This is a genomic window from Pseudomonas sp. GD03862, from assembly GCF_029840855.1.
In the GTDB taxonomy this organism is placed as follows: domain Bacteria; phylum Pseudomonadota; class Gammaproteobacteria; order Pseudomonadales; family Pseudomonadaceae; genus Aquipseudomonas; species Aquipseudomonas alloputida.
The window spans coordinates 226,003-283,673 of sequence record NZ_JAOCDI010000002.1; the positions used below are offsets into that span (position 1 = coordinate 226,003).

Sequence of the window (57,671 nt, forward strand, 5' to 3'; positions counted from 1 at the left end):
GAGGCCCCGTTCAAGACCGATGGGTGTGTTCTTGCCCAGGGAGTTGTCGAAGATTTCGCCGTAGTTGCCACCTGCGGCAATGGCACGGCTGGCCCATTTGGCGTCCAGGCCCAGTTGCTCGCCGTAGTTTCCTTCACTGCCCAGCAGACGATTGATCTCCGGGTTGTTCGAGCCACTGGTCATTTTCGAGACGTTGCCGGCATTCACCCCCAGTTCTTCGGCCGCCACCAGCGCATTGAGCGTCCAGCGCACCACGTCGGCCCACTGGTCATCACCCTGGCGTACCATCGGGCCGAGTGGCTCCTTGGAGATCAACTCCTTGAGCACCACATGCTCATCGGGCTTGGCGAAACTGGCCTTGGAGGCCGCCAGTCCGGAAACGTCATTGGTGAACACATCGCATGCACCGGCTAGGTACTTCTGCTCACCTTCGGCGGTCGAATCGATCGGAACCGGCTCGTATTTGATGCCATGGTTACGGGCATACTCGGCCAGATTCAGTTCATGGGTCGAACCGGTCTGCACGCAGATCGAGGCACCATCGAGGTCCTTGACCGAACTGGCACCCAGGTTCTTGTGCACGAGGAAGCCCTGGCCGTCGTAGTAGTTGATACCGGCGAAGGTCAATTTGAGGTCGACGTCGCGGGTGAAGGTCCAGGAACTGTTGCGCACCAGCAGGTCGACTTCACCCGAGGCCAGAGCGGTAAAGCGCGTCTGCCCTGTGGTCGGTACAAAGTTGACCTTGTTGGCATCACCCAGCACGGCAGCGGCTACGGCACGGCACATGGCAACGTCCAGCCCTTGCCAGGCACCTTTGGCGTCGGGCGCAGACAGCCCGGTATTACCGGTAGAAACCCCGCAGTTGAGCTTTCCACGGGCTTGCACATCTTTGAGCGTACCCGCATACGTGAGACCAGAAACCAGCGACGCAGCGAGGCATACCATCGGAACGAGGGCGGACTTTCTCATCATGTTCACCTTGTTGTTGTGATGTTTATTAAGGCGGCAGTTCAGGCAAAGGTGCAGCTAGGGCTCGCGTGCTTGGCGCGAACATATAAGGTGGTGTACTGACTTGAGGCAGAGCGCCCCAGGCAGCTTCGTGTGGACTCAGCGTTGCTGGACAGCGCGCGTGATGCGCTGAACGGCTTCGTTGACAGTTACCCGGCTGCAACCGAGGTTGGCACGCATGAAACCGTGACCTTCGATGCCAAACTTCTGGCCCTTGTCGAGCCAGACCCGAGCCTTGGTCAACATGAAGCGATCCAGGGCTTGTGCCTCCATGCCAAGACCGCGGCAATCCATCCAGGTCAGGTATAACGAATCGGTGGGGATGACCTTGATCTGCGGAGCGCCAGCATGGATTGCCTCGGCAAAATGGGCCTGGTTGCCCCGAACGTAGGTCAGCATCTGCTCTAACCAAGGCTCGCCATGGGTATAGGCCGCTTCGGCAGCGACCATGCCCAGTGCGTTCACATAGCGGTAAAGATTGCGATCGTACTGACGAACCAGTTCCTCACGAATCCGCTTGTTCGGGATGAAGATGTTGGCCGTCTGCAGACCCGCCATGTTGAACGTCTTGCTGGGCGCGGTACAGGTGATGCTGTTCTGGGCGAACGCCGCGCTCAGCGAAGCGAAAGGAATGTGCTTCTTGCGCGGGTCGAGAATAAAGTCCTGGTGAATCTCGTCAGACAGTACCAACACGTTGTGACGTGCACAGATTTCACCCATGGCGCGCAACTCGGCTTCCGACCATACATTTCCGGTCGGGTTATGCGGGTGGCTCAGGATGAACAACCGGGTATTCGGTGTAATGGCGGCTTCGAACGTGCGCTCATCGAAGTGGTAGCGCTCACCGTCGAAATCCAGCGGGGCCAGCGCCAGATGACGGCCGTTGATGCGCGCGTCATCATGGAAATGCACATACACCGGTGGCTGGATCAGTACTGAATCGCCTGGAGAAGTGAACGCCTGAATGGCAGTTTTCATCACGGTGATGATGCCCGAGGCCTGAATCAACCAGTCACGCGACACATCCCAGCCGAAGCGCTTGCCCTGCCAGCCAATAACAGCGTCCACGTACGATTTGCGAGCACCACCGGCGTAACCGAAGACACCGAACTGCACCGCTTCGCTCAGTGCATCGATGACGGCCTGCGGCGACCGGAAGTCCATATCTGCGACCCACATAGGCAGTGGATCCGCGGCGCGCTCTTCTGGGGTGAGGAAGTTGTGGCCGTAATCCCATTTCATCGAGTTGGTGTGCCGACGGTCGATGACTTCATCGAACAGACAGGCCGGATGATCACTGATCGAAGGAGCACATACTTGGGTAGTCATTTTTGTTGGTATCCAGCCTGATCACGAAGGTGGGGGCTCAAGCGCCTTGCGGTATTTGTAGCAACATCGGATCATGAACAGAAATGGTATTACTTCATCAAACCATGAGCGGCAGACATGTATGATTGATCTCCAGCATCTCTTGATCTTGCGCGAAGTTTCCCGCACCGGCAGCGTTACGGCCGCGGCCGAACGGTTGAATGTCAGCCAGTCGGCGCTGTCACATGCCATTGCCAAATTCGAGGAGCGCAGCGGCATCAAAGTCTGGATGAAGGACGGCCGCAGCCTGCGCTTCACCCAGGCCGGCAGCTATTTGCTAGGGCTTGCCGAGCGGCTGTTGCCGCAGGTCGAACATGCGCAACGGGTGCTCTCGGACTTCGCAGACGGTCGCCGCGGAGCCCTGCGTGCGGGCATGGAATGCCACCCCTGCCAGAAATGGCTGATGGGCGTAACCGGCCCTTATCTAAGGCGCTGGCCAGACGTCGACTTCGAGGTATGTACGGCCTTTCGCTTCGATGGCGTCGCAGCATTGCTGGGCCACGAAATCGACCTGTTGATCACTCCGGATCCGATTGATCAGCCAGAGCTGTTGTTCACACCCGTATTCGACTACGAACTGGTCTTGATCCTCCATGAGGACCATCCATTGGCAGGCAAGCCCTGGGCAGATCCGCATGACCTAGTCGCCGAAACGCTAATCACCGTGCCGGTAAGCCTGGAGCGGCTGGACGTTTACAGTCGCTTCCTGGTGCCGACGAATTGCCGCCCCCACCATCGGATCACCGCTGAAACAACCGAGCTGATGTTGCAGCTGACCGCAGCCGAACGTGGCATCAGCGTGTTGCCGGAGTGGCTGTTGCATGAAGAGGGCCAAAACTTGCCGTTACGTGCATTGCGCATTGGCCCGCACGGCCTGCACAAAAGCATTCACCTGGGCGTGCGCAAGGATGAAGAGAAAATCGACTACATTGCCGGTTTTCTGGAAATTGCCCGCGATCACCAGCCCGCCTAGCCCGCTACCTGCGCCGTCAGGGCGCAGGTAGCGGGGATACCTCAGGGCTTCATGACATCGCCATCGTGAAGCATCTGGTAATGCTGCTGCCCACCCGCACGGAAGTGGCCGAAACCATTTTGCAGAAACGCCGAAACCAGGTTTGCCGCCACCAGCACGACAAACAGCACCATCACCAGCTTGTGCATTGCTGGGCGCCGACGTGATGCCTGTGAGTCATTCGCAGTGGTGTCTCGACGAGCGTACAACACAGCCATGACCAGGCAGAACATGATCGCTGCGGTGAAGACCATGAAGGTCCAGGTGTACATGTGCAGGCCGAAGATGGCCGAGCCGGTCGGCGTCGACCCAGGCAGCGCCTTGGCGAACATGAACAAAAGGCTCAGCAGGCTGCCGATCAACGCGCCGAAGCCACTGAGCACGTAGTTCCACGGGCTGATACCGAATACCCGGTTGAGCAGCATGCCCGAGCCCAAGAGCATCAGGCACACCCGGATAAGATTGCAGAATGCGCAAGGCAGCTCGCCAAGGACCAGCTGGTAGAAGAATGCGTCAACCAGCAGAAAGCTGATGCCTGCAATGGCAGCGATCTCAAGCTGGCCGAGGCGGGTCTCAGTCAGTCGAACATCCATTTACCAAGCCCCCAGTTGCTTGAGGTCAGACAGATGGTGAGCACCATGCCAAGTGGTCCAGATCACCACCAGCACAGCGCAGGTGATCCACAGCGCACGCGCCAGGCTCTGATCCTTGAACGATGCCAATGTCGCGGCGAACGCGAACAATACGGGTATGAAACCTATGAACATGTAGCGGCCTCTTTTTCAGGTCTTGGAATGTTCGGTCAGATGCGCGATTCAGAAGCTGTACGCCTGTCCATCGGCAGGCACCAAGACGTGCAGGGGATCGAGTTGCCTGCGCTTGATGAAATCGGTCAGCTCCTGCCGCGACTGCGTCGCATGGCCCAGCGCTTCCAGGTGGCTGGCCACGATATAGGCACCGGGTGCCGCTCGAACTGCACGCAACAGATCATCCTTGCCCATGATCACGGCACCGTCGATATCCTTGAAGCGCACGTAGCCCGCGTTGAGCAAGATCACCTGCGGCTGATAATGGGAGATCGCCTGTTCGACATGGCTGTTCCACACGGAGTCACCCGCCACATAGACGGTCTTGAAGCCTGGCCGTTGCAGTACTACTCCCGAGACCTTGCCCAAGTGTTTACCGCGCACAGCCAAGGTGGCGTCACTGCCGTGCTGACCGTCGGTTCGGTTCAAGTGCACACCTTTGAAGTCGCTACCCTCCCCCAATACACGAACATCATTGAAACCTGCCTCACGCACACGCTGGGCATCCTCATCGTTCTGAGTGAAGATCGGCATGTCCTTGCGCAGCTCTCGTTTCGCCGCCTCATCCCAGTGATCGATGTGCAGGTGGGTCACGATGACTGCATCAGCCTGCATCACGTCACTGGCCGGGATCGGTAGATCCACCAGGGGGTTTCGTACATGCTCGTTGAACGCACCTGGCGCTGCCGCGTAGGCGCCTTTGGGGCCAAGCATCGGGTCGATCAGAAACGTGACATCACCGAAACCAATCTTGATCGTCGCATTGCGGATTTGTTGAACCTTTACCGCCTTGTCCATCGGCGGTGCCGCAGCCAGATAAGCAAAGGGTAAACCCAGAACCATCATGCACAGCAGGCTTGTGAATCTCTTTAACATCACTTCGAATCTCCTCCTTGACTAATACGGACCTGCGAGTCAATCAACATCCATGGTCAACACCATGCGGAACTGCACCGCACCTGAACGAACTCGCTGGTAGGCTTCCCAGGCCTGTTCCATAGGCATTGTTTCGATCTGTGCTCGAACATCGGCCATTACACTGAAGTCCAGCGTCTTCTCGGACTCGAACGGGGTGCCGGTGATGGCGCCCTGCACGCGACGTTCGCCGCCCACCAATGCGCCTGGCATGATGCTCAGTGGCTGGCGACCAACGCCGACAACCAACAAGGTCCCTTGAGGCGCCAGTGCCGCCATGAAGGGTGAAACCGCAGCACTGTCTGTAAGAGTAGTCAGGACGACTTGCGCGCCGCCCATGCCTTTCAACCAAGCCACCGCATCCTCGGCCTCGCTGTCGATGTACGTGTGCGCACCGAGTTGCAGCACCTGCTCGGCAATTTCCTGGCCGCGCCCGACGGCGACGACCTTGAACCCCATCCGGCGGGCATACTGCACCGCCAGATGCCCCAATCCACCGATGCCCTGAATGGCCACCAGGTCGCCCGCCTGAGCACCTGACTTGCGCAAGGCATTGAAGGTGGCAATGCCAGCACACAGCAGCGGTGCAGCCTCCACTGCCCCCAGCGCGTCAGGTATCGCGACCAGGCCGGAGGCGCGGGCAACCATCATCTGTGCATAGCCGCCATCTTGAGAGCTGCCGACGACGGGCTGGTCGAGGCACAGATTGAAGTACCCACGCCGGCATTGATCACATGCAAGGCAATGACCACCGAGGCGACCTACACCCACACGCTGCCCAGTGCGCCAGAACCCGGACGTTCCCTCCCCGAGGGTGACAATCCTTCCGACTACTTCATGGCCAGGCACCCGCGGAAGCTGAAGACCGGCCTCCGTACCTTCAATGGCACCCGCATCCGCTCCACAAATGCCACATGCTTCGACACGAATCAGTACTTCGCCAGCCCCGGGCGTGGGTGTCTGTCGTTCGACAAGCTGCAACTCGCCCGGACGGATCACCTGCATTGCCTTGTAGGTATTGCCTGTCATGTGCGGTCTTCTCCTGACAGTCGTATCAGAACTTGGGTTTATCCCGGTGAGTAACCGATTCTGGTAGCAGGAATTGGCGCAAGCCAAATGAGTTAAATTGCGCAATGGAGAAAGAAAATCTTTGGCCTGCCGAACAGAACGCGAACTCCGCCGTTGGGCCGGTAGTTCGCACGGACCGTAACTTTTCCACCCGCGGCAACCTTTTGCGGCGTCTGCAAGATTTCCTTTTCTGTGCGCATCCTTTCTTTGCTTGGCCCGATTCACGTTCAGCGCGCCAAATTGTGCCGGTCGGGAAGCCGCCTTCCCGCATCGATCATTGAGCATGCTCTCCATCGGGTAAAACGATGCAAAGAAAAGTAGAAGTACTGATTATCGGAAGTGGTTTTGGAGGCGCCATCGCAGCGCGTCGACTGGCTGAAGCGGGTCGCGACGTGTTGGTACTCGAGCGTGGCCCCTGGCGTGATACCGTCCCCAACCGCTCACTTGGGCTGAAGAACCTGGCGCCATTGCCTCAGGGCGCCAAGGCTTACACCCATGGGCTGCGCTGCATCGGTTCGCACCGACTGAAACACGATATCGTGCTGAACAAGAAAGGCTTCATCGAAGCCTATCAGGGTGACGGCATCAACGTTATCTGCTCATCGGGTGTCGGCGGCGGCAGCCACGTTTACGCAGGTTTCATGGACCGCCCACTGGTGCCTGGGTACTGGGACCACCGCCATCCTGAGCTGTGCAGCGCCGACATGGAGCGCTATTACGAAGAACTGCTCGCCACCTACAACGCGCGCCCGCTCACCCCGGCAGACCAGGTGCCCAACAGCATCGAGCAGACTAACTATGACGGAACGTTGAACTGCCTTGGCCACCCGAGCGTTGCTTTCCTGATGCCGGAAAACCCTGGCCAGCCCTGCAAACGTGTCGACGGCAACGGCATGGAGCGCTGGGAGTGCGACATGAAGAACAACAGTTTCCTCGGCTCACCTTCAGGCGCCAAGACCACACTCGACTTTTCGACACTGTGGCCCGCCATGCGGAACGGCCTGAAAATCGAGGCACTCTGCGAAGTCACCGCCATCCACCGCCTGAAACCGCCGACCATTGACGGTATGCGCTACGAGGTCAGGTATCGCGACCATGGCAACAATTCGCAGGACAGTATTCAGGCTGAGCATGTGATTCTGGCAGCGGGAGGTCTGGGGAGCGTGCGTCTGCTGCTCAAGAGCCGAGACGTCGCGCAAGGACTGCAGGGTATGCCGCGACTAGGCATGCGCTTTGGCGGCAACGGCGATTACTTTGGCCTGTGGAAAGAGAACAGCCGCAAGGACTTGTCCAAAGGCATGCCCATTGGCTCGCCTTTCCGCTTGAAGGACTCCCAAAACAACGTACTGGTGCTGCGGGCGAGTATCCAGGGAATCGACGCCATCCCGATGCCACCGCTGCTCAAGGGGTGGTTGCGCAAACAGTCAGTAATCATCGCCTTCGGTGGGGACTACAACACCGGCACCATGGCCATGCACAAGGGCCGCTTCAAAATCACCTACAAAACCAGCGAAAACCCTATCTACCAACAGATCGGCGACGAAATGACGAACATCCAGCGAGCCACGGGCACCAAGGTCTACGCGCCCCGCAACCCGGTGACTGTCCACCCTGTTGGTGGTGCTTGTCTGGGGGCCTCGATCGCCGATGGCGTGGTGGGCGCAAACGGAGAAGTGTTTGACAACCCAGGACTGTTCGTAGCCGATGCCGCCGCCCTTCCGGCCTCTCCAGGAGGAGCACCCAGCCTCACGATCGCGGCGTGGTCCGCAAATGTGGCGGATCGCCTCATCGCTTCGCTGAAAGCGCGCGACGAAAAGGCCGCTGCCTCCTGCCATAGCGCATCGACTACCGCCGTCTGATACAAGGGCACCGTGCATGACGACCCCCATACAAATTCTGGTAATCGGCAGTGGCTTTGGCGGAGCTGTCGCTGCGAGGCGCCTTGCCGAAGCCGGCTGCGAGGTGGTCATGCTCGAGCGTGGCCCGTGGAGAGATACTGTGCCGAACAGGTCCATTGGCCTGACTGACCTGGCGCCACTTCCACAGGGTTCCAGAGCATTCACCCATGGCTTGCGTTCAATCCGCTCGCACCTGTTCAGGCGGCAACTGTTGTTGAACCGCAATGGTTTTGTCGAGGCTTATCACGGAGATGGAATCAACGTGATCTGCTCGTCAAATGTCGGCGGTGGCAGCCATATCTATGCCGGTATGCTGGCCAGACCTTCCAGCCCTGACTACTGGGACGGGCACCATCCTCACATCAGCCAGGCCAGCATGGATGGCTACTACGCCGAGATTGCCAACCAGCTAGGTGCAAGGGCGGCGACTGAGGAGGATGATGTCCCTAACCGTATTGGCCTGACCAACCATGACGGCAAACTCTCCAGCGCAGGCCTGGCCAATCCGATGCTGGGCTTTCTACTGCCGCAGCAACCTGGCGCCCCTGTGAAAATGACTGATGCTCACGGCGTGGACCGCTGGGAATGCGACTACAGAAACAATAGCGTTCTGGGATCTCCTTCAGGCGCCAAAACCACGCTGGATTTCGCCATGGTCTGGCCGGCAATGAAGCAAGGCCTGCAGGTCCTCGACCTTTGCGAGGCGACCTCCATTCGCAAGCTGGAAGCCAAGACCACCGACGGTGCTCGCTACGAAGTCCACTACCGTGACCATCGAGATAGAACCTCACATACGCTCAGGGCAAAACACGTCATTCTGGCAGCTGGCTGTCTCAACACGGTATCTCTGCTGTTCAAAAGCCGTGATCAAGACCATGGCCTGCAGGGCATGTCACGCCTGGGCCTGAAGTTCGGTACAAACGGTGGCTACTTTGCCCTGTGGCGAGAGAACGCCTCTTGCGATCTAAGCCTCGGGCTGCCATTGAGCGGCCCGTTTCGCAGCGAGCAATCGACCAGTCAGAATGCGCAGGTTTTGCGCGCAGCCATACAGGGTACCGACGAAATGCCATTGCCCGGCCGACTCAAGCGCTGGCTGCGTCATAACGCCTTCATCGTCGCCTTGGGCAAGGACAACAACAACGGCAGCATGCTCGTGAAACGGGGAAGGCTGTCGATCCATTACGACAAGACAGCCAGCCCGGTGTACCGGGAAATCGACCAGGAGGTGCGCACGATCGAGCGTGTCACCGGCACTCGGATTCACGCCCCCCGCTCCCCGATTACCGTTCAGCCGCTGGGCGGCGCCTGCCTGGGTGCATCAACGGATGACGGTGTCGTCGGCGCCAATGGCGAGGTATTCGACAACCCAGGCTTGTATGTCGCCGATGCCGCCGCGCTGCCGGCGTCGCCGGGAAGGCCGCCAAGTCTGACTATTGCAGTGTGGGCCGCCAATGTCGCCGACCGGCTCCTCGAAGCCCTGCAACAGCAGTCGAGCAACAACCCTTTTAACGACCAGGAAACGCAGTGAAAAATCAACTGTTCATGCTGGGGCAGTATCTGCTGCCCCATCACGCCTTGTCGCGAATCACAGGGCATCTCGCCCAATGCAAGATGCCTTGGTTCAAAAATCGCCTGATCAGCTGGTTCATCGCACGCTATGACGTGGACATGAGCATGTTTGTGGGAGACCGCGCCGAAGACTTCGAGCACTTCAACGCCTTCTTTACCCGCGAGCTGAAACAAGGAGCACGCTCTTTGCCGCCCTCACCCAAGCAGGTGGGCAGCCCGGCAGACGGGAGTGTCAGCCAGATCGGCAAAATCTGCGATGGGCGTTTGCTTCAAGCCAAAGATCACTACTTCAGCCTGCTGGAACTGTTGGGTGGCCATCCCGATCATGCCGCAGCCTTTCACAATGGCAGCTTTGCCACGGTTTATCTGTCCCCGCGTGACTACCACCGGGTACACATGCCTTTGGCCGGTACGCTGCGAGAGATGATCCACATTCCAGGGCAACTGTTCTCGGTGAATCCACTCACTGCCGCTCGGGTGCCGCGCCTGTTCGCGCGTAACGAACGTATCGTTTGCCTGTTCGATACGGCGAACGGCCCGATGGCAGTTGTCTTGATCGGCGCGATGATCGTTGCGTCCATCGAAACCACGTGGGCCGGTCTGGTTTCTCCGCCTGGACGAAAGGCGACAACTTTTCGCTATAGCCGCGAAGCGCACAGTTGCGTCTTTTTGAACCAAGGCGCTGAACTTGGCCGTTTCAGGCTGGGTTCCACGGTGATCGTGCTGTTTGGACCCGGAAGCATCGAGAGGTGCGAAACGTGGCAAGTAGGTCAATCCATTCAAGTGGGCCAGCCTCTGTTTCAACTCTGCCAGTCCGAGCCTGTTGACACGCTGTCACATTAATCGATAGCTTTGCACGCAGAGCTGCACACAACAAGTTTTATCCCAGGGTACCCCTGCTGTCGCCTCAGCGACCGCACGGCTGTCTGGGCAGTTCTGACTAGATCTCCTCCCTGCCCGTTTTGTGACGCTCGCGCTCTACAGCAACAAACAGACGTACCAACCACAACTCACCCGGAGTCGAGATGACCAGATTCGAGAACAAAGTGGCGATCGTGACTGGAGGTGCCGGCGGCATCGGCTCCGCGATAGCGGCGCGTCTGGCAAGCGAGGGGGCGACGGTCGTGGTCAGCGATGTCAATCTGCAAGCCGCGCAGGACGTTGTCAAACAGATTGAGGGCTCCGGAGGCAAGGCAATCGCCATTACTGCAGACATTAGCTCGGGTGAGGCGTGCCGTGGACTGGTGGAGACTGTTGTCAGTGAACTGGGACGCATCGATGTGCTGGTCAACAATGCTGGCATCAATCGACGTGGGAACCTTTTAGCACTGAGCGAGGACGATTGGCACACCAGCTTCGCCATCAACCTGGACTCGATGTTCCACCTGTGCCGTGCCGTGCTGCCTATCATGATCGACAATGGCGCCGGTGCCATCGTCAACACCGCCTCACAATGGGGCCTCTACCCTGCTCCAGGCCATATTGCCTACAACGTCACGAAGGCGGCGGTTGCCTCGTTCACCCAAAATCTGGCGCGCGACTACGCTCCACAGAACATCCGTGTCAACGCCGTATGCCCAGGTGAAATTCACACCCCAATGCTTGAGGCCGGCGTACTTCGTTCTGGTCGGACCATCGCAGACCTTGATCGGATGGTACCGTTCGGACGTATCGGAAAGCCTGAAGAAGTTGCTGCGCTGGTGGCATTTCTTGCTTCGGATGAAGCTGCGTTCATGTGCGGGTCGCTGGTGGAGATCACTGGCGCCCAGGCAGTCGCCTGATTTGCGCGAGCCTGTCGCAGCCAATTGCTGGCTTGCGACAGGCGTGTGGCACTTAATGCTTACTCAACGCCAGACGTGTGGCGAAAGCCACAAAGATCACACCCGTCGTACGGTCCATCCAGCGGATCACCTTCTCTCTACGCAACACCGTAGCCAATGACTGGGTCGCACCGATCAACACCAACGACCACAGCAAACCAAGCAGTACATGAATCCCTACCAGACCGAATGTCCAGGCAACCAATGGCTGGCCTTGCGGAATGAACTGGGGCAGGAACGAAACGTAGAAAATCCCCACTTTCGGATTCAGTACGTTCCCCATCATCCCCTTCACGAACCAGTTTGAGGACGCCTTCGCCTCAGGCTCGGCTGCAGCCAGAGAATGGCGGGGACGCATGAGCATGTTAAGGCCAAGGTAGGCCAGGTAGGCCGCACCACAGTACTTCAGCAAGTTGTAAGCCAGTTCAGAGACTGTGATCAATGCGCCCAAACCAAAAGCGACCGCAGCGCCCCACAGCAAGCATCCGGCATTTATACCCAGTGCGGCACGGAAGGCCTGCGACCTGCCCTCGACCGTGGCAGTTCGCAAGATCAGTGCCGTGTCGAGGCCTGGCGTCAAGGTGAGAACGGTTGCCGCCAAGGTGAAAGCCAGCAAATTGTCGGTTACAGACATCAAGAAAACTCAGCACGTTGATTTCTGCGCCAAAGGCGCATGAGGAAGTTGGGGCATCAGTCTACTGGAAGCGATATTCGAACCCAGCACCGGCATACCATGACCGCCCGGGGGCAGCTTCGTAATAGCGGGCGTTGCTGTCGCCGACGATGACAGACCCTACGTATTGCCGATCCATGATGTTATCTAGCCGCACCAGTTGGTGGAACGTCCATGCCCCATAGCGCTGTTCGAAGCGGGTTCTCCAGTTGAACACCGCATAGGCCGGAGCCGGCTTCGCGGTGTTGCTGTCCTCCACATAGACTTTACTGCGGTACTGCCCCTCAAGGCCCATGCTGACCGCCGCTGTCGGCTTCCAGATCAGCTCGCCATACAGATTGTTCAGTGGCACGCCGGGCAGTCGGTTGCCGCTGTCGATGGTCTGGACGCCTTGGGCAAAGTCTTGTGCGTAACGCGCATCGGTGCGGGTGTAGACCCACGTCGTTTGCCACTGGTCATTCAGATCGCTTTGCACGCTTGCCTCGAAACCTCGGCGCAATGTGCGCCCGGCGTTGTGGTAGCTGGTGCGACCACCCGAGGCGCTATCGACCACGATCTCATCATCCGTGTGAATTTCGTAAACGGCTGCATTCAGACGGGTGCGCTCGCCAACTCGATACTTGACCCCCACCTCATACTGGGTACTGGTGGCTGGCTTCAGGCCGAAGTTGAAGCTTTCGGTAACGCCTGGCGCATAAGCCATCTCGGCCTGGGTAGGGGTTTCGAAGCCTTTGCCGACACTCACGTACCCACGCAGATCAGGCGTGAATGCATACATAACCGACAGTGAAGGCGTGTTCTGCTGATACTTTTTCGAACCACTGGAATCGCCATTGGCCAGGTAGTGATCATCGACCTGCATGTCCATGGTGCTGTGGCGCAGGCCAAGTTCGGTGGTCCACTTGCCAACCTCCCAGTGGGCCTGGATATACGGGTCAAGGCTGGTAGCCGTATCGCGCTCGTCACGTCGCAGCTCGCCTTTGACGCCCAGTTGATCACCGTTGAAATTCTGGTAACCGCGTCTGTCGTCGGTGCTCTGGTCATAATCGGCGCCGACGGTGACGGTGAGGTTGCCAGGCATCTGAACAATCGGCTGGATCCAGCGCAAGGTGCCGCCATGGAACTCACGGTCGAAGTCCACCACACCACCACCGCGTTGGCTGTTGGAAGCCACAGTCCGAGGTATGGACAGGTACTGGACGACGCTACGCTGCCCCGCGTAGAGGTTGAATTGGAGGGTTGCATCCCCCACATAACGCTCGTAGTTCATGCCTACTTGCTGATGGTCGATGCTTTTGCGCGTGTTGTAGATGTCAGCCACTGCTGCCGTTGAACGAGGATCGTGCTTGTAGGCATCCCACGTCTGCCCCAACGGGTCCTGCGTATTGTTCTGTTCCAGGCTGCTGTAGATGAGCGCCAATCGGGAATCGTCATCAGGCTTGACGTTAACTTTGGCGAAGGTCTGGTCACGACGTGCTGCGCTGTGATCTCGGTAGCCGTCGGTGTCCATGCGTGAAGCATCGAGCAAGAAGCCGGCCTTATCGTTGCCACCTTCGGAGTACAGGTGATTTTTGTTGAAGCCATCACTGCCGAAGGTTGTTTCCGCACCTACAGTGGCAGGCCCTTGGCCATCCCGGCTGAACATCTGGATGACCCCACCCGCATTGCTGCCGTAGACGGTCGCAGCGGGGCCGCGCAGCACCTCGATGCGGTCTGCCACATCCAGATTGAGCGTAGCCGCCTGCCCCTGCCCGTCCGGCGTGCTGGCGGGAATACCATCGCTCAACAGCTTGATGCCACGTACGCCGAAAGCCGAACGTGCGCCGTAGCCGCGGGACGATACTTGCAAGTCCTGAGCATAGTTTTGCCGGTTCTGCGCCACCAGGCCGGGCACTTTAGTGAGCACTTCCGACAGGTTCACACCCAGCTGGCCAGCACTACCCTGTGAAAGGTCGACGGTATCGATGGAAAACGGAAGATCGAAACTCGCGGTAGGCGCGTATGACCCAGTAACCACCGTGGGTTCAACGGTGAGGCTTTCTGCGTAGCTTAGGGTGCTCACGCTCCCTGTCAGCAGCAATGCCAAACCGGCGGGCAACCGTGCATGCAAAGATAGGTTTTTTGGGTACATGAGAAAGAATCAAACGAGAATAGAAAAAAACGGCCCAGGCCGGTGGGATACCGAGTCTGGGCCGCTTATACACACGCTGCCTGGCTTACTTATGGCAAGGCGTATGCAATCACGCTGTCACCGCGCTTGTCGGAGTGCGGCGAACCACCGGCGAAGATGACAACATATTGCTTGCCGGTCTTCTCCGAACGGTAGGTGATCGGACCGCTCTGGCTGCCAACAGGTAGACGCGATTTCCACACTTCTTCACCGGTGCGGCTGTTGTAGGCGCGCAGGTAGAAGTCCTGGGTGCCAGCAAAGAACAGCAGGCCCGACTTGGTGGCCAGCGATGGGCCGAGGGTCGGCATGCCCAGCGGCAATTGCAGGCCAGTGGCGATACCCAGTGGGCCAGTGTCCTGAACAGTACCTACCGGAACCTGCCAGACCAGCTTGTGGGTCTTCAGGTTGACTGCCGACAATGTACCGAAAGGCGGTGCCTGGCACGGTACGCCGAACGGCGACATGAAACGCTCGCGCCAGGTACCGAACGGCGTGCCCTTCTGCACGATGATGCCCATGCCTTCACTGCTGCCGGTGCCAGGCGGGATATCCTTGGCCGGAACCATGTTGTAGTGCAGGCCCAGACGCAGGTCATTGACGAACATCAGGTTGGTCGTCGGGTCAACCGAAACACCGCCCCAGTTCATGCCGCCCAGCGAACCTGGGTACTGGATCGCCCAATCTTCGCCCGGCGGGGTGAAGACACCGTCGTAACGGCTCGACTTGAAGATGATGCGGCACATCAGCTGGTCGAACGGGGTTGCGCCCCACATGTCGGACTCTTTGAGGGTTTCGTTACCGATGTTCGGCATACCCACGGAGTACGGCTGGGTCGGCGAGTAGCGCTCACCCGGCAGGTTGCCCTGAGGCACCGGCAGCTCCTTGATATCGGCGAGTGGCTTGCCGTTGGTGCGGTCCAGCAGGTAGATCATGCCGGTCTTGGAAGTGACCGACAGCGCCTTGGACACCGAACCATCATCATTGGCGATGTCATACACCAGCGGCTGGCCGGTGACATCGAAGTCCCAAATGTCATGGTGGACAGTCTGGAACGACCAGACTGGGCGGCCTGTGGCAACGTTGACCGCTACGATGGACGAGCCGTATTTGTCGTCAGCTTCAGTGCGGAAACCTGCCCAGAAATCAGGCGTGGCGTTGCCAGTCGGCAGGTAAACCATCCCCAGTTCGGCATCAAAGGACATGCCTACCCAGACGTTTGGCGTACCGCGCGTATAGCCCTCAGGCGACAGAGGCTCACGGGTAACTTCCGGGTTACCCGGATCCCAGGCCCAGACCAGCGTACCGGTTACCGCATCGAAAGCACGGACGACACCTGGCGGCTCGTTGGTTTCAAAGTTGTCGATTACCCGACCACCAACGATCACCAGATTGCCTGCAACCAGCGGCGAGGACGACTGCTGGTAGTAACCAGGCTTGACTTCGCCCATGCCGACTTTCAGATCGACTGCACCGTTGTCACCAAAATTGGCAACAGGCTTGCCCGTGTGAGCATCGATGGCCACAAGACGACCATCGCCAGTAGGGAAGATCAGGCGTTGCGGGCTGACGGATGCATCCAATGGGGCGTCGGCAGCACTACCAGGTACAGCAGCGGACTTCTTGGCAGTGGTGGCATCGAAGTAAGCCATGCCACGGCAGCGCTGGTAGGTCGAGTTGCCCTTGCCAGCCGCGTAACGCCAGTTTTCCTTGCCGGTGTCGATGTCGTAGGAAATTACAGTGCTGTAGGTGGTGCAAACGTACAAGCTGTCACCCACCTGCAGAGGCGTATTCTGGTCTTCGGCATCTCCCAGTCCTGACACAACAGCCTCGCCGGTATGGGCGGTCCAGGCAATTTTCAGGTCCTTGACGTTCGCCGGCGTGATATCACCCACGCGCGAGAAGCGCGAACCATGGTTATCACCCGCCCAAGCCTTCCAGTCGCCAGCTTCACCTTCAGTTTTCTCAACCGCTACATCCTGTGCCGCGGCTACAGACTCAGCATCACGAATGATGTTTTTCGGTTGGAAAGCGCTGATAGCAGTCAGCACGATACCAACCGAAGCCAACGCCCCAAGCGCCATGCCAGTCACACGGGCTTTACGAGCACGCGTGAAAAGCGGCACCGAAAAAGCAACCGCAGCACCAATGATTGCAAAGGCAAGTACGCGCGACAGCAGCGGCCAGAACTTCAGGCCGACATCAAGCAGAGCCCAGATAACGGTATACGCAACGACTACCGCAATCAGCAGCACGCCGAGGAAACGGCGTCGAATGATCATGGCACCTGCTGCAATCAACAGAACGCCGGCGATCAGGAAGTACCAACTCCCCCCCAACGATGCAAGCCAGGCACCGCCCCCGATGAAGTAGAGACCCGCCAACAGAATTATCGCCCCGAGGGTCGCGAGCCACGCTCGCCCCAGACGGCTCGGAATCACATCGTTTACCACGTTTACAGTCCTTCCAAGGTTACCAAAGGAAGGATTGTCGCATGCATGCAGATCAGCATACAAATATGAAGCCTCATTTGCGTGCAGATATTTCACTTTATTACAGGGCTTACAAGCCGCGTAATAGAGGCCCTGCGACCCGATCGTTTGTGATCAACTAGAAAATAGAGAGCCCCTTTTTCCCCAGACGCGACAAAACGGTGCAGCGCGTCCGAGGCGCGATGCATATAGGTCGTGCCAAACTCCGGGAGCGGGCAGTACCAAAGCTCAGGATGTCGATCGCAGATCGTAGAGGTTCACCATCGGCATGCCGCCCAGGGGCGTAGGCACTGGCGGTGATCAGGTTGGTGGCACCCAAGCCAAGGGTCGACAGACTGACGCTGGTCTTGCCGGTCAGGCGGCCATAGGTGGCGGCCATGAAGCCCGCAGACTACTCGTTACAGGTCAGTACCAGCTTGATCATTAACTTGCGCAGGGATTGCAGCAGGTCGAGGTTCTCCTCGCCAGGGATGCCGAATACATACTCGACACTTCGTTTTCCAGGCATTGCACAACAACATCGGCGGCCTTGGCCATTTGACTACTTACCTTAACTGCATCGCTTCATGAAACCGGGGCACGAACTGCCCCGGAAGGTTCAGCGCGGCGCGCTGACGTCGGTCTGCCCGGTGGCGAGCAGCGCGCCGCGCACGAAGCCGCTGCGCAACTGGCGGTCGACGAAATCGCGCACATAGGCGGCCGCATGGTCGCGCCCGCGAGGGACTGCCATGGCTTGGCGGATCGCAGTGAACGCGCCGTCGAGCACGCGATAGCGCGCATCGGAATCGGCGATTTTCTGCAGCGGCTGGCGTACGCCTGCGGCGGCATCGAGGCCCTGCTTGATGAATAGGTCCACCGCGCCGGCTGAAGTCTCTGCGCGCACCAGTTCGGCATGCGCCAAGGTACGGCTCAGGTAAAGGTCATACGCCGCGCCCTTGCCCACGGCCAGGCGCAGACCCGCTTGGTCGAGCGCCTCGACATCCTGGAACGGCGCCTCGCTGCGCACCAGATAGGTGCCCTCGATCAGCACATAAGGTTCGCTGAAAGCAATCTGTGCTTCACGCACCGGCTCGATGGCGAGAAACGCCACTTTCCAGGCGCCCTCCTCCAGTGCGGCGAATACTTTGCCGGCTGCATCGAAGGTACGCATCTGCAAGCTCACACCGAGCTCTTCGGCCAGCGCCTTGGCCAATGCCACCGACACCCCCTGTGGCTCGCCGTCCGGGCCGCGCTGCGCCAGAACTGGGTTGCCCAGGTTGATCGCGACCTGCAAGACACCTTCAGGCGCAAGCTCGGCCAGCACGTGCTGCGATATTTCATGTGACATCAACATACCTCCGTATTCAGGGGTGGCTTTCGTGCCCTCACCAAATTGGCAGGGTGTAGGAGACGATCAACCGGTTTTCATCGGTACCGCGGGCAAAGTTGGAGCGATACGCCGCATTACGCCAGCGAATGCCCAGGTTCTTCAAGGCGCCTGACTGGAACACATAGGCGATATCGGTATTGCGCTCCCACTCGCGACCTTCCTCGGTGGTCGTGGCAGGGTCGGCATGGTCACCTTTGACGTAGCGCGTCATGAAGGTCAGGCCGGGAATACCGAGCGCGGCAAAATTGTAATCGTAGCGCAGCTGCCACGAGCGCTCGCCCGGTTCGGCGAAGTCATTGAGCTGGATGTAGTTGGTGAGATACGGATCGGTGCCGTTGAGGAACGGCATGGAGGTATCGCCATTCATCTTCTGCAGGCCCAGCCCAAAGGCGTGTCCACCGAGGCTGTAGGTGAACATGCCACTGAGTGCGCCGCTGTCAATGGCACCGCCGCGAGCGTTGCCAGCATCATCGCTGAGCATGTAGCGCAGGTCGCTCTTGAGCTTGCCAGGGCCAATGCTCCAGCTGTGGTTGACGCCCACGAAGTTCTGCCGGTACACGTCCTGCAATTCGGCGTATTGGTAGCTGAGAGTCAGTGTCTTGCTGACCGCGTAGTCGGCGCCGCCAATCCAGTAGTCGTCGCCCTCCACGGCACCGGCAAAGCGCCGGTTCTTGTTGTTCAGCGTGATCTTCTGGGCATCGGTGGAGTCGCGGTCGGTCATGCGATTGAAACGCGCACCGGTAAAAGTCAGGCCTTCGATTTCATTGCTGGTCAGCAGCCCGCCTTCGAAGGTCTGGGGCAGGATACGGCCCGTGTTGGCCTGCACGGTGGGCAACTTGGGAATCAACGTGCCGTACTTGAACTCGCTTTGCAAGACCTTGACCTTGGCGGTCAGGCCCAGGCGGCTGAACGCGTCGGCTGCACGCCCGTCATCGTGCACCGGCAGCAAGCCGGTGCCGGCGCGGTCGGGGCTCGAGTCGAGCTTGATGCCCAGCATGCCCAGCGCGTCCAGGCCGAAGCCTACGGTACCGGGCGTATAGCCTGAGCGGAAGTCGAGAAGAAAGCCCTGCGCCCATTCTTCGCGTTTGGATTGGGCAGCGCCATCGCGAAAGTCACGGTTCAGGTAGTAGTTCTGCATTTGCAGGTTGAGCTTGCTGTCTTCGAAGAAGCCTTCGGCATTGGCTGCGCTGGCGAGCATGCAAGGAGACAGGGTGACAAGGGTACGCAGGATGTTCTTGTTGTTGTGCATCTGGCGATTTCCATTTGATTGGCAAGCGGTTGCCTGGCCCGGGGCATGGCACCAGGTAGCGAAGGAAACGGAGCAGGTCGGCGTGGGGCCGCAGAGCGCGGCCCCTTGCCGGATCAGTGGGCGGAGGCTGCCACCGGCTGATCGGGTTCCTTGTTGGTGACGCGCATCAGCGCGGTCATCAGGAAGGCGATCACCAGCAGCGCACTGAGGAACAGCAGGCCGGTAGCGGCGCTCTGGCTGTTGCCCTTGACAACGCCGATCAGCGATGGCCCGACGAAGCCGCCGAGGTTTCCGATCGAGTTGATCACCGCGATCGACACCGCTGCCGTGGCGCGATCGAGGAACAGCGTCGGCAGTGCCCAGAACGGCGACTTGAAGCTGTACAAGCCCGACAACGCGACGCAGATCATCGCCATCGACGCCACCGCGCTGGGCAGCATACCGGCACCGATCAGGCCGAGGGCGGCGACTGCCAGTGGAATGGCCGAGTGCATCTTGCGCTCATTGCGACGATCGGAGCTGCGCGACCAGATGATCATCGCGGCCGTCGCAACGATGTACGGCAGCATGGCAATTAGGCCGATCTGAGTGTGGGTCAGGTCGCTGGAGAAGCCCTTGATGATCTGCGGCATCCAGTAACCGACGCCCAGGCTGCCGCACTGGTAGACGAAGTAGATGAAGGCCAGATACAGCACCTTCTTGTTGACCATGGTCTTGAACACGCTCAGGCGCTTGACGTTCTTGCGGCTCTGGCGGTCGCGCTCGAGCTCGGCGATCAACCAGTCCTTCTCCGCCTGGGTCAGCCACTTGGCCTGCTCGGGCTTGTCGGTCAGGAAGAAGAAGCATGCTACGCCGAGGAATACCGCAGGCACGCCCTCGAGGAACAGCATCCAGCGCCAGCCGCTCCAGTCGAACCATTTGATGTTGTCCATGATCCAGGTCGACAGCGGCGCACCGATGATGTAGCTGACCGGGATGGCAGCGGTGAACAGGGCAACGGTGGTGGCCAGCTCCTTGGAGCGGAACCAGTAGGTCAGGTATACGATCACGCCCGGGAAGAACCCTGCCTCGGCGACGCCGAGCAGGAAGCGCAACACATACAGTTGGTTGGCGGTCTGGGCGAACGCGGTGGCGGCAGCGATCAGGCCCCAGGTCACGAGGATGCGGGCGATCCACACGCGCGCACCATACTTGTTGAGCATGACGTTGCTCGGCACTTCGAAAAGGAAGTAACCGATGAAGAAAATGCCGGAAATGAAACCGAAGGCTTCACTGGTCAGCGCCAGCTCCTTGTTCATTTCCAGGGCCGCGTAGCCGATGTTGGCGCGGTCCAGGTACGAGACGATATAGAGCAGGAACATGAAAGGGATGATGCGCAGGGTGACCTTGCGGACCGTGGCCTGTTCATCGACAGTCTTGTTGTTGTTCATGGCAACCTCACTGTGGGACGAGCTCAGCCCGTCCCTGTCATTGTTATCTATGCAACACGGTTCAGGCTGAAAAAACCATGCATACGGGGCTGCCGGTCGAAACCGAAAAGCCCGTTTCCTTCAAGCGTCCGTGCTGCGCATCGACTGCCATGGCAACGATGCTGTCGCTGTCTTCATTCAGGGCGAACAGAAAGCGCTGGTTGGGGGTCAGAGCGAAGAAGCGTGGCGTGCGACCGCCGCTGGGAACGACCTCGACCAGTTTCAATACTCCGGCCTGGCTGTCGAAGGCGAACACCGCGATGCTGTCGTAGCCACGGTTGGAGGCGTAGACGAAGCGGCCGCTGCGGTCTACTTCGATTTCCGAGGCCCGGCTGTTGCCGGTGTAGGTCGATGGCAGCGACGACAACACCTGCAGCGGTTGCAGCTCACCCGTTTGCTCGTTGAAGCGGTAACTGGTGACCGTCGAATCCAGCTCGTTGATGGCGAACGCATAGGCCGCGCTCGGGTGCAACGCCAGATGCCGCGGGCCCGCGCCTTCACGGCTGATGGCGTGGGAGTGTTCGGCCGGGGTCAGCTTGCCGTTATCGAAGCGGAAGCTGAATATGCGGTCCAGCCCCTTGTCCGGCACCAGCACGAAGCGGCCGCTGGCATCGAAGGGGTTGAAATGCGGCTTGGCGAACGGCTGTTCGATACGGTGCGGGCCGACCGGACCTTCGAGCCTGACCAACTGGCTGACCTTGCCGAGCAGGCCATCGGCGGCAATGTCCATTACCGCCAGCGTACCGGTGATGTGGTTGGACACCACCAGATGACGCTCGCTCGGGTCCAGCGCCAGGTGCACCGGGTTGCGCCCTTCGCAGCTCTGGGTGTTGAGCAGCTCGAGGCGGCCATCCTGGCAATTCACGGCGAAGGCGCTGACTTCAGTGCTGTCGCCGTGCACGGCGTATAGCCGGTCACCGGCGCGATTGAGCGCCAGGAACGAGGGGTTGAGCAGGTCGCCGAGCACCTGAATCCGCTCCAGCGTGCCCTCCTGCTGATCCACTTGATAGACCGTGATGCCATCACCACGGGCATTGCGTTCCCGGGTGGTGCGCGATCCGACATAGGCAAACATTGGATATCTTCTCCGCTTCACCAATTCATCCAAAACCGGCGCCCGCCTTTTTGCAGGTTGCAGGCGCCCTGGCAAGGGCATTGCCGCCCTCGCCGCTTCTACGCGGGAATTCGCCGAACGCTCAGCGGGTTCGCTTGACGACCTTGCGGATCACATACGGAAGCACACCGCCGTTCTTCAGGTAGCGGATTTCCTGCAGCGAGTCGATGCGGGCGATGACCTGCACCTGCTCGCTGCGCCCATCTGCCCGATGCACCATCAGCGCGATACGGTTATCGCCCACGACCAGATCATCGAGGCCGATAAAGTCGAAGCGCTCGCTACCGTCAAGCTGCAGGTCATCCACGCCCTGCCCGTCCTCGAACAGCAAAGGCAACACGCCCATGCCAATGAGGTTGCTGCGGTGAATACGTTCGATGCTGCGCGCCACCACGGCGCGCACACCCAGCAGTGCCTGGGCCTTGGCCGCCCAGTCGCGGCTGGAGCCTGCGCCGTAGTTGATGCCAGCGAAGATCACCATCGGCGTACCGGAATAGCTCTGAGCTGCATCGTAGAGCGGCAGGCAGGCGCTATGGTCGGCATTCCACGCCCAGGCGCCCGGCCCTGGCTGGTTGTCACCGAGCAGGCGGTTTCTGACCGACTTGTTGGTGAAGGCCCCACGCAGCATGACCTCGTGGTTGCTGCGCCGGGTGGAGTACTGGTTGAGGTCCTGCGGATCCTCGCCACGCTCGAGCAGCCATTGGCCGGCCTGGCTGTTGGCCGGAATGGCGCCAGCCGGGGAAATATGGTCGGTGGTGACGTTGTCGCCCAGCACCATCAACGGCCTTGCACCCTGGATGGCCAGGCTGTCCTTGGCCTCGGCCTGGATGTCGGCGAGGTATTGCGGGCGACGCAGGTAGGTAGAACGCGGATCCCACGGGAACTGCACGCTGCCTTCGGCCGACAGGGCCTGCCAGTGGTGGGTACCGTCCCACACCGTGGCCAGGCGCTGCTGGAAGAACTCGGGCTTGACCACCTTGGCAGCCAGTGCCGCGACTTCCTCGTCACTGGGCATCAGGTCGTGCAGGTACACAGGGTTGCCGTCACGGTCATCGCCGAGCGCCTCACGGGTCAGGTCGACCTCGATGGTACCGGCAATGGCGAAGGCCACGCACAGCGCAGGCGATGCCAAGTAACCCGCAGGCACCTTGGGATTGACCCGGCCTTCGAAGTTGCGGTTGCCGGAAAGCACGACCACGCCCTTGAGGCCCTGGTCGGCGAACGCCTCGACATGTTCTTCGAGCTTGCCAGAGTTGCCGATGCAGGTCATGCAGCCAAAGCCGGCCAGCTCGAAGCCCAGCGCAGAGAAATCCTGCAGCAGATCGGCTTCTGCCAGGTAATCGGCCACCACTTGCGAACCCGGCGAGAGCGAGGTCTTGACCCACGGTTTGCGTTGTAGGCCCAGGCGCCGCGCGTTGCGCGCAACCAGGCCGGCTTGCAGCATTTGCGCCGGGTTGGCAGTGTTGGTGCAACTGGTGATCGCGGAAATCACCACGGCGCCGTGGCTGATCGGCTCGCCAAACGAGGGTTCGAGGAACTGCTCGGGCTGAGGCCCGGCGATCAGGTTGCCACCGCCCAGTACTTCTTGCTTGAACGAAGGGCCGGAAGCCGACAGCGGCTGACGCTGGTGCGGCTGGTACGGACCGGCAACGCTCGGCTCGATGCTCGCCAGATCGAGCTCGATCAACTCGTCGAACTGAGGCTCCGGCAGATCGTCGCGCCGGTACAGACCCTGGACGTGCATGTAGCTGGCCGCTTGCAGGCACAGCTCGGCAGAGCGGCCGGTCAGCTTGAGATAATCCAGCGTCTGATCATCAAACGGGAAGAAAACGACAGTTGCGCCATATTCCGGCGCCATGTTCGAAACCGTGCCACGCGCCGCCCAGCTCAGCGTGGTGAGGCCAGGGCCGGTAAACTCCACGAACTTGCCCACCACCGAGCGTTTGCGCAGGATCTCGGCCACATGCAACGACAGGTCGGTAGCAGTCACACCCGGGCGCAGGGCGTTGGTGACACGGAAACCGATCACTTGCGGGAAGTTGATCGGCACGGGCTCGCCAACCATCGCCGCCTGGCCTTCCAGCCCGCCGACGCCCCAGCCGAGCACGCCGATCGCGTTGATCATCGGGGTATGGCTGTCGGTGGCGACCATGTCGTCCGGGTGCAGCAGGCGCTGGCCATCCTCGGTGCGGCTCTCCCACACCACCTTAGCCAGTGCTTCCATGTTCATCTGGTGAATGATGCCGGTGCCCGGCGGGATGACGCCGAAGTTGTCCAGGCTCTTCTGCGCCCACTTGATGAAGCGGTAGCGCTCGCTGTTACGGCGAAAATCGATGTCCAGGTTCTGCTCCACCGCCTCGGGCTCGGCATAACGCTCGACGATCACCGAATGGTCGATGGTCAACACCGCCGGAATCTGCGGGTTCATCGCAGCCGGATCGCCACCAAGCTCGGCGACCACATCGCGCATGCCGGCGAAGTCGGCCAGCGCGGGCAGGCACGTGGTGTCGTGGAACATCAGGCGGTTAGGCTGGAACGGCACTTCGCAGTCCGGCCCTTGGCCAATGGCCCGCGCGAGCACCGAATCGAGCGCTTCAGGCGTGCAGCGTGCAACGTTTTCCAGGAGGATGCGGATGGAATAAGGCAGGCGCTGCAGCTGAGCCTGGCTCAGCAGCTTGGTGAGATCGACGTAGGCAAACTGCTCCTCGTCGATCGCCATGTGACTCATCAGGTCGCGGGCGGTATCGGTCATGTTCTGCTCGTTTCTTATCATGTAGTCAGGGCCGGCAACTGCGATCGGCACTGGGAGTGAGCCGATACTAGACTCGCGCTGCCGGCGTGAAAATTGGTGAATTACCAAGGCAGCGTTCTCGATCGGAGAACGCTCTAGGAATGTGTCATTCGGTCAACCGGAGATGGTCGACGAAGGTCTTCAAGGTAGGTGAGGAGGCCTCGTACTTCTTCAGCGCCACCAGCAAGGTCCGCACCGCCCAAGGCTCATCCAGCGCCACCGCCTTGAGCTTGTGGCTACGCAGATATTGTTGGGTAACACTGCGCGGCAGTACGGCGATACCCAGGCCGTGGGAGATCATGCGACACATGCAATCGAAGCTGCTGATGCGAATGCGCAGTTTGAGCGCCAGGCCCAGTTTCTGCGCCTCCCCGGTCAGTAGCGTATGCATCGAGCTTTCCAGGTGGGGGCCGACCATCTCGTGCTCGAGCACCTCGGCGAACTTCACCGCCTTGCGCACCGCCAGCACATGGCCGCCCGGCACGACCAAGGTCAGTTCGTCGTGATGATAGGGATAGGTCTCCAGCCCCTGGGCCGCCGTCTGCGCGGCGATGATGCCCACGTCCGCACGACCATCGGCAACCGCTCGCACCACCGCGGAGCCAACGCGCTCCTCGATGTCGAACTTGATCTGCGGGTAGAACCGGGCGAAACCGGCCAGGTCGGCGGGAAGGAATTGCGACAGTGCCGAGGTGATGGCATGGATGCGGATATGCCCTTTGACACCGCTGGTGTAGCCGCTCAGCTCAGTATCGAGCTGGGCCATGGTCTGCTGCAGCTGGCGCGCATAGAATAGCAGCGATTGCCCGGCTGGGGTCAGGTCGACGCCGCGCGCGTTGCGAACCAGCAACTGCGAGCCGATCTGTGCCTCGAGCTCGGTGATGCGCTTGCTGATGGCCGATACCGCAACATGCTTGATGCGGCTGGCTCGGGTGAGGTTGCGCTCCTGCGCGACAGTAATGAACAGGTCCAGACTGGTGAGGTCGTAGCGCACGGCAAGATCCTGAAATAAAAAGGCGCCAGGGCAAGTGCAGCTCGCCCTGGCGAGAGAAACACCTGATCAGCTTAGCCTGCCGCCCAGGGGAAAAGGCCGAAACCGAGAGAAACGAACATGATCAGCATACACAGGGCGAACGCCCATTTGAGGGTGTACTTCTGGTGATCACTGAATTCGACTCCGGCGAGGCCGCACAGCAGGTAGGTGGAAGCGACCAGCGGGCTTAGCAGGTGAATCGGCTGCCCGACCATCGAGGCGCGACCGATTTCGGCGTGGGTGATGCCGTACACTTCCGCCGCCTTGGCCAGCACGGGCAGCACGCCATAATAGAAGGCGTCGTTGGACATGAAGAAGGTGCCCGGGATACTCGCCAGCGCAGTGATCGGCGCCATGTACGGGCCCCAGCTTTCCGGCAGCAGCGACAGGAAGCTCTTGGACATCGCATCGACCATGCCCGTACCCGACAGAATCCCGGCAAGAATGCCGGCGGCCAGGAAGATCGCGATCTGGTTCAACGCGGTGGGGGCATGCGCGGAAATCCGACGGCGCTGGTCCTGCATGTGCGGGTAGTTGATCACCAGGGCGATGGAGAACGCGACCATGAACAGAATTGCCAGGGGCAGAATTTCCAGCACCAGGCCGGTCATCAAGGCGATGGTCAACGCGGCGTTGAGCCAGAACAGTTTGGGTCGGCGCAGCTCGGCGTTTTCTTCCGACAGCGAAGGCGTGGCCTCGTTGTCGGCATCGTCGAACACCGTGGCGGCGGCGCCCAGCGACATCGGCAGGCGGCCGAGGCGCTGACGCTCGCGGGTACCGATGAACCAGGCCAGCGCCAGCACGCCGATGAAGCTGACCACCATGGTCGGGATCAACGGCACGAACAGCTCCGAGGTCTCCACCTGCAGCGATGCCGCAGCGCGCGCCAGTGGCCCACCCCAAGGCAGCAGGTTGGTGACGCTGGCGGCGAGGATCACCACGCAGGTCAACGCCAGCGGGTCCAGGCGCATGCGCTTGAACAGCGGCAACATGGCGGTGACGGTGATCATGTAGGTGGTCGAGCCATCGCCATCGAGCGAGACCAGCCCCGCGAGCAGGGCGGCGAAGACCACGGCCTTCATGGGGTCGCCGTTGATCAGCTGGATGAACTTCTTGATGATCGGGTCGAACAGACCGGTATCGAACATCACCCCGAAGTAGAGAATGGCGAACATCACCATGATCGCGGTCGGCGCTACCTTGCGCAGGCCGTCGATCATCATGTCGCCCATGTCCGGGCCGAAGCCTGCGATGAGCGCGAAGATGATCGGCACGGTGGTCATGGCCACCAAGGGCGACAGACGCTTGGTCATGATCAGGGCCATGAAGGTCACGATCATGCCGTATCCAAGAAATGACAGCATTTGTATCACCTTGACTGAATGTACAATTATTTTTATGGGTCAGCGCCCGCAGGCGCATCAAGGTAGAGCTGATCGCAGTCAGCTCATGTGCAGGCCGCCATTGAGCGAGAAGTCCGCCCCGTTGGCATACCCTGATTCGTCCGAAGCCAGCCAGGCGCAGATCGCCGCGATCTCGTCGGGCGTGCCCAGGCGGCGCGCCGGGATGTCCTGGATGATCCGATCCATCGCCGTCGAGCTGGTCACCGAACGCAGTTTAGGGGTACTGATGAACCCAGGGGATACCGTGTTTACGGTGACGCCCCGCGAGCCGACCTCGCGGGCCAAGGCGCGGGTGAATCCGCGGATGGCGGATTTGGCAGTGGAATAGTTGACCTGGCCGACTTGGCCGATCTGGGCGTTGACCGAAGAGATGTTGATGACCCGGCCCCAACCGCGCGCGACCATGTCGTCGACCACCTGGCGGGTAACGTTGAACAGCGAGTTCAGGTTGGTATCGATCACGGTCGTCCAGTCGCTGGGCTGCATGTCGCGGAACACGACATTGATGGCGGTACCGGCATTGTTTACCAGCACATCGACAGGCCCCACCTCGCGCTTGATGCGCGCGAAGGCTTCCTGGCAGGAGCCCCAGTCGGCGACATTGCCCTCGGAAGCGATGAACTCGAAGCCCCGCTGCTTCTGCTCGGCCAGCCAGGCATCCTTGTGCGGCGAGGCCGGTGCACAGCCAACCACCACGGTGAAGCCATCCCGAGCCAGGCGCTGGCAGATGGCGGTACCCAGGCCGCCCATTCCGGCAGTGACGTAGGCGATGCGTTTGCTCATGTGAGTACTCCATTTATGTTTTTGTGGGGAGCATGACTTGCCACTTGAAGCGGCGTTGGTTGTTACTTAACGCGAAGCTGGATTGTTTTGCAAGGTGACGCAATACAATTATTGCTCCACGCCGATGACCGACATTCGTCGATGGAAGCGCCTCGCGGGGTAAAGCCTCCCACCACCACGCTGGATTTGTTGAATCCAAGATGCAGTTTTCAACCCTCAAGCAACCTGCGTAACAGCAGCACGGCGCTGTCCGGCGTGGTCAACACCTTGCGCCCACTGACTTCGCGCGCAGCGGGCGCTGCGCTGGTCATCGAGAATTGGGAGAAGCACACCACGTCGCAGTCAGCCAGTTGCCCGGCAAGTTGCGCTACCAGGTGGTCATGGCGCTCGACATCTCCGGCGTGCAGGGCCTGGAAGGCATCCGCCGACGCTGCGCTCTCCAGTTGCAGAGGCACTCCCTGGGCGGCTGCGGCCTGGCGAAACTCCGCACTCATCGACTCGATGGAGGGCTCGAAGGTCGCCAGAATCCCGATCCGGCCGCCAAGCGCCAGTGCCTGCTCGATCATCGCCTCGTTGGGCTTGAGTACCGGAATGTCCAGCTGCTGGCGGCTTAGCTCGATGGCCTCACCGAATGCCGAGCAGGTGAACAATACCGCATCGGCGCCCGCCGACCGGGCATACCGAGCCAAGTCGCAGAAGCGCTGCTTGAGTGCCTCGGTCAGACGCCCGGCGCTGCGCAGGTCCCGCGACAACGAGTCTTCGAGCAAATTACACAGCTCAGCCTCGGGCCACAGGCTGGCGAACGCCGCATTGATCGGCTCGATCGCCACCGATGTTGCGTGCACAAGAAAAATACGCTTGGTGCTGGTCATGTCCCCTCCAGAATGCAAACATTGATTTGGGCAGGCGCCATGCCGCCGCTCGCAAGGTTGCGACCGGCGTTGCGCTGCCTCGACAAAAACCTAATTGCGGCCGGCATTTCGCCAGCCATTCGCGGCCTGCCGCCTGAAGCTCGAAGCCTCGACATATGACCACCAGAATCAGACCGGACCTCGCCGGCCAGCTTGCCCCCAAGATTCTCGACATGGCCCGCGCCCGCTCGATGCGCGCGGGCGACCCGTTGCGCGAAGAAGCCTTCGCCAAGGAACTCGGTGTCTCCCGCTCGCCTGTCAGGCGCGGATTCGCCCTGCTGGAAGACCTCGGCATGGCGGTCAAGGAGCCCAATCGCGGCTACTTCCTCACGGTCGACGCGCGCAGCATCGATGCCCGCAAGCTGCCGCTGGACATCGACCCGTTCGAAGACTTTTACCTGCGCGTAGTCAACGACGTGGTCACCGGCGAGATCAGCATTTCGTTCTTCGAGGCCGAACTGCTGCGTAAGTACGAGGTTCCCCGTGGGCAATTGGTCAAGGTCCTCAATCGTCTGGCCAACGAGGGCATGATCGAACGCAATCCCGGGCAAGGCTGGAGCATCAACAGCTTCCTGCATGACTCCGAGGCGCATGTCCAGAGCTACCGGTTTCGCATGGCGATCGAACCGGCAGCGCTGCTCGAGCCCACCTACAAGGTCGACCAGGTGGCATTCGCCAAGGCCCGGCGCACCCAGCAGCAACTGCTTGACGGCGACATCTTCAAGTTGTCCCGTTCGCAGCTGTTCCAGATCGGCTCCAACCTGCACGAACTGATCGTGCGCTGTTCGGGCAATGCGTTTTTCCTCGAGGCGATCCGTCGGCAGAACCAGTTGCGCCGCTTCATGGCCTACCAGGCCAACGTCGACCGCCCGCGCCTGATCAACCAGTGCAAGGAACACATCCAGTTGCTTGACATGATCGAGCAGGGCCACCGCGAACAGGCGGCCGCCTTTCTGCGCGAACACCTGGATGTCGTAAGCCGACTCAAGGCAGCGCGCGAGGCCAAGGAAGCGCGGGAGCTGAGGCATCTGATCGACCTGGCCGATTCGGGTCAGGCGTAAGGCGCGTCGAGCACCACCACCCCATCATCGTCGGCGTACAGCCAGGCGCCTTCGGCAATGCTCACCCCGCCGAAGCTCAGCGTCAGGCCGCGCTGCCCCTCGTTGCGCTTGACCGACTTGCGCGGCGAGACGCCTAGGGCCTTGATCGCCATCGGCAAGCCGCGCAGCACCGCCTTGTCGCGCACATACCCGTTCACCACCACGCCAGCCCAGCCGTTGTTCAACAGATCCTCGGCAATGTGATCACCAAATAGCGCGCAGCGATCGCTACCCCCGCCATCGACGACGAGCACTTTGCCTTGGCCGGGCTGGCTGCTCAGTTCCTTGATCCGCGAGTTGTCCTCGAAGCATTTGACGGTCACCGCCTGCCCCTGGAAATCGGCCTTGCCGCCGAGGTCCACGAATTGCGGGGCGAGCACCTGAGCCTTGTCACCCAGTTCATCGCACAGGTCAGTGGTCTTGATCAGCATTGCTTTGCCTCCATCGAATGGTCATGTGGAAAACAAATGTTGCATAAATTGGATTTACATGCAATAAAATGCAAAGGCGTCGAGAGGGATGACTTCTCCCGGAGGTGTTCGATGAACCGCGTAGGCCATTGCTCAGCATTGTATTACGCGATCATGACATACACTTTACGCACCAAGGCACCGCCTGGATTACCCACGGTACAGCCCGAACAAAAATGGTTAGGAGATTGTGATGCGAATTTTGGTTCTTCCCTGCGACGGTATCGGCCCTGAAATCGTCGAATCTTCGATGTCAGCGCTGCAGGCCGCCAACAACAAGTTTGATCTCGGCCTGGCGTTCGACTATGACGATGTCGGTTTCGTCAGCCTCGAAAAATATGGCACCACCCTGCGCGAAGAGGTGCTGGAAAAAGCCAAGACCTACGATGGCATCATTCTTGGCACCCAGTCCCACGCCGACTACCCGGCGCCGGAAAAAGGCGGGCGCAACGTTTCAGCAGGCTTCCGCATCGGCCTGGATCTGTATGCCAACGTGCGCCCTGCACGCACTCGCCCGTTCCTCGAGTCGAACATGAAGCCAGGCAAGAGCATGGACCTGGTGATCATGCGCGAGGCCACCGAAGGCTTCTATCCAGACCGCAACATGTCCCGCGGCTGGGGTGAAGTGATGCCTTCGCCGGACATGGCGCTTTCGACCCGCAAGATCACCCGCCATTGCAGCGAGCGTATCGCCCGCCGCGCCTTCGAACTGGCCATGAAGCGCAACCGCAAAGTCACGGCGATTCACAAGGCCAACAGCTTCCACATGACCGATGGCCTGTTCCTGGAGTGCGTGCGCAACGTGGCCAAGGACTTCCCGGAAGTGCAACTCGACGACCTGCTGGTCGATGCCTCCACCGCGCACCTGGTGCGCAGCCCCGAGCGCTTCGACGTGCTGGTAGCCACCAACTTCTACGGCGACATCATCAGCGACCTGGCCAGCGAGCTGTCTGGCAGCCTGGGCCTGGCCGGCTCGATGATGGCCAGCGACATCCATTGCTGCGCCCAGGCCCAGCACGGCTCGGCGCCGGATATCGCCGGCCAGGACAAGGCCAACCCGGTGTCGATGATCCTGTCGGTGGCCATGCTGCTCCAGTGGATGGGCGAACACCACGGCAAACCTGCGCTGTTCGAGGCAGGCAAGGCCATGGAACAGGCGGTCGACGCAGTCCTGGAAGACCCCGCCAAGCGCACCGCCGACCTGGGTGGCCAGCTAGGCTGCCGCGCGTTCGGCGAGGCCGTGGCCGCTGTCATCAACGGCTGACAGCCCGAGCGGCACGCACCGCGTGCCGCTTCCCCTTTCCATCAATGGCCTGTGTTCCGATCCCAGCGCATTCGGTGCCAGGCAGGAGGAACTGGCCATGAGCCAAACATTACTGGGCTGCATCGCAGACGACTTCACCGGTGGCACCGACCTCGCCAGCATGCTGGTTCGCGGTGGCATGCGCACGCTTCAGGTCATCGGCGTACCCAGCGGGCCCATCGACGCCGATGTCGATGCTGTGGTCATCGCCCTCAAGAGCCGCACCTTGCCGGCCGACGAGGCCGTCGCCGAATCCCTCGCGGCATTGCGCTGGCTGCAGGCCGCAGGTTGCCGCCAGTACTTTTTCAAGTATTGCTCCACGTTCGATTCCACCGCCCAGGGCAATATCGGTCCTGTCGCCGACGCCCTGCTCGACGCCCTGAAAGCACCCTTCGCGCTCGCCTGCCCTGCTTTCCCGGAAAACCAGCGCACACTGTTCAACGGCCACCTGTTCGTCGGCGATACGCTGCTCAGCGAATCGGGCATGCGCCACCATCCGCTGACCCCGATGACCGATGCCAACCTGGTACGCGTCCTCCAGCAGCAGACCCCGCGCAAAGTCGGACTGGTCCGGCATGCCACGGTCGTCCAAGGGGCCGACGCGGTGCGCCAGGCGTTCAGCGAGCTCCAGGCCGACGGGCACGGTTACGCGATTGTCGACGCCATCAGCAATGACGACTTGACTACCATCGGCGAAGCGGCGCGTGACGCCCTGCTGGTCACTGGCGGCTCTGGTGTGGCCATAGGCCTGCCCGGTAATTTCAAGCGCGCCGGCTTGTTGCCGGACGCCGCTTGCGCCGCTGCCCTGCCGCATGTCGAAGGCCTGGCCGCAGTGTTGTCGGGTAGCTGCTCGGTGGCGACCAATGGCCAGGTCGCGGCCTGGCTTGACAGCGGCCGCCCCAGCTTCGCCATCGACCCTTTGCAACTGGCTGACGGCCATGACCTGGTCAGCAAAGCCCTGCAATGGGCCGCGCCGCTGCTACCCAATGGCCCGGTGCTGATCTACGCCAGTGCCCAGCCCGAAGCGGTGAAGGCCGTACAAGCCCGTCTCGGCGCACAGGCCGCTGGCGAGCTGGTCGAGCGCGCCCTGTCGCAGATCGCCGCCGGCTTGCTCGAACTGAAAGTACGCACCTTCGTGGTAGCCGGGGGCGAAACCTCAGGCGCAGTGGTCAAAGCCCTGGGTGTGGACGCGCTGCGCATCGGCAACTCGATCACCCCCGGCGTGCCCTGGACCGTGGGTCATGGACGCACCACGGTTGCCCTGGCCCTGAAATCAGGTAACTTCGGCGGCCCCGACTTCTTTGCACAGGCGCTGGAGCTGGCACCGTGAACGAGAACAAGCAACGCGAGGACATCGTCCTGCTGGGCAAGTCCATGTACGACCGTGGCCTCACCCACGGCGGCACCGGCAACATCAGCGTCAAGCTGGACGACGGCTGGCTGCTCACCCCGACCGGCTCGTCACTCGGCCGCCTGGACCCGGCGCGCCTGACCAAGCTCGACTGGCAGGGCCGTCACATCAGTGGCGACAAGCCCTCCAAGGAGCTGATGCTGCACCTTGCGATGTACCAGGAGCGCCCCACCAGCGGCGCGGTGGTGCACTTGCACTCCACTCACTCCGTGGCGGTGTCGGTACTCGATGGCCTGGACCCGGACGACCTGCTCCCGGCCATCACCGCCTACTACGCGATGCGGGTCGGCAAGCTGCCACTGGTGCCCTACTACGCGCCCGGTGACCCGGCCCTGGCCGAAGCCGTGCGTACGTTCTCCAGCAAGCATCACGCGATGCTGCTGGCCCATCATGGCCCGGTCGTCGCAGGCAGCGACCTGCATGCGGCGGTCGATGCCACGGAGGAACTCGAAGCCACGGCACAGCTGTTCCTGCTGATTTTCCAGCATAAGTTTCGCACCCTCACGCCCGAACAGATCGCCGAACTGCGCCGCCAGTACCCAATCAAATAAAGGTCCGACGCCTGCCCGGCGCCCCACCCCGGTCAGCTCGCCGGGCCGGGGCGCTGCGCGGCGCGGCCGCAGCAAGGATTCCTGATGTTCAGCACCTTCAAAACCTGGTGGGCGACCCCGCTGGTGGGCGTGATGGGCGCCTTGCTGGCCAGCGCCGCAAACTGGCCACTGCCGTGGATCATCGGCTCGATGCTCGCGGTGATCGTCGTACGCTGTTGCGGCTGGACCATCGCGGAAATACCCAACGGCCGCAAGTCCGGCCAATGGCTGATCGCGACTTCCATCGGACTGCACTTCACCCAGGCGGTGCTCCAGGAGATAGCCGGCCACTTCGCGTTGATGCTCGCCGCAGCCTTGCTGACGCTGCTGCTGGCGCTGGGCGGCATCGCCATCATGCGCCGCCAGGGCATGGACCTGACCACCGCCTACCTGGCTTTCATGCCCGCCAACTTCGCCGAGATGATTCAGCTGGGCATGCGCTACCAGGCCAATGTCAGCCAGATCGCGGCCGCGCACAGCGTACGCCTGGTACTCATCGTACTCAGCGTTCCGCCGGGAATGTTCCTGCTCATGCACATGCAGCCCGGTGTAGCGCCGGCGCACCTGGCGGCCGACTGGCGCTGGCTGGCCCCGATGCTTGCCGGTGGTGTGCTGGTCGCCCTGCTATGGAAGCGGGTCGGGCTCCCCAACCCGTGGATGTTCGGCCCTATGGCACTGTGCGCCACCATCACCGCAGTGTTCGATCTGCACATGGCCTTGCCGACCCAATTGAGCCATTACGGCCAGCTGATGATCGGTTGCGCACTGGGCAGCTTCTTCGACCGCGGCTTTTTCCGCCGCTCGCCTGCCTACCTTGCCAGAGTGGTGGTATTTACCCTGTCGATGATCGCCTGCACCTGCCTGTTCGCCTGGCTCTTCGCCGGGCTTGCCGGCCTGCCGGCGCTGTCGGTGGCGTTGGGCATGATGCCCGGCAGCACCACCGAGATGTACCTCACCGCCGAGGCGCTCGACCTCGGGGCCGGCATGGTGACGGCGATGCAGATCATGCGCCTGGTGGTGGTCATGCTTTGTGCAGAACCGCTGCTCAGGTACTGGCAGCGCCGGATCGGCCAAGGCCGGGGCGGCGACTAGCCCCTGTCACAACTCGAGGGTGCGCTCAGGCTTGGTGTCGGGGGCACGCCTGAGTTGCAGGATTGGCGACTTGCGCGCCAGCGAACCGCTCAGGTGCCGCTTCATCAGGTGCGCAGCCTCCAGGTTGTCGCCCTCCTCCACCAGCTCGACCATGCGCAAGTGCTCGGCACACTGGGTGTACTGACGCTTGCGGTCGATCATCGAGCGGTACTCGATCAGCCGCCGCATGTTGTTGAGCTGACGCAGAATCATCAGGTACAACGGGTTGCCCGAAAGCTTGATCAGCTCTTCGTGAAAACGAATGCCCGACTTGAGCAGGCGGTCGGCCGGCAGCGTGTCGATACCGCCGGCGAGCAGGTCGGCCTGCTCCTTCTTCAGGCGGCGCAGCACTTCACGGTCGCAGTTGAACGTCGTCTCAAGCAGCGCAGCAGGCTCGATCAGCGACCTGACCCGATAGATCTGCTCGAGCGTCTCGGGGGTCTTCGCCACGTCCAGGAAGCGCCAGCCGTAGCCTGGCTTGGGCTCGGCCCAGCCCACCTTGGCGGCGCGGTTGAGGATGTCGATGACCTGGAACTTGGTGAGCGCATAGCGCTCGCGCAGGTACTTTTCCGTCACTTCGGCGGGAATGGCGTCGTTCAGCCAGTCCTCGGACAGCTGATAATACTCCAGCGGCTCTTCATCGGCGGTCACCTCGTCGCTGCGCAGGGCAGGCTCGTCCGGCATCGCCAGCACAAAGAAGCCTCGATTGGGGATCTGTTCGAGCAACGCCTGTTCGGCAAGGCTGGTCAACGCCTCGCGCGCGGGTGAACGCGAGACCTGGAAGCTATCGGCCACCTTCTGCGCGCTCAAGTGCGCACCAGGGGCCAACTCGCCCAGTTGAATCTTTTGCCGGAGTTCAGAAACGATTCTCTGGACCAGGGTGCTCGATGCCATCTGCTTGAACCATTGACGGATGTTGATCTGCGGGATTGCGGGGTCGCCTCGCAGTATACGCTAGACGGCCCGTTGCGCGCCGCGTTCAGGGGCGCTCGGTGCGGAACTGGCGAAGCATGCCGTTCAATTCGAGCGCCAGGTTGGCCAGCGCCTGGCTGGCTGCAACGGTCTGGGTCGCCCCCGCTGCGCTCTGGATCGACAGATCACGGATCGCCCCCAGGCTGCAGTCGGTCCTGCGGGCCACATCGGCCTGCTCGTCAGCGGCAGCGGTAATGGTCTCGTTTCGGCGGCTGATGGCTTCATTGCGGTTGTGCAACTCGCCCAGAGCGCTGCTGGCTGCCTGGGCCAACGCCTGCGTCTGCTGGGTGCGGCCGCTGCACGCGTGCATCGCCTGCACCGCCTGCCCGGTGTCCTGCTGCATGGCGCCGATCATGGCTTCGATCTCCTGGGTAGATTGCGCGGTCCGATGGGCCAGCCCTCGCACCTCGTCGGCGACCACGGCGAAGCCTCTGCCGGGCTCGCCCGCTCGGGCTGCCTCGATCGCAGCGTTGAGCGCCAGCAGATTGGTCTGCTCGGCGATTGACCTGATCACCACCAGCACCTTGCCGATGCCCTGCGATGCCGTGGCCAGCTCGCCAACCTGCCGGGCACTGCCAACCACCTCGTCGATCAACGCAGCCAACGAGACCAGCGCGTCATCCATTTTCTGCCGCCCGAGCGCCGCCACCGCGCAGGCTTCCTGGGACAGCGAAGCCGCGTACAAGGCGTTTTGCGCGACATCCTGGGTAGTACTGTTCATCTGGCTTACGGTCAAGGACGCTTGTTCAATCTCGGCATGTTGGGCATGCAGATCGCGACGCCCTTCATCGGTGACCGCGTTGAGCTCTTCTGCCGCAGCGGCCAGCTGGGCAGAGGCACCTTCTATCTGGCGCAATGCCGTCAACAGGTTGTCTTGCATCTGCGCCAGCGCGTCCATCAACCGGGCCGGCTCGTCGCGTCCGCCCGTCTCCACTGGCTGGCTCAGGTCTCCTGCCGCAATGGTCTCGGCGACCCGCACCGCAGTGCGTAACGGCGCGACGATGCTGCGGGTCAGCACCCCGGCGATCAGCAGGGTGCCGAGGAACACGACCAGCAGCCCGGCTGCAAGCCCGACAAGGCATCCTGGTAGGCTTTCTCCGAACGCTGACTGGCCACAGCAGCGCCCTGGTCAGCCTGTTCGATCAGCGCTTCGAAATTGCGAGTAAGCTGGTCGTACGCATCTCGAACCGACATCAGGTAGGCACGCGCTGCAAGCTTGTCACCGGCCCGCGAGACCGCCAGCAGTGCCTGATGGCGCTCGGCGTAGCGGTCCAGGCTGGCAATGAAGACATCGAACCCCTCACGTTCCTGCGCCGTCTGCAATAGCTGCGCATACCGGCCCATCTGCTCGCGCACCTGCAGCAAGCGCCCCGCAGTGCGCGTTTCATAGGTGGTCATTTCCTCCTCGGAAGTCGACAGGATGTGCTGCATCGAGCCCATCCGGTAGCGATTCAAAGCCGCGTTGGCGGTGCCCAGCGCACGTACGCGCTGCAGCCAGTTGTCCTTTATGTCCATGGCCTGCGACTGAACCTGGTTGAGTTGCTGGATCGCGAACAGTCCCAGGCCGATGCTCAGCAGGGCGATGCAGAGAAACCCGGCGACTGCGCGCGGGCCGATACCAAACGATCTAAGTTTCATGACGCATGCTCGTGCTGATGTAACGCTGGGTTGGGAGCACCTGCCCTGGCCACCCCAGGGCAGGTGCGGGTCAGAACACGTCGAGTGGGTACTCGACGATCAGGCGTACTTCGTCGATATCGGCTTCACCCTGGGCCTGGTTGGCACGGTGCGTAGCATGCCGCAGGCGCAACGACAGGTCCTTTGCCGCCCCGTCCTGCACCACGTAGCGCAGGTCCAGGTTGCGCTCCCAATGCCTGCCGCCGTCGCCCTGCAAGCCGGCATAGCCGCCCTGCGGATCGGCCTTGCTGCCATCGATGTCGTCACCCTTGACGTAGCGCACCGAAAACTTGAGCCCGGGGATTCCGTAGCTGGCCATGTCCAGGTCGTAGCGCAATTGCACGGAGCGTTCGTTGGCGCCATTGAAGTCGGAGAAGTTCACCGAGTTGGCGAGGAAGATCGAGTCGCCACCTACGTAATCGAACGGCGTATCGCCGTGCACCTTCTGGTAGGCCGCGGTCAGTTTGTGCGCCCCGAAGGAATAGCCGACCGAAAAACTGTAGGTGGTATTGTCGATATCACCCTGCAACGCCTTGCCCGTGTCCAGGGTGCGATACAGGTTGAAATCGAAGTCCAGCGCCTGGGTATCGCTGAGCGGCAAGGCATACAGCACATTCCCGTAGTACTGGCGCCAGGTGTCGTCGAAATCCGCGGCATACAAGCTGGCATTCAAGCCCTCGCTCAATGCGTAGGCGCCGCCGATGAAATCGATGGATCGCCCGAGGGCGTTCTCTCCGTAGTTGAGGTAGAGGTCCTGGTCGTGGTTGCTCGAATCACGCAGTTTGTAAGCGGTAAAGTGACCGGCGTTCAGCTCCAGGTCCTGGATCTCGCGGCTGGTCAGCAGCACCCCTGTGGCGGTTTCAGGCAGCAGCCGCGAGTCGCCGGTGGCGAACACCGGTATGTCGGTGCGCATGTCGCCGTAGCGCAGCTCGGTATTGGAAAAGCGCACCTTTACCGCAGCACCGGCGCTTGAATAGCTGTCTTCGGGCCGGCCGTCGCCGTCGACCGGCAACAGGTCGGCGCCGGAGCGCCCGCGCCCGCTATCGAGCTTCAAACCGAGCAAGCCGTGCGCGTCGATGCCGAAGCCCAGCGTGCCTTGGGTAAAGCCGGACTGGTAGAAGGCCATCAGGCCATGGGCCCACTCTTCGCGGTAGCTCTGCTCGCCCGCTTCGGCATCGCGAAAATCACGGTTGAAGTAGAAGTTGCGGTTGAGCAGACGCAGGCTACTGTCCTCGACGAAACCACTGGACTCGGCTTGTTCGGAGCCAACAGCGAGCATGCTGGACAGGCTCAGGGTCAATAGGGTGATACCGGGTAGCGCAAAATGCATGGTGAGTTCCTGGTTTAGAAGTTAGTGCCGGCGAGCAACTCGCCTGGGCTTTGTTGTTGTGGATCTAAACAGCGATAGCGCGGGGCGGAGCGAGCCGCGAAGGCCCCTTCCTGGGTTGCAGCGCGGCCTGGGCCGCGCGTGCAGAGCGCAAAATAGCATTGCATTTTTGCGTGTCAATATGCCAATCTGAATTGAGCAGTTCTACACTGCGACACTCACAAAACGCAGTGATGATGAACTATCTAGCTAACAAGAAGCGTTGCCCGTTTGGAAAGCCTTGGACTTAAGTGACTCAACAGCCAAAGCACCCCGGGATAACCCGCACCTCCCAAGGAACCGTTTATGCAACGAAGAACAAAAATAGTTGCCACGCTCGGCCCTGCGACCGAATCGCCCGAGGCCATCGAAGAACTGATCCGCGCAGGTGTCGATGTCGTGCGCCTGAACTTCTCCCATGGCTCGGCCAGCGAGCACCAGGCGCGCGCCGAGCTGGTGAGGGAAGCGGCACGCAAGCAGGGCCGCTTCGTCGCGATTCTGGCCGACCTGCAGGGACCGAAGATTCGCATCGCACGCTTCGCCGAAGGCAAGGTCCAGCTCGCCAAGGGGCAGCGCTTCGTGCTCGATGCCGCCCTCGACAAGCACAGCGGCAACGCTGACGCCGTGGGCATCGACTACGAGGCACTGATCATCGATAGCCGCCCGGACGATGTGCTGCTGCTCGATGATGGCCGGGTAGAACTGCAGGTGCTCCAGGTAGAACCGACGCGCCTGATTTGCGAAGTGCTCTGCGGCGGCCCGTTGTCCAACAACAAGGGCATCAACCGCAAAGGGGGCGGGCTTTCGGCGAGTGCGCTGACCGACAAGGACCGCGAAGACATCCGCACCGCAGCCGCCATGCAGGTCGACTACCTGGCGGTGTCCTTCCCGCGCGACGCGGCGGACATGCAACTGGCCAGGCAATTGCTGCAACAGGCCGGTGGCGACGCTGGGCTGATCGCCAAGATCGAACGAGCCGAGACAGTCGTCGACCGTGCCGTGCTCGACGGCATCATCGAGGCGTCCGAAGGCGTGATGGTGGCGCGTGGCGACCTGGGTGTGGAAATTGGCGATGCCGAGCTGGTCGCGGTGCAGAAACTGATCATCGACCGCGCCCGTGCGCTCAACCGCGTGGTGATCACTGCTACCCAGATGATGGAGTCGATGATCACCCAGTCGCTACCCACCCGCGCCGAGGTATTCGATGTCGCCAATGCCGTGCTCGACGGCACCGATGCGGTGATGCTTTCGGCCGAGACGGCGACCGGCGCCTACCCCGTGCAGACCGTGCAAGCCATGGTCCGGGTGATCAATGGCGCCGAGCGCCACCCACAGGCACAGCGCTCACGCCACCGCATGGACGAAGTGTTCCAGCGCATCGACGAGACCATCGCTCTGTCGGCGATGTATGCCGCCAATCACCTGCATGGGGTCAAGGCCATCATCAGCCTGACCGAGAGTGGTGATACGCCGCGGCTGATGTCGCGCATCCGCTCGCACCTGCCGATCTATGCCTGCTCCGGCAACAGCCGCACCCAGCATCGCGTCGCGCTGTTTCGTGGCGTGCAGCCCCTGCCGTTCAACACCGAACAGATGTCCCTCGAAGAGCTGAGCCGTCGCGTAGTTGCAGCGCTGCTGGAGCGCCGCGTGGTGAGCCACGGAGACTACTTACTGATCACCCGCGGCGATCACGCCCACGACCAGGGCGGAACCAACACGCTACGCGTTGTCCAGGTCGACGATGTGGTGCGCTGAAACTCAGGAGCAAGCGATGAACAACAAGCTGGTGATCGCCAACTGGAAAATGCACGGCCACCAGGCCGCCAATGCCAGGCTGATCGGAGGACTGCTACCCACGCTGGAAAGGCTCGATTCGGTACAAGTGGCGATCTGCCCGCCCACTCCGTACCTGGCACAGGTGAGCGAGCTGCTGGCAGATACCGCCGTGGCGATCGGTGCGCAGAACCTCAGCGAGCGAGCGCAAGGCGCCTATACCGGCGAGGTAAGCGGGCAGATGCTCGCGGACCTCGGCTGCAGGTATGTGCTGGTTGGCCATTCGGAACGGCGCAGCCTGTTCGGGGAAACCGACGCACAGGTGGCGATGAAGTTCGAGGCCGCGCTGGCCGCCGGGCTGACCCCGGTGCTGTGCCTCGGCGAGTCGATTCATCAGCGCCGCGCAGGCAACACCAACGCCGTGGTCGGCTCGCAACTCAAGGCCGTACTCGACCAGGTGGGGATCGAGCAACTGGCCAAGGGTGTGATTGCCTACGAGCCGGTCTGGGCGATTGGTACCGGTGCCAGCGCCAGCCCTGAACAGGCCCAGCAGGCACATCTGCACATCCGCCAGCTGCTTGCCGCCCACGCCCCAGCGCTCGCGTCACGCATCGCGCTGCTTTACGGCGGCAGTGTCAATGCGACGAATGCCGCCGAGCTGTTCGCCCAGCACGATATCGATGGCGGGCTGATCGGCGGTGCCTCGCTCGATGCCGCCTGCTTTAGCGCCATCTGCCAGGCTGCCGACACTGGCGCCCTACCCGTCTCCGCAGACAACATCTACAACAAGGACCCCGCATGAGTACCGACTCCCGTCTCGATTCACTGTTCCCCCACGCCGACCAGATTCCCGAGGCCTACCGGCTCGGGGCGCCCATCGAGCAACGCGATTATCTGGTGGGTGGCCAATTGCGGCAGTGGCAAGGGCCAGTCGCCACCGTGCGCAGCCCCGTGCAGCTAGCCGGCGATGGGGCCGATCAAGCCGTGCTGCTGGGCAGTGCCCCGCTGCTCGATGCCGAGGCCGCACTCACCGCGCTGGAGGCGGCGGTGCGGGCCTACGACAACGGTCAGGGCAATTGGCCAACCATGCGCGTTGCCGAACGTATCCGCCATGTGGAAACTTTCCTTACGCGCATGCGCGAACAGCGCGAGGAGGTGGTCAAGTTGCTGATGTGGGAGATCGGCAAGAACCTGCAGGATTCGCAGAAGGAATTCGACCGGACCTGTGATTACATCGTCGATACCATCAATGCCCTCAAAGAGCTTGATCGCCGCTCCAGTCGCTTCGAGCTCGAGCAAGGTACCTTGGGCCAGATCCGCCGCGTGCCGCTGGGTGTGACGCTGTGCATGGGGCCGTACAACTACCCACTCAATGAAACCTTCACCACCTTGATCCCGGCGCTGATCATGGGCAACACCGTAGTGTTCAAACCGGCGAAGTTCGGTGTGCTGTTGATCCGCCCTCTGCTCCAGGCGTTCCGCGACAGCTTCCCGGCCGGCGTCATAAACGTGATCTACGGTAGCGGCCGCGAGACCATCAGCGCGCTGATGGCCAGCGGCAAGGTGGATGTGTTCGCGTTCATCGGTACGCACAAGGCTGCCAGTGACCTGAAGAAACTGCACCCCCGTCCCCATCGGCTGCGCGCGGCGCTAGGCCTGGATGCCAAGAACCCCGGCGTGGTGCTGCCTCAGGTCGATCTGGACAACGCCGTCAGCGAGGCCATTACCGGGGCGCTATCGTTCAACGGCCAGCGTTGCACCGCATTGAAAATCCTGTTCGTGCATGAGGATATCGCCGAGGCATTTCTCGACAAGTTCAACCAGCGCCTGGCCGCGCTCAAGCCGGGCATGCCGTGGGAACCGGGGGTAGCGCTGACACCGCTGCCGGAACCTGGCAAGACTGACTACCTGGCAAGCCTGGTGGCTGACGCGAAGGCCAAGGGTGCAACGGTGATCAACGCCGGCGGCGGGCAGGTCCGTGGTTCGTTCTTCTACCCAGCTGTGCTTTATCCGGTCAGCGCCGACATGCGTGTGTACCATGAAGAGCAGTTCGGCCCGGTGGTCCCGGTGGTACCCTATCGCGATCTGCAGACTGTGATCGACTACGTACTCGACTCCGACTACGGCCAGCAAGCCAGTATCTTCGGTAGCAATAGCGCCGAGGTCGGGCGACTTGTAGATGCTTTCGCCAACCAGGTCGGGCGCATCAACATCAATACCCAGTGCCAGCGCGGCCCGGATACGTTCCCATTCAACGGCCGCAAGAACAGTGCAGAAGGCACCTTGTCGGTGCATGACGCACTTCGCGTGTTCTCGATCCGCACATTGGTGGCTAGCAAATACCAGGCCGCGAACAAAGCCTTGATCAGCGACATCATCCAGAAGCGTGAATCGAGCTTCCTGACCACCGACTACATCTTCTGACCACTGCTTCAACCAAGCGCCCTGCGGGGCGCATTCATATAAACAGGACTGCAAACATGGAATGGCTCACCAGCCCAGAGATCTGGGTCGCCTTTTTCACCCTCACCGCGCTGGAAATCGTGCTGGGCATCGACAACATCATCATGATCGCGATTCTGGTCGGGCGCATGCCGCCGCACATGCGCGCACGTACCCGCTTCTTCGGCCTTGCGCTGGCGATGGTCACGCGGATCATGCTGCTCTTGTCGATCACCTGGATCATGAGCCTTACACGAGATCTGTTCAACCTGGCCGGCCAGGGCATCTCCGGAAGGGATCTGATTCTGTTCTTCGGTGGCTTGTTCCTGCTATACAAGAGCTGTACCGAGATGTTCCAGAGCCTCGAAGGTGAGGACGAGCAGGGGCATACAGGCGACGGCCAAGGGCGGGGCTTCGTCGCTACGATCATTCAGATCGCCATCATCGACATCGTCTTCTCGCTGGACTCTGTCATCACAGCGGTCGGCATGGTGTCACATGTTCCGGTAATGGTCGCGGCCATTATCGTCGCGGTGTTGATCATGATGCTCGCCGCCGGCACAATCAGCGCGTTCATCGAACGCCACCCGAGCCTGAAGATGCTCGCCCTGGCCTTCCTCACGGTGGTCGGCACCGTACTGATCGCCGAGGCGTTCGACGTGCACGTTCCCAAGGGCTATGTGTACTTCGCAATGGCGTTTTCATTGGCGGTCGAGGCACTGAACATCCGAGCCCGCAGTCGGGCAAAAGCCTCGGCGCTGTCTGAGGATCACCTGCAGAGTACTGCAGACTAATCAGCGCAACGTTGAAGCGACCACGCTGCGCCGGTCGAACCGGCGCAGCGTGGGTTGTAAACGGATGTGGTCAACTTGTGAACAAGTGTTAAACATACAGGAGAGCAGCGCCATCGCAACGTAGAATCGTATTTCCGATATCAGAAATACACTCCTTATCGAGCAACGTGGCGATGACTGAGCACTCTCATCCTCTCTATTCTCGTATAGCGTTGATAGTCGTGACACTCAGTATCGTCTGTTTGTGCGCGCTCATGAGCCATGCCGAGCATACTGCGCGCACACGGGCGATGCTGTTGACAGCGGCCCTTGCAGAGCGGCACCTGGAACTCCACTGGCAACAACCGAATGCCGCTATCGAAGATCTGCGGGCGATGCTCTCTGCGCAACGGGTGCAGCTGCTTCACTGGTTCGATGCGCCGTTGACAGCCGCCGAGCAGGTGCAAATCCGTTCCGGCAACCCAGTAGCGCGCAGTTCCCTGTTCTCGGGAACACTTTTAGTATTCCTGCCAAGGCCCGATGGTCGTGTGCTCGTATTGAGCAGCGAGCTACCGTCAGTACCCATTGCGCTTGTGTGGGGGAACCCCTGGCTGATCGGCCTTCTGCTGGCCTTGCCCTTGCTCACGTTCCGCCGCATAGCCCAGCGCGGCGTGGGTCCGTATACAGGCAGCTCGAAGACGGATTCGAATTGCACGACAATCTCGTTACTCAGCAGCTTTGCACTTGCAGTGAAAGACAAGGTCGGGTTGATTCGATGCCTCCTCGAATCACTGGCCCAGGACTCTGCGCAAGCTCCGGCGTTACACCATATAGGACAGGCTCGTCAGACACTGCAGGATTTTGACGCTTTGCTCCAGGATATGAGCAAGCTGGACAGTCTACCGGTCGCTACCCTGACAGCCGCTTTCGACCCCGCCTATGTCAGCGCCTATGTCGATGAAGTCGTCGCCCAGGCCCTGGCCGAAGACACTGCGCAAGCGGTTTTTCTCTCCAGTTCGGTTCAGTTATCTGCCAACGACTGCCGCTTCGACCCTGAACTGACCTCGGAAGCCATCATGCGACTTATCAGCAATGCCAATCGCCACTGCAACAGTCGGGTACTGCTCAGCGTGGCAAGCCTGAACCCGCACTCGGTGTCGATCAGGGTAGAAGACGACGGGCCTGGAATACCCGTCGATCAATGGACAGAAATGTTGCTACCGCTGTCGCGTAGCGACTCCAGCCGCCACCGTGACACAGGGCGCCACGGCCTCGGTCTGGCCATCTGCAAGACGCTCGTCGAATGCCAAGGCGGCTCGATAGGGATGCGCCCATCGTCACTCGGAGGCGCCTGTGTCGAGTTGCTGTTCGGCCTTCGGGCTTGACTTGACAGCAGTGCTCTTTAAGGGCGGTGCGTGTTCCGCAACATCCCGAAAACCATCAGTGCCAGCCCACCCAGCAGGCCCGCGCAGACGCCGAGTAATACCGAATGAGTCTGCAGGAAAGCGGCCTTCGCAGCGTCGACCAATGCGGTGGCATCGGCCGGGCTCAGCTGCTTGGCGACCACCATGCTGTCACCGATCGAGCGCGACGCCTTCTCCAGCAACTCGCCGTGCAATTGGCTGGGCGCTTGCAGATACCGACTGAACACACTCGCCATGAAGGCACCGAACAAGGTGATGCCCAAGCCCGTGCCGAGTTCGTAGGCGGTGGCTTCGAGCGAACCGGCGGCGGCGCCTTTGCTTGCGTCCACTGCCCCCAAAATGGCGATGGAGGAAGCCGTCAAGCCAATGCTCAGGGCCAGCCCCAGCGAGGCCATGACCATGGCCGTGAGCAAGCTTGCATCGAGCCCTTGATAAGCCAGGTAGGCCAGCGCGCCCGCCGAAATGGCAAGCGACAGGCTGGAAACCGCGCACAGCCCGAATCGATTCGACAGCATCCCCGCGACCGGCCCGCCCACTGCCGCAGCGACCATGATCGGCAGCATGAAGATGCCCGCCTGCAGCGGCGTGCGCTCGAGCACGTATTGCATCTCCATGGCCAACGTCAGTTCCACGCCCGCCAGCGCGCCGGTGACCATCAAGGCCATGAGCATGCCTGCACAGATGGCAGGCTCGCGAAACAGGCCGAGGTCGAGCATCGGTAGCCTGGCCCGGGTCTGCAACCGCGCGAACCCACCGAGCAGCAACAGCCCTACAGCACCCACAGCGAGCGCCTGGTACACCCCCACCGTAACGCCGAGCAGCGCCTTGATGCTGTAGACGACACTGACCATGCCGACGATCAACAGTGCAGCCTGGCCAATGTTCCAATTGCCTGTCACCCGCATTTCATGACGTGGCAACAGGTGCCACACCACCGGGATGATCAGGATCATCAGCGGAACGTTGATCAGAAACACCGCCCCCCACCAGTAGTGCTCCAGCAGCGCCCCCCCTATCAGCGGGCCGACTGCCGCGCCGGCGGCACCGACCGTACCCCAGATACCCAGTGCAGTAGCGCGTTCCTGCGGGTCTTCGAAGGTACGCCGGATGATCCCGAGCGCGCTAGGCATGATCATCGATCCGCCCAGCGCAAGCAGGATCCGTGCGCCGATCAACAGCGCGGCGCTTGGCGCCAGGGCCGCACACAACGAAGCTATGCCAAACACCGTAAGGCCGATGAGCAGGACGCGGCGGTTACCGAGGCGATCGGCAAGCGTGCCCATCGGTACCAGTATCCCCGCCATCAGCAGCGGGTAGATGTCGATGATCCACAGCACCTCGATGCTGGTCGCATCCAGCGCCAGGGTCAGCGACGGGATGGCCACATGCAGGATGGTCATGTCGATGACCACTGGGGTGAACGCCAACATCACCGCCATCAGCACCAGCCAGCGCTGACGCGCAGGCAATACTGGAAGGGGCGACGCCTGACGGGAAGCGGCGTTGTCAGTGGTCATACTGTCCTCCTTTGAATGTACGGGGATTGCGCACCTCAGACCGAGGGCGCATCCACCGGCCGCGCTTGAGGTGTTTCACGGCGCAGGAGCTTGAGCACCCAGGCGAAGAAGATCGGGATGAAAATCACCCCCAGCAGCGTCGCACTGAGCATGCCGCCAATCACCCCCGTACCGATCGCACGCTGGCTGGCAGCGCCAGCGCCGGTGGCCACAACCAGCGGAATCACGCCCAGTATGAACGCCATCGACGTCATGACGATCGGGCGGAAGCGGATGCGTGCAGCCTCGATCGCTGCCTCACGCAGCGAGTGCCCCTGCTCCCAGAGTTCCTTGGCGAACTCCACGATCAGGATCGCGTTCTTCGCCGCCAGGCCGATGATGGTGATCAGACCCACCTTGAAATACACGTCATTGGACAGGCCAGCCACCAGCACTGCCGCCACCGCTCCCAACGCACCGACCGGCACGATCAACATCACGGCGAAGGGAATTGCCCAGCTCTCGTACAGCGCCACCAACAGCAGGAACACCACGACGATTGCCAGGGCGAACAGCGACAGGGCCTGGCCGCTGGCGATCCGCTCTTGATAGGAAAGGCCGGTCCACTCATAGCCGATACCCTCGGGCAACTCGCCGATCAGGCGCTCCATTTCCGCCATCGCATCACCGGAACTCACCCCCCACATGGCATCCCCGGTGATCTTGATCGCTGGGTAGCCGTTATAGCGCGAGAGCTGCACAGGGCCTTGCTCCCACTCGGTAGTAACGAACGATGCCAGCGGCACCAGTTGCCCCTTGTCGTTCGGCACGCGCAGTTCCAGGGCGCTCTCGGGAGTCATGCGTGCGTTTTGCGCCGCCTGCACGACTACTCGCTGCTGCCTGCCGGCGTTGGAGAAATCGTTCAGCACATTGGAACCGAACGCGGTCGAGAGCGCCGCATCGATGGCATCGAAGCCGACACCCAGCGCCCGCGCCTTTTCGCGGTCGATGTTCAGCCGCAGCTGCGGTGCTTCCGCCAGGCCTTCAGTCATTACATAGAGGAAATGCGGATTGCCGTTGGCTTTGGCTAACAGCTGATCACGCGCCGCCAACAGTCCCTCGCGGCCCAAACCGCCGCGGTCCTGCAAACGCAGGGCGAAGCCGCCGGAGTTGCCCAGGCCTTCAATTGGTGGGGGCGGCATCGCAGTGATGACACCGTCGTCAAGATTGGCGAAACGTTCGTTGACCGCAGTCGTTTCAGCATCCACCGATTGCTCGGCGCTGCGCTCGGACCAGTCCTTGAGCACCGGGAAAGCCAAGGCCGCATTTTCGCCCATGCCGGAGAAGCTGAAACCCAGCACCATGAACGTACTGCCCGATGCCTCGCGTGACATCAGGAACTGCTCGAGCTGCCCGGCTGCCTGCGAGGTGCGTGCACGGGTTGCGTTGGGGGGCAGTTGCACGTCCACCAGCATGTAGCCCTGGTCTTCGGCTGGCACGAATGATTCGGGTACCAGCATGTAGCCACCGCCGAGCAGTACCACCAGACCCACATAGAGCACCATCATCCGCCCGGCACGTGGGACCAGCTTGTGGTTGAGCGCGGTGTAGCGTGCGGTCAGCTTGCCGAACACGCGGTTGAACCCGCCGAAGAAACCTTTCTTCTCGTGATGGCCCTTTTCCACGGGCTTGAGCAAGGTAGCGCACAGCGCTGGCGTAAACGTGAGGGCAAGAAAACCGGAGAACAGGATTGATACAGCCAGCGATACCGAGAACTGTTGGTAGATGACCCCCACCGAGCCCGACATGAACGCCAGCGGCAGGAACACCGCCGACAACACCAGCGTGATCCCGATGATCGCGCCCGACACCTGGCCCATCGCCTTGATCGTGGCATCGACCGGCGACAAGCCCTCCTCGGCCATGATCCGCTCGACGTTCTCGACCACCACGATCGCATCGTCCACCAGGATACCAATGGCCAGCACCATGCCGAACATCGTCATCATGTTGACCGAAAAGCCCAGCAGGTACATGACGCTCAGAGTGCCGCCGAGGCAGACCGGTACCACGATCCCCGGAATCAGGGTGTAACGGACATTCTGCAGGAACAGGAACATCACGATGAACACCAGCACCATCGCCTCGATGAGGGTGTGGATCACCTTGGAAATCGCAACGTCGACGAAGCGCGAGGTGTCGTACGGCACCGATACTTCGACGCCCTCGGGCAACGATGCGGAAAGTTCGTCCAGACGGTTCTTGATCGCCTCGGCCGTGCGAATGGCGTTGGCGCCCGGGGTCAGCTGCACCGCAGCCGCCACCGAAGGCTTGCCGTTCAGGCGCGATGTAAAGTTGTAGTCCTGCTTGCCGACTTCGATCCTGGCAACCTGCCCGAGCAGGACCTGGGAGCCGTCCTGCTGCGATTTGAGCACGATCCGGCCAAATTCCGCCGGTGTGGTAAGCGTGCCCTTCACCGCCAGGGTCGCGGTCAACTCCTGGCCATTGTCAGCAGGCGTGCTGCCGAAGGCCCCTGCCGGCACCTGCACGTTCTGGTTACGAATGGCGTTGTTTACATCATCGATCGACAGGCCGAACCCGATCAGTTTCTGCGGGTCGATCCACACCCGCATCGCGGCTTCCGAATCAAAGAACTGCAGCTTGCCGACGCCAGGCAGCCGGCGGATTTCCGGGTTGATATTGCGGACCGCGTAGTCGGCCAGGGCCGTGGTGTCAGCGTTCTCGTCGCCATCCTTGTAGCGCAGCGCATAAATGAGCAGGAACCCCGAGGATGCCTGCTCGGTTTGCACACCCAGGTTCAAGACCGCCTGGGGCAACCGCGCTTCGGCTTTTTTCAGGCGGTTCTGCACATCGACCTGCGCCAGTTCAGGGTTGGTGCCCGGTGCAAAGGTCACCGTGACCTCGGCGATACCGTTGGCGTTACTGCCGGACTCGAAATACAGCATGTTCTTGGCGCCATTGAGCTCATCCTCGATGACGCTGGTCACCGAATCGGACAGCACCTGGGCCGAGGCACCCGGATAGGTGGCGGAGATACTGATCTGCGGAGGGGCCACATCAGGGTACTGCGATACGGGTAGCAAAGGGATCAGCAGCAGGCCGGCCATGGAAATGAACAGCGCTACCACCCATGCGAAATTCGGGCGCTTGATGAAAAAAAGGGACATGGGCTTCTCCGCTTATTGCGCCTGGGATGTCAAAGCGGCAGTCGGGTTGGTGGCCTGAGGCCGAGGCACCACCGTGGCGCCGGGCTCGATGGCGGTCAGCGAGCTGGTAATCAACTGGTCTCCGGCTTGCAAACCTGCCTTGATCTGCCACTGGTCGCCCTTCATGAACCCCGTCACCACGGCACGCTCTTCAACCACATTGTTCGGCCCAAGCAACATCACTTTGCCTTTGCCGTCGGCACTGCGCTGCACCGCCCGCTGCGGGACCATGATCGCCATGCCGCTGCTCTGCGGCACCTGCACGCGAACATACATACCCGGCAGCAACACCCCCTCCGGGTTGTCGAACTTGCCCCGCAGAGTGATTTCACCGGTTCCACGGTCGACCGCCACGTCGGCGAACTGCAACGCCCCGGCTGTTTTGCCCTCGATACCTTCGACCATGGCACTGAGCGTCGTGGCCTGGCTGTTCGTACTGGCCGAAGCACGCAGCTTCAGCGCATCCGCAGCCGGCTGCTTGAAATCGACATAGACGGGGTCAAGTTGTTGAATCCGCGCCAACAGCGTTGCCTCACCCTGACCGACCAGAGCACCTTCGGTCACCTCCGCGCGCCCGATGCGGCCGGCGATCGGGGCGCGTACCGTGGCATACCCCAGGTCCAGACGAGCGGTTTCAACTTCAGCGGCAGCCGAGCGCATTACCGCCTGGGCATTATGCAGTTCGGCTTTGGCGGTATCGAAGTCCTGGGCGCTGACCGCTTTGATATCGATCAGCTCCTTGTAACGGCTCCAGGTAGCCTTGGTTTGCTCCACGCGCGCCTGCGCCTGGGCCAACTGCCCCTCGGCGCGCGACAACGCCGCTTTGAACGGTGCCGGGTCGATCTCGAACAGCAACTGGCCCGCCTTTACATCCGCCCCTTCCTCGAAGTTTCGCGTCAGCACAATCCCTGAAACGCGCGCACGAACCTCGGCGATGCGCACCGGTTCGACACGACCGGGAAACTCTGACGCCCGGCTGTAATGCTGAGCTTTCACGGTGAGGATGTTGACCTCCCGAGGCGCGGTCTGCCCCATGTCGTAATCCCACTGATCGCAAGCCGTGAGGCTGAGGATTGTGGTGAGCACCACACCTGCGAGAACGGTTTTTAGGAGCAAAGCCTGCATCACGCACCTGGATAGATCGAAGTATGAGGAGGCGGATGATCCAGAAATCCGCGCCATGAGTCAACATTGTCTCAATGGAGTCAGAAATCACTAATAGTAGCCATTAATGCCTCAATAACGGATAATGCAAATTTTCATGGAGGTACCATGAGCGCTAACGAAGATAAGCTTCTTGCTGCCTTGGCCGCTGCATTGCTGGCCCATCCTCGCGGTACACTCAAGGAAATTGCTGAAGCAGCGGGCGTTAGCAAAGCTACTCTGCACCGTTTCTGTGGCACCCGGGAAAACTTGAAGAACATGCTCCTCACCCACGGAGCAGCCATCATTGAACGCATCATTTTCCACCCCGCCCTTAAAGAGGGCCCGGTACGGCCGGCGTTCGAGCAGTTGCTGCTCAGCCACCTTGCCCACAGCGAGGTGATGGCCTATGTGGCCTTCAACTGGAGCCCGGATTCTCCCTTCGTGGGTGACCATAGCTGGCTGCATTACACCGAGGCCCTGGATGCGTTTTTTCTGCGGGGTCAGAAAGAAGGGGTATTTGCAGTCGAGCTTTCAGCCGCAGAGCTGACCGAAATGTTTGGTTCTGCAGTCTTCGGCTTGTTCGATGCGCAGCGCCGGGGGCGCATCGCACCAGCTCGTTTGCCGTCCATCATCAGACATTTCTTCGCCAGCACGCCCGCCAGCGACTCGGCTTACTGATCAATTCAGGTCCTGCTCTGCCAGGCGCCTCCCGCGTGGCAGCTGGCAGCACAACCCGCTTAGAAAACGGGCAGCGAAGTGAAGCTCGTAACAATGTCGCGCCCGGTTTTGTCACCCCTCCAGACGATCGAAGGATCTTGCGGCGGCTCACTAGCCGTGGCGTTTTTCATGAGCTTCGAGTATTTCGAGCAGGTCGAGCAAAGCATGTTCCAGGAAATCCCCCTGGCGATAGCGCCCTAGCACCTCGTCGATTTGCCCCTGCGCGACCACCTGCGGGCGCTCCACGAAGGGCAGATCAAGCTCCACGGCGGAGCAGCCACCCGCACACACGCAGCTCATGCCGGCCAAGGCTGATCGAACGGCGGCCGGTCGAGCAGGCAGTCGATGAACGCACCGAGGGCCGCCGGCCGGTACTGCCTGTTCGAGTAGTAGATGAACAGGCCCGGACGCGAGATGGACCAATCTGCAAGGACCTGCACCAAGCGCCCTTCGGCCAGCAGTTCCCTCACGTTTTCCCGCTCGAAGTGATAGGCGATGCCAAGCCCCTGTACAGCTGCAGCGATGCCGATGTCGGGATGGTTGGTGACGACCGGGCCGTCGACCGTCACCTCGATGCGCTCGCCGCTTTTTTCGAATTGCCAGCGGTAGTTTCTGCCGTCGGCCTGCAGCCGCCAATTGATACACGCATGCTGCTGCAGATCGGCAGGCGAGTCAGGGGTGCCGCGGCGTGCGAGATATTCCGCAGATGCCACCGCCACCATGTCTAGATCCGGAGTCAGGCGTACGGCCACCATGTCTTTCTCGAGTTGGCCGCCTACGCGGATGCCGGCATCAAAACGGCCATCGACGATATTGGCAAGTGAATCATCCACCACGATATCGAGCAGCACATCAGGATGGATCTGGTGAAAACGTGCGAGCCGCGGCGCGATGAGCACCCTGGCGGCAATGCCAGGGGTATTGATACGCAGTCTGCCCTTGATCTGCCCGGTTGTCTCGGCAACAGCGTCCACCGCAGCAGCGATTTCACGAAACAGCGGAGCCAGGCGGGCATGCAGCGCCGCGCCACTGGCGGATGGCGCGACGCTTCGCGTAGTGCGGTTTAACAGCCGCGCGCCGAGGCGGCTTTCGAGATTGCGAATGGTCTGGCTGAGCGCCGAAGCGGACACGCCCAGATGCTCAGCAGCGCGCGCGAAGCTCTTGCGCTCGACCACAGCGGCAAAGGCTTTAAGTTCGGCAAATTCAGATCCGCGCATTATGCATAATTCTCTTCATGGCCCTTTCATATTCTAGGCCATTCTCTAAATTAATAACATCGCCCATGATTCATCCACACACATACAGGAGTGAACCATGTCTGCCGTTAACCTGATTGATCCGATTGCTGCCTACTTCGCCGCCGAGCCTCAAGGCGCTGAGGCCATCGCCCGCTGCTTCACCTCTGACGCACGGGTGTACGATGAAGGCAAGGCCCACATCGGCCTAGCTGCGATCAGGGCCTGGAGCTCGCAGTCAGCCGCGCGCTACCGCTACACCCTCGAACCACGCGCCGTGAAGCTCGCAGGCCATATGCACCAGGTTCAGACGCATGTCATCGGCGATTTTCCAGGCAGCCCCATCGACCTGACATTCTCATTCCGTGTCCAGCATGGCCTCATCGCCGAGCTGGAGATTGCCGTATGAGCTTCGATCTTCAGCTAACTGGCCTGCGCGCCGTGGTGACAGGCGGCACGATGGGGCTTGGCGCCGCCGTGGTGCGCACGCTTGTCGAAGCAGGCGTGCAGGTAATGACATCAGCACGAGAAGTGGCCGGACACTCCATGCCCGGTGTGACATTCATCCGCGCCGACCTGACTACCGCCGAAGGTGTTGCCGAACTCGCGCGGAGCGCCCTCGAACAATGGGGTGGCGTGGATATCATTATCAATGCTGTCGGTGGCTCGAGCACACCCAGCGGTGGCTTCGCCGCTATCAGTGACGAGCAATGGTTCGCCGAGCTGAACCTCAACCTGATGCCGGCAGTTCGCCTGGACCGCGCACTGTTGCCTTCCATGTTAGAACGGGAGGCGGGCGTCATCATCCACGTCAGTTCCATCCAGCGCAGCCTGCCGCTGTTCGAGGCGACCACCGCCTATGCTGCCGCCAAAGCCGCGTTAACCACCTACAGCAAAGCCTTGGCCAAGGAAGTGATGTCCAAAGGGGTTCGGGTACTGAGCGTGGCGCCCGGATGGATCGAGACCGAGGCCTCCGTGAGGCTGGCGCAACGGCTCGCCGAGCAGGCGGCAACCAGTTATGAAGAGGGTCAACGCATGATAATGGCGTCGCTTGGCGGGATCCCGCTTGGCAGACCTGCCAAGCCCCAGGAAGTTGCCGACCTCATTGCTTTTCTGGCTCACCAAGGGCTATGTCGATATCCGGGTCCGAGCACCGCATCGACGGCGGAACGGTGACAACGGTGTAGTCTTGACCTTCAGGCACAGTAAAGATGCAAGCTGCGCTCGTTGTGCTGCCGAAAACATGTACCCAATGGGCTAGGTTATACCTTTAGGCCGCACTTGCGGCCCCCTCTTTAATGGAGAGTCGCCCGCACTCTACCTAGGAGGGTCCATTGGGTGGAGCGGCCTGGTACAGCGCACCTACTGATCCAGTCGCCATGCAGATCTCTATGGTTGGTTGCCCGTACCTATCTACACGAGAAGCCGGCATTTCTGTTTGCCCGAGAGAGTGTATATTCCCTTTGCTTAAGCTTGGGAGTAAATCTTGCGCTTCAAGCAGACCCGGATCTTCTAATTCGAGAGTTCGAAAGCCTCAATTTGCGGCGCCTGCAAGTGGAGGGGCCTTGGGCTGAATTGTTTATCAGGCTGGCCTGCGAAAATACTGGCCACAATCGGTGTCAAAAATAAGTCGATCCCTTGATAAAGATTTCCCAGAGGCGAAGCAGAGTTTTAAGAACCTTCGCCAGAACGCCCTATGAAATGGCCGCGCTGGGCCTGTTGACGGTGTTGTTCTCGCCGTACCACATTGCTGGCAAAATATCTCCCCCGAACGCAGCCGCACATTTCTAATCACCCGGCAACAATGCTTACATGGAACCCAGTCGATCAAGCATCTCGTTTCCACATTTAGCCGGCAGCGAAATTAGGTGGCAGCGTATGGCGGTACGAGTGCTCGCACATACTGATCGCACTCTACACACGCCAGCTCAGCGACCAAGCGGATAGCCTCGGATGAGTGCGCCTGGGTATAGCTTACAACCAATGGTTGGTTAGGAATTGCCAGACCGCAGTCCACCAGACTGACTCGCCCCGACTCAATGGCATAGCGCACCGGCGCAAGAGGCACAAACGCGTTGCCAAAGCCTGCCTCAACCAGTTGCACGAGTGCTGAGATAGAGCTGACATGATGGGTTTTTCCAACAGGCAGGCTGAACCTGCGGTAGAGCTCCTTAAGTACCAGATGGGGTTGTGAGTTCTGGCTCATGGTAATGGTTGGTTGGCCGAGTAAATCTAGAATGGGCTGCTGGGCGCTGATCATTGCCTGATTGCTGACTATCCATCCCGTTGCGATAGAGAGGCACGGAATGCTGGTGATCCCATCACCCTCAATCGGATGCGTCTGTAGAGCAATGTCGATCATGCCGTCACGTAAAGCTTTGTGAACGCCAGCGCTGGTTTCCGAAGTCAGTTGCACCTCGATTCCAGGGTATGTCGACTGCAAGCGTTTCAGGAAGTCGATCAACCAGGTATGCACCACGCTGTCTACAGCGCCAATACGTACCAATCCCAAAACTTCGTGACTGGGCCGGCCCAGGTGGCGGATCTCTTGTTCCAAATCCAGCATGCGCTCGCCATAGTCGACCAGCCGCGAGCCGACCGCAGTCAACTTGAGCTCTCGTGTTTCCCGCTCAAACAACCGAGCCCCGATCTCTTCTTCAAGCGAAGCGATCCGGTTGGATATGGCAGCTTGGGTCAGGTGCAGATGCTCGGCCGCGGCTCTGAAGCTTTTCAGCCTTGCAATCTGCAAAAACGCCTCGATGAAACGCGTATTCATTGATTCCCCACGAGTTCGATCCGGCGGATAGCCCCGCTACCAAGCGGGGCGTTCGATCTAAGGTCGATGATCCATCAGAACAGGCTCAGTGGGTAGCTGATCACGAGGCGGTTTTCGTCGATATCATTACCAAAGGTTGAGCGGACAGTGGCGTTGCGCCATTTGATTGAGGCATTTTTCCATGAGCCGCCCTGGATGACATAGGTGAGCTCACTATTGCGCTCCCATTCTCGTCCTTCGCCGCCGCTCGAAAGCTGAACTTGGTCGCCCCGGACATATCGGCTCATGAAGCTCAACCCAGGAACACCCCATGCGGCCAGATCCAGATCGTAGCGCAACTGCCACGAACGCTCTCCAGCATTGGAGAACTGCAGGATCTGCACGAAGTTAACGAGGTAGGGATCGGTTCCGGTTACGTACGGATAAGCATCGCGCCCGCTCATCTTCTGGAAGCCCACACTCAATGTGTGGTGCTTTTGGCGGAACCCTACCAACGCGCCCACTGCCCTGTTGTCGATGTCGCGAAAGTCCTCTACCTCCCCCGCCTTCGACCAGCGCAAATCGAAAGAGAGGTGTCGATCCGCCGTGAAATCGACGCGCCCTAGGTAATTGGCCAGCGTGTGTTGGTAAATCCCGTTCAGCTTGCCGTAATACACCCGGAGTTGGCTTTTATCATGCAGCGCGTAATCCGCTCCGTACAGGGTGAAATCGTCGCTGTGCCCGCCATAGCGGCTGGTCAGCCGCTCCCAGTTAGATGAATCCAAACCCATCGTCTTGGTCACGCGTGCAGCCTGAAGCGTGAGGCCCGCCAGCTCACTGGATTCCAGCGTGGTGGCTTTGAACAGACCAGGTAGCAGACGAGAGTCGGCGCTTTGAAGCACGGGCTTACGAAAGGCCATGACACCTGAGCGAACAAGCGTCTTGGAGTACTTCAATTTGAAGCTCGCGCCCAGTCGGCTGAATTCATCCTCCGAACTGCCGTCACGCTCAGTTGGGAACATGCCGGTGCCTGCACGATCTGGGCTGGAATCGAGGTTGAGGCCGGTCATGGCGACGCCATCGATCCCCAGCCCAAACGCGCCTTGAGTAAATCCGGATTGGAGTGTCAGAACGGCGGCTTGACCCCACTCCCGTGCTTGGCTTTGACCGTTCGCAGTGTTACCTCCAGGCTGGCGAAAGTCTCGATCGAAATACAGGTTTCTGAAGTCGACGTTTGCCCGGCTGTCTTCGAGAAAGCCAGCGGCTCTCAGGTCCGTTGCAAAGGTCAAACACAGGACAGCAGGTACCACGGGCCAATGTGCACGCATGCAGCGACCTCTTCTTCTTGATATAGATGAATACCGCGGTAGGGTGTGCGCACGATACGGTCGTGCGCTTGCTGGCTTTCCCTTAGGAAGGGGTCAGCCTGGCGATTGGCGCCCCATAGCCGACAAGCTCGCCGTCGACCGGGCAATAGCCGGCCATGACGCCGGCGGCTTTCGCTTTGACGGGCTGAAGGGACTCACCAACCTGAATGAAGCCGATGATTGCACCTGCCTCGACAGGTTCGCCAACGGATGCCAGAGCGACGCCCTGCAAAGGGTGGGAAGACAAGAACCGGCCGGCCTTCGGAGCCTCGACCAAAGTATCCTGGCGACTCGGGACAGGCAGTTGAACGGGTTCCACGACACATGTACGGGAATGTGACGCGAAGACCAGAACCACCGACCCCTGCTCAGTTTCGT

48 protein-coding genes and 2 pseudogenes (2 of these 50 only partly in view) are annotated in these 57,671 nt (G+C 60.9%); 18 read left to right on the plus strand and 32 right to left on the minus strand.

The genetic code is table 11. The annotated features are described in order from the left end of the window. Positions 1–972, minus strand: partial view of an amino acid ABC transporter substrate-binding protein gene (locus tag N5D53_RS02600; RefSeq protein WP_279839706.1) — the 5' portion only. It extends 51 nt beyond the left edge of the window; only the first 972 of its 1,023 coding nucleotides appear in the window; it begins with the start codon at positions 970–972; its stop codon lies beyond the left edge, outside the window. Positions 973–1,107: 135 nt separating this feature from the next. Continuing rightward, positions 1,108–2,337 (minus strand): pyridoxal phosphate-dependent aminotransferase, encoded by a 1,230-nt coding sequence (locus N5D53_RS02605; RefSeq protein ID WP_279839707.1) that lies wholly within the window; start codon positions 2,335–2,337, stop codon positions 1,108–1,110. A gap of 121 nt (positions 2,338–2,458) precedes the next feature. On the opposite strand from N5D53_RS02605, the gene N5D53_RS02610 reads away from it, so the two are divergent. Then, positions 2,459–3,349, plus strand: coding sequence for a LysR family transcriptional regulator (locus N5D53_RS02610; protein WP_279839708.1), 891 nt, complete (start codon positions 2,459–2,461; stop codon positions 3,347–3,349). Between the two features lie 41 nt (positions 3,350–3,390). On the opposite strand, the gene N5D53_RS02615 is transcribed toward N5D53_RS02610, so the two are convergent. Genes N5D53_RS02615 through N5D53_RS02630 form a run of 4 tightly spaced genes read right to left on the minus strand, consistent with a single transcriptional unit; the run spans position 3,391 to position 6,138 of the window. Further along, a complete protein-coding gene (locus tag N5D53_RS02615; RefSeq protein ID WP_279839709.1) occupies positions 3,391–3,981 on the minus strand; it encodes a disulfide bond formation protein B in 591 nt (196 codons plus the stop codon). Beyond that, positions 3,982–4,155, minus strand: coding sequence for a hypothetical protein (locus N5D53_RS02620; protein WP_279839711.1), 174 nt, complete (start codon positions 4,153–4,155; stop codon positions 3,982–3,984). Between the two features lie 48 nt (positions 4,156–4,203). Then, positions 4,204–5,070, minus strand: a complete 867-nt coding sequence (locus N5D53_RS02625) for an MBL fold metallo-hydrolase (protein WP_279839712.1) — start codon at positions 5,068–5,070, stop codon at positions 4,204–4,206. A 39-nt stretch (positions 5,071–5,109) separates the two neighbouring features. Continuing rightward, a complete protein-coding gene (locus tag N5D53_RS02630; protein ID WP_279839714.1) occupies positions 5,110–6,138 on the minus strand; it encodes an alcohol dehydrogenase in 1,029 nt (342 codons plus the stop codon). Positions 6,139–6,482: 344 nt separating this feature from the next. Here N5D53_RS02630 and N5D53_RS02635 point away from each other — a divergent pair, with 344 nt between their 5' ends. The 4 genes from N5D53_RS02635 (at position 6,483) to N5D53_RS02650 (ending at position 11,425) form a co-directional block, all read left to right on the plus strand. Next, positions 6,483–8,036, plus strand: coding sequence for a GMC oxidoreductase (locus tag N5D53_RS02635; RefSeq protein WP_279839716.1), 1,554 nt, complete (start codon positions 6,483–6,485; stop codon positions 8,034–8,036). A gap of 250 nt (positions 8,037–8,286) precedes the next feature. Then, the gene (locus N5D53_RS02640; protein WP_347881663.1) at positions 8,287–9,603 is read left to right on the plus strand and encodes a GMC oxidoreductase; all 1,317 of its coding nucleotides are present in this window, start codon (positions 8,287–8,289) and stop codon (positions 9,601–9,603) included. Beyond that, positions 9,600–10,487 (plus strand): archaetidylserine decarboxylase, encoded by an 888-nt coding sequence (gene asd, locus N5D53_RS02645; protein ID WP_279839719.1) that lies wholly within the window; start codon positions 9,600–9,602, stop codon positions 10,485–10,487. Before N5D53_RS02640 ends, asd begins: the two co-directional genes overlap by 4 nt. 182 nt (positions 10,488–10,669) lie before the next feature. Then, complete coding sequence (locus N5D53_RS02650; RefSeq protein ID WP_279839721.1) at positions 10,670–11,425, plus strand: SDR family NAD(P)-dependent oxidoreductase; 756 nt, start codon at positions 10,670–10,672, stop codon at positions 11,423–11,425. A gap of 52 nt (positions 11,426–11,477) precedes the next feature. Here N5D53_RS02650 and N5D53_RS02655 read toward each other — a convergent pair whose 3' ends face one another. The 13 genes and pseudogenes from N5D53_RS02655 to N5D53_RS02715 all read right to left on the minus strand — a co-directional run bounded on the left by N5D53_RS02655 (position 11,478) and on the right by N5D53_RS02715 (position 28,879). After that, positions 11,478–12,098 carry a LysE family translocator gene (locus N5D53_RS02655; RefSeq protein ID WP_279839722.1) on the minus strand — a complete coding sequence of 207 codons (621 nt, stop codon included), beginning with the start codon at positions 12,096–12,098 and terminating at the stop codon, positions 11,478–11,480. A gap of 61 nt (positions 12,099–12,159) precedes the next feature. After that, positions 12,160–14,268 carry a TonB-dependent receptor gene (locus N5D53_RS02660; protein ID WP_279839724.1) on the minus strand — a complete coding sequence of 703 codons (2,109 nt, stop codon included), beginning with the start codon at positions 14,266–14,268 and terminating at the stop codon, positions 12,160–12,162. An 89-nt stretch (positions 14,269–14,357) separates the two neighbouring features. After that, the gene (locus N5D53_RS02665) at positions 14,358–16,745 is read right to left on the minus strand and encodes a membrane-bound PQQ-dependent dehydrogenase, glucose/quinate/shikimate family (protein ID WP_279839810.1); all 2,388 of its coding nucleotides are present in this window, start codon (positions 16,743–16,745) and stop codon (positions 14,358–14,360) included. Between the two features lie 303 nt (positions 16,746–17,048). Continuing rightward, positions 17,049–17,333 (minus strand): annotated as a pseudogene (locus N5D53_RS02670) (thiamine pyrophosphate-binding protein); the annotation flags it as partial. Between the two features lie 61 nt (positions 17,334–17,394). Next, entirely contained in the window at positions 17,395–18,123 is a 729-nt protein-coding gene (locus N5D53_RS02675; RefSeq protein WP_279839726.1) for a transporter substrate-binding domain-containing protein, read from the minus strand. 37 nt (positions 18,124–18,160) lie between these two features. Further along, entirely contained in the window at positions 18,161–19,414 is a 1,254-nt protein-coding gene (locus N5D53_RS02680) for an OprD family porin (protein WP_279839728.1), read from the minus strand. Positions 19,415–19,527: 113 nt separating this feature from the next. Further along, complete coding sequence (locus N5D53_RS02685) at positions 19,528–20,844, minus strand: MFS transporter (protein ID WP_279839730.1); 1,317 nt, start codon at positions 20,842–20,844, stop codon at positions 19,528–19,530. Between the two features lie 61 nt (positions 20,845–20,905). Then, a complete protein-coding gene (locus tag N5D53_RS02690) occupies positions 20,906–21,958 on the minus strand; it encodes a lactonase family protein (RefSeq protein ID WP_279839732.1) in 1,053 nt (350 codons plus the stop codon). Positions 21,959–22,079: 121 nt separating this feature from the next. Next, positions 22,080–24,749, minus strand: a complete 2,670-nt coding sequence (acnA, locus tag N5D53_RS02695; RefSeq protein WP_279839734.1) for an aconitate hydratase AcnA — start codon at positions 24,747–24,749, stop codon at positions 22,080–22,082. Positions 24,750–24,894: 145 nt separating this feature from the next. Next, positions 24,895–25,782, minus strand: a complete 888-nt coding sequence (locus tag N5D53_RS02700) for a LysR substrate-binding domain-containing protein (RefSeq protein WP_279839736.1) — start codon at positions 25,780–25,782, stop codon at positions 24,895–24,897. 71 nt (positions 25,783–25,853) lie between these two features. Next, complete coding sequence (locus tag N5D53_RS02705; RefSeq protein ID WP_279839738.1) at positions 25,854–27,185, minus strand: CitMHS family transporter; 1,332 nt, start codon at positions 27,183–27,185, stop codon at positions 25,854–25,856. A gap of 78 nt (positions 27,186–27,263) precedes the next feature. Beyond that, positions 27,264–28,007, minus strand: a complete 744-nt coding sequence (gene phbB, locus N5D53_RS02710) for an acetoacetyl-CoA reductase (protein ID WP_279839740.1) — start codon at positions 28,005–28,007, stop codon at positions 27,264–27,266. 209 nt (positions 28,008–28,216) lie between these two features. After that, complete coding sequence (locus N5D53_RS02715; RefSeq protein WP_279839742.1) at positions 28,217–28,879, minus strand: aspartate/glutamate racemase family protein; 663 nt, start codon at positions 28,877–28,879, stop codon at positions 28,217–28,219. 155 nt (positions 28,880–29,034) lie between these two features. Here N5D53_RS02715 and N5D53_RS02720 point away from each other — a divergent pair, with 155 nt between their 5' ends. Further along, positions 29,035–29,979, plus strand: a complete 945-nt coding sequence (locus tag N5D53_RS02720; protein ID WP_279839743.1) for a GntR family transcriptional regulator — start codon at positions 29,035–29,037, stop codon at positions 29,977–29,979. Here N5D53_RS02720 and rraA read toward each other — a convergent pair. Further along, positions 29,970–30,449 carry a ribonuclease E activity regulator RraA gene (gene rraA / locus N5D53_RS02725; RefSeq protein WP_279839745.1) on the minus strand — a complete coding sequence of 160 codons (480 nt, stop codon included), beginning with the start codon at positions 30,447–30,449 and terminating at the stop codon, positions 29,970–29,972. The genes N5D53_RS02720 and rraA overlap by 10 nt on opposite strands. A gap of 232 nt (positions 30,450–30,681) precedes the next feature. Between rraA and N5D53_RS02730 the strand changes: the two genes are divergently transcribed. The 4 genes from N5D53_RS02730 (at position 30,682) to N5D53_RS02745 (ending at position 34,884) form a co-directional block, all read left to right on the plus strand. Further along, positions 30,682–31,752, plus strand: a complete 1,071-nt coding sequence (locus tag N5D53_RS02730; protein WP_279839747.1) for an isocitrate/isopropylmalate dehydrogenase family protein — start codon at positions 30,682–30,684, stop codon at positions 31,750–31,752. A gap of 97 nt (positions 31,753–31,849) precedes the next feature. Continuing rightward, positions 31,850–33,121, plus strand: coding sequence for a 3-oxo-tetronate kinase (gene otnK / locus N5D53_RS02735; protein WP_279839748.1), 1,272 nt, complete (start codon positions 31,850–31,852; stop codon positions 33,119–33,121). Beyond that, positions 33,118–33,753, plus strand: a complete 636-nt coding sequence (otnC, locus tag N5D53_RS02740; RefSeq protein WP_279839750.1) for a 3-oxo-tetronate 4-phosphate decarboxylase — start codon at positions 33,118–33,120, stop codon at positions 33,751–33,753. The genes otnK and otnC overlap by 4 nt, the downstream gene beginning before the upstream one ends. A gap of 84 nt (positions 33,754–33,837) precedes the next feature. After that, a complete protein-coding gene (locus N5D53_RS02745) occupies positions 33,838–34,884 on the plus strand; it encodes an AbrB family transcriptional regulator (RefSeq protein ID WP_279839752.1) in 1,047 nt (348 codons plus the stop codon). 6 nt (positions 34,885–34,890) lie between these two features. Here N5D53_RS02745 and N5D53_RS02750 read toward each other — a convergent pair whose 3' ends face one another. The 4 genes from N5D53_RS02750 to N5D53_RS02765 all read right to left on the minus strand — a co-directional run bounded on the left by N5D53_RS02750 (position 34,891) and on the right by N5D53_RS02765 (position 38,902). Then, on the minus strand, positions 34,891–35,817 hold the full coding sequence (locus N5D53_RS02750; protein ID WP_279839754.1) for a GntR family transcriptional regulator: 927 nt from the start codon (positions 35,815–35,817) through the stop codon (positions 34,891–34,893). 85 nt (positions 35,818–35,902) lie between these two features. Continuing rightward, complete coding sequence (locus N5D53_RS02755) at positions 35,903–36,943, minus strand: methyl-accepting chemotaxis protein (RefSeq protein ID WP_279839755.1); 1,041 nt, start codon at positions 36,941–36,943, stop codon at positions 35,903–35,905. Further along, positions 36,922–37,533 (minus strand): MCP four helix bundle domain-containing protein, encoded by a 612-nt coding sequence (locus N5D53_RS02760; RefSeq protein ID WP_279839756.1) that lies wholly within the window; start codon positions 37,531–37,533, stop codon positions 36,922–36,924. Before N5D53_RS02760 ends, N5D53_RS02755 begins: the two co-directional genes overlap by 22 nt. 70 nt (positions 37,534–37,603) lie before the next feature. After that, positions 37,604–38,902 (minus strand): OprD family porin, encoded by a 1,299-nt coding sequence (locus tag N5D53_RS02765; RefSeq protein WP_279839757.1) that lies wholly within the window; start codon positions 38,900–38,902, stop codon positions 37,604–37,606. Between the two features lie 342 nt (positions 38,903–39,244). On the opposite strand from N5D53_RS02765, the gene pyk reads away from it, so the two are divergent. The 5 genes from pyk to N5D53_RS02790 all read left to right on the plus strand — a co-directional run bounded on the left by pyk (position 39,245) and on the right by N5D53_RS02790 (position 45,311). Then, positions 39,245–40,693 carry a pyruvate kinase gene (gene pyk, locus N5D53_RS02770; protein ID WP_279839759.1) on the plus strand — a complete coding sequence of 483 codons (1,449 nt, stop codon included), beginning with the start codon at positions 39,245–39,247 and terminating at the stop codon, positions 40,691–40,693. A gap of 16 nt (positions 40,694–40,709) precedes the next feature. After that, positions 40,710–41,513: a triose-phosphate isomerase gene (tpiA, locus tag N5D53_RS02775; RefSeq protein ID WP_279839761.1), complete on the plus strand. Its 804-nt coding sequence runs from the start codon at positions 40,710–40,712 to the stop codon at positions 41,511–41,513. Continuing rightward, complete coding sequence (locus tag N5D53_RS02780; protein ID WP_279839763.1) at positions 41,510–43,135, plus strand: NADP-dependent glyceraldehyde-3-phosphate dehydrogenase; 1,626 nt, start codon at positions 41,510–41,512, stop codon at positions 43,133–43,135. The genes tpiA and N5D53_RS02780 overlap by 4 nt, the downstream gene beginning before the upstream one ends. Positions 43,136–43,191: 56 nt before the next feature. Then, positions 43,192–43,947, plus strand: coding sequence for a TerC family protein (locus tag N5D53_RS02785; RefSeq protein WP_279839764.1), 756 nt, complete (start codon positions 43,192–43,194; stop codon positions 43,945–43,947). Positions 43,948–44,201: 254 nt separating this feature from the next. Further along, positions 44,202–45,311 (plus strand): ATP-binding protein, encoded by a 1,110-nt coding sequence (locus tag N5D53_RS02790; protein ID WP_279839766.1) that lies wholly within the window; start codon positions 44,202–44,204, stop codon positions 45,309–45,311. 17 nt (positions 45,312–45,328) lie between these two features. Here N5D53_RS02790 and N5D53_RS02795 read toward each other — a convergent pair whose 3' ends face one another. From N5D53_RS02795 to N5D53_RS02805, 3 genes are read right to left on the minus strand one after another with little or no spacing between them, the layout of a single operon-like run. Further along, the gene (locus N5D53_RS02795) at positions 45,329–46,867 is read right to left on the minus strand and encodes an MFS transporter (protein ID WP_279839768.1); all 1,539 of its coding nucleotides are present in this window, start codon (positions 46,865–46,867) and stop codon (positions 45,329–45,331) included. Between the two features lie 35 nt (positions 46,868–46,902). Continuing rightward, positions 46,903–50,034, minus strand: a complete 3,132-nt coding sequence (locus N5D53_RS02800; RefSeq protein ID WP_279839770.1) for an efflux RND transporter permease subunit — start codon at positions 50,032–50,034, stop codon at positions 46,903–46,905. 12 nt (positions 50,035–50,046) lie between these two features. Next, complete coding sequence (locus N5D53_RS02805) at positions 50,047–51,198, minus strand: efflux RND transporter periplasmic adaptor subunit (RefSeq protein WP_279839772.1); 1,152 nt, start codon at positions 51,196–51,198, stop codon at positions 50,047–50,049. A 147-nt stretch (positions 51,199–51,345) separates the two neighbouring features. Here N5D53_RS02805 and N5D53_RS02810 point away from each other — a divergent pair, with 147 nt between their 5' ends. Next, complete coding sequence (locus N5D53_RS02810) at positions 51,346–51,897, plus strand: TetR/AcrR family transcriptional regulator (RefSeq protein ID WP_279839774.1); 552 nt, start codon at positions 51,346–51,348, stop codon at positions 51,895–51,897. A 150-nt stretch (positions 51,898–52,047) separates the two neighbouring features. Here N5D53_RS02810 and N5D53_RS02815 read toward each other — a convergent pair whose 3' ends face one another. Beyond that, complete coding sequence (locus N5D53_RS02815) at positions 52,048–52,203, minus strand: hypothetical protein (RefSeq protein ID WP_279839775.1); 156 nt, start codon at positions 52,201–52,203, stop codon at positions 52,048–52,050. A 29-nt stretch (positions 52,204–52,232) separates the two neighbouring features. After that, the gene (locus N5D53_RS02820) at positions 52,233–53,153 is read right to left on the minus strand and encodes a LysR family transcriptional regulator (RefSeq protein WP_279839777.1); all 921 of its coding nucleotides are present in this window, start codon (positions 53,151–53,153) and stop codon (positions 52,233–52,235) included. A gap of 97 nt (positions 53,154–53,250) precedes the next feature. Between N5D53_RS02820 and N5D53_RS02825 the strand changes: the two genes are divergently transcribed. Next, positions 53,251–53,580 carry a nuclear transport factor 2 family protein gene (locus tag N5D53_RS02825; RefSeq protein ID WP_279839779.1) on the plus strand — a complete coding sequence of 110 codons (330 nt, stop codon included), beginning with the start codon at positions 53,251–53,253 and terminating at the stop codon, positions 53,578–53,580. Beyond that, positions 53,577–54,358: pseudogene (locus tag N5D53_RS02830) on the plus strand (SDR family oxidoreductase). The gene N5D53_RS02825 and the pseudogene N5D53_RS02830 overlap by 4 nt, the downstream one beginning before the upstream one ends. A 677-nt stretch (positions 54,359–55,035) precedes the next feature. On the opposite strand, the gene N5D53_RS02835 reads toward N5D53_RS02830, so the two are convergent. The 3 genes from N5D53_RS02835 to N5D53_RS02845 all read right to left on the minus strand — a co-directional run. Then, positions 55,036–55,947, minus strand: a complete 912-nt coding sequence (locus tag N5D53_RS02835; protein WP_279839781.1) for a LysR family transcriptional regulator — start codon at positions 55,945–55,947, stop codon at positions 55,036–55,038. A 74-nt stretch (positions 55,948–56,021) separates the two neighbouring features. Then, positions 56,022–57,254 carry an OprD family outer membrane porin gene (locus N5D53_RS02840; protein ID WP_279839783.1) on the minus strand — a complete coding sequence of 411 codons (1,233 nt, stop codon included), beginning with the start codon at positions 57,252–57,254 and terminating at the stop codon, positions 56,022–56,024. Positions 57,255–57,336: 82 nt separating this feature from the next. Further along, positions 57,337–57,671 carry the 3' portion of a hypothetical protein gene (locus N5D53_RS02845; protein WP_279839784.1) on the minus strand. The gene runs 67 nt beyond the window's last position, so the window shows 335 of its 402 coding nt (coding positions 68–402); its start codon lies off the right edge, out of view — the gene reads right to left on this strand; its stop codon occupies positions 57,337–57,339.

What these genes read in the sequence shown, in the direction of transcription:
- N5D53_RS02730 (WP_279839747.1), top strand. Translation starts at nt 30,682, where the DNA reads ATGCGAATTTTGGTTCTTCCCTGCGACGGTATCGGCCCTGAAATCGTC.
- N5D53_RS02840 (WP_279839783.1), bottom strand. Translation starts at nt 57,254, where the DNA reads ATGCGTGCACATTGGCCCGTGGTACCTGCTGTCCTGTGTTTGACCTTT.
- N5D53_RS02780 (WP_279839763.1), top strand. Translation starts at nt 41,510, where the DNA reads ATGAGTACCGACTCCCGTCTCGATTCACTGTTCCCCCACGCCGACCAG.
- N5D53_RS02800 (WP_279839770.1), bottom strand. Translation starts at nt 50,034, where the DNA reads ATGTCCCTTTTTTTCATCAAGCGCCCGAATTTCGCATGGGTGGTAGCG.
- N5D53_RS02835 (WP_279839781.1), bottom strand. Translation starts at nt 55,947, where the DNA reads ATGAATACGCGTTTCATCGAGGCGTTTTTGCAGATTGCAAGGCTGAAA.
- N5D53_RS02635 (WP_279839716.1), top strand. Translation starts at nt 6,483, where the DNA reads ATGCAAAGAAAAGTAGAAGTACTGATTATCGGAAGTGGTTTTGGAGGC.
- N5D53_RS02685 (WP_279839730.1), bottom strand. Translation starts at nt 20,844, where the DNA reads ATGAACAACAACAAGACTGTCGATGAACAGGCCACGGTCCGCAAGGTC.
- N5D53_RS02805 (WP_279839772.1), bottom strand. Translation starts at nt 51,198, where the DNA reads ATGCAGGCTTTGCTCCTAAAAACCGTTCTCGCAGGTGTGGTGCTCACC.
- otnK (WP_279839748.1), top strand. Translation starts at nt 31,850, where the DNA reads ATGAGCCAAACATTACTGGGCTGCATCGCAGACGACTTCACCGGTGGC.
- N5D53_RS02715 (WP_279839742.1), bottom strand. Translation starts at nt 28,879, where the DNA reads ATGACCAGCACCAAGCGTATTTTTCTTGTGCACGCAACATCGGTGGCG.
- N5D53_RS02630 (WP_279839714.1), bottom strand. Translation starts at nt 6,138, where the DNA reads ATGACAGGCAATACCTACAAGGCAATGCAGGTGATCCGTCCGGGCGAG.
- N5D53_RS02650 (WP_279839721.1), top strand. Translation starts at nt 10,670, where the DNA reads ATGACCAGATTCGAGAACAAAGTGGCGATCGTGACTGGAGGTGCCGGC.
- N5D53_RS02720 (WP_279839743.1), top strand. Translation starts at nt 29,035, where the DNA reads ATGACCACCAGAATCAGACCGGACCTCGCCGGCCAGCTTGCCCCCAAG.
- N5D53_RS02705 (WP_279839738.1), bottom strand. Translation starts at nt 27,185, where the DNA reads ATGCTGTCATTTCTTGGATACGGCATGATCGTGACCTTCATGGCCCTG.
- N5D53_RS02765 (WP_279839757.1), bottom strand. Translation starts at nt 38,902, where the DNA reads ATGCATTTTGCGCTACCCGGTATCACCCTATTGACCCTGAGCCTGTCC.
- tpiA (WP_279839761.1), top strand. Translation starts at nt 40,710, where the DNA reads ATGAACAACAAGCTGGTGATCGCCAACTGGAAAATGCACGGCCACCAG.
- pyk (WP_279839759.1), top strand. Translation starts at nt 39,245, where the DNA reads ATGCAACGAAGAACAAAAATAGTTGCCACGCTCGGCCCTGCGACCGAA.
- N5D53_RS02680 (WP_279839728.1), bottom strand. Translation starts at nt 19,414, where the DNA reads ATGCACAACAACAAGAACATCCTGCGTACCCTTGTCACCCTGTCTCCT.
- N5D53_RS02690 (WP_279839732.1), bottom strand. Translation starts at nt 21,958, where the DNA reads ATGTTTGCCTATGTCGGATCGCGCACCACCCGGGAACGCAATGCCCGT.
- N5D53_RS02820 (WP_279839777.1), bottom strand. Translation starts at nt 53,153, where the DNA reads ATGCGCGGATCTGAATTTGCCGAACTTAAAGCCTTTGCCGCTGTGGTC.
- acnA (WP_279839734.1), bottom strand. Translation starts at nt 24,749, where the DNA reads ATGACCGATACCGCCCGCGACCTGATGAGTCACATGGCGATCGACGAG.
- N5D53_RS02795 (WP_279839768.1), bottom strand. Translation starts at nt 46,867, where the DNA reads ATGACCACTGACAACGCCGCTTCCCGTCAGGCGTCGCCCCTTCCAGTA.
- N5D53_RS02620 (WP_279839711.1), bottom strand. Translation starts at nt 4,155, where the DNA reads ATGTTCATAGGTTTCATACCCGTATTGTTCGCGTTCGCCGCGACATTG.
- rraA (WP_279839745.1), bottom strand. Translation starts at nt 30,449, where the DNA reads ATGCTGATCAAGACCACTGACCTGTGCGATGAACTGGGTGACAAGGCT.
- N5D53_RS02790 (WP_279839766.1), top strand. Translation starts at nt 44,202, where the DNA reads ATGAGCCATGCCGAGCATACTGCGCGCACACGGGCGATGCTGTTGACA.
- N5D53_RS02760 (WP_279839756.1), bottom strand. Translation starts at nt 37,533, where the DNA reads ATGAAACTTAGATCGTTTGGTATCGGCCCGCGCGCAGTCGCCGGGTTT.
- N5D53_RS02605 (WP_279839707.1), bottom strand. Translation starts at nt 2,337, where the DNA reads ATGACTACCCAAGTATGTGCTCCTTCGATCAGTGATCATCCGGCCTGT.
- N5D53_RS02615 (WP_279839709.1), bottom strand. Translation starts at nt 3,981, where the DNA reads ATGGATGTTCGACTGACTGAGACCCGCCTCGGCCAGCTTGAGATCGCT.
- N5D53_RS02675 (WP_279839726.1), bottom strand. Translation starts at nt 18,123, where the DNA reads ATGTCACATGAAATATCGCAGCACGTGCTGGCCGAGCTTGCGCCTGAA.
- N5D53_RS02610 (WP_279839708.1), top strand. Translation starts at nt 2,459, where the DNA reads ATGATTGATCTCCAGCATCTCTTGATCTTGCGCGAAGTTTCCCGCACC.
- N5D53_RS02625 (WP_279839712.1), bottom strand. Translation starts at nt 5,070, where the DNA reads ATGTTAAAGAGATTCACAAGCCTGCTGTGCATGATGGTTCTGGGTTTA.
- N5D53_RS02750 (WP_279839754.1), bottom strand. Translation starts at nt 35,817, where the DNA reads ATGGCATCGAGCACCCTGGTCCAGAGAATCGTTTCTGAACTCCGGCAA.
- N5D53_RS02745 (WP_279839752.1), top strand. Translation starts at nt 33,838, where the DNA reads ATGTTCAGCACCTTCAAAACCTGGTGGGCGACCCCGCTGGTGGGCGTG.
- N5D53_RS02810 (WP_279839774.1), top strand. Translation starts at nt 51,346, where the DNA reads ATGAGCGCTAACGAAGATAAGCTTCTTGCTGCCTTGGCCGCTGCATTG.
- N5D53_RS02655 (WP_279839722.1), bottom strand. Translation starts at nt 12,098, where the DNA reads ATGTCTGTAACCGACAATTTGCTGGCTTTCACCTTGGCGGCAACCGTT.
- N5D53_RS02660 (WP_279839724.1), bottom strand. Translation starts at nt 14,268, where the DNA reads ATGTACCCAAAAAACCTATCTTTGCATGCACGGTTGCCCGCCGGTTTG.
- phbB (WP_279839740.1), bottom strand. Translation starts at nt 28,007, where the DNA reads ATGAGCAAACGCATCGCCTACGTCACTGCCGGAATGGGCGGCCTGGGT.
- N5D53_RS02825 (WP_279839779.1), top strand. Translation starts at nt 53,251, where the DNA reads ATGTCTGCCGTTAACCTGATTGATCCGATTGCTGCCTACTTCGCCGCC.
- N5D53_RS02785 (WP_279839764.1), top strand. Translation starts at nt 43,192, where the DNA reads ATGGAATGGCTCACCAGCCCAGAGATCTGGGTCGCCTTTTTCACCCTC.